This is a genomic window from Bacillus sp. SB49 (genome assembly GCF_000469135.2).
Taxonomy (GTDB): Bacteria; Bacillota; Bacilli; order Bacillales; family Halobacillaceae; genus Halobacillus.
Genome location: NZ_CP048117.1, coordinates 3603016 through 3660421 on the forward strand (window position 1 = coordinate 3603016; position 57406 = coordinate 3660421).

The window sequence follows — 57406 nt, forward strand, 5'->3', positions numbered from 1 at the left end:
AATTCAGGTTTCTCATCAAACTCGGTAATGCTTCCATCATCATCGGTATTCATGATCCCGAAGCGGCTCGCTTCTTCCCAAGGGACTTCGATGACAGAGATCGTCGCATCTGCATCCGTCTTCTTGTGGTGGTCGAGCATCGCATTGTAATCCATCTTATAGATATGGTCACCGGAAAGCACCAGTACGTGTTCCGGATCATATTGGTTAAGGAATTTCAAATTACGGTAGATGGCGTTCGCTGTCCCAGAATACCAACCTCCGCCTGCTGCCTGCATGAAAGGCGGCAGTACAGAAACGCCTCCGTATTTACGATCCAAATCCCACGTGTCCCCGATTCCGATATAATCGTTCAGGATCAGTGGTTCGTATTGTGTGAGAACACCGACCGTATCGATGCCGGAGTTCGTGCAGTTACTTAATGGAAAATCAATGATCCGGTATTTTCCGCCAAAATAGACGGCTGGTTTCGCAATTTGTTTGGTTAATGATTTCAGTCGTGTCCCTTGACCGCCGGCCAAAAGCATCGCAACGCATTCTTTATTTTTCATGATTTTCCTCCTTGGATACTGAAGTTCTCTTCAAGAAGCTCACACCGAGCGGGGGAATCGTCATGGTAATATGTTGATCCTGTCCTTGCCATGGAGAAGGTACTGTTTCCAGCGGCAGTCCGTTCGTCTGCCCAGAACCTCCGAAGTGTTCCGCATCACTCGAGAAAATTTCTTTGTATGAGCCGTTTTTCGGGACCCCTACTTTGTAGTCGTGATAAACTTCCGGTGTGAAGTTACATACCACTACCAGCTGATCATTGGACGTACGGCTGTTGCGTACGAACGATACGATGCTCTGCTCGTAGTTGTTGGGATCGATCCATGTGAATCCTTCCGGTTTGTGATCGAACTCCCACAGGGCGGGCATGTCCTTATACAAACGATGCAATTGTTTCGTGTATTCCAAAATGGAGGCGTGGGATTCGTAATCGAGCAGTTCCCAATCCAAGTCCTCTAAGTCCTTCCATTCATCGAATTGACCGAATTCACCTCCCATGAATAAAAGTTTCTTCCCTGGATGGGCGTACATAAAGGCGAGAAAAGCACGCAGATTGGCGAATTTCTGCCAGTAGTCCCCAGGCATTTTATTTAATAACGACTTCTTACCATGAACGACTTCATCATGAGAAATCGGTAATACAAAGTTTTCGGAAAATGCATAATGGATCGAGAAGGTAATCAGGTTGTGATGGTACTTCCGATGAATCGGATCCATCTCCATGTACTTGAGCATGTCATTCATCCAACCCATGTTCCATTTATAATTGAACCCGAGGCCTCCGATATAAGTCGGAGCGCTAACCATCGGCCAGGACGTGGATTCCTCAGCCATCATAAGCGTATCGGGGATTTCTTCGAAAACGGATTCATTCATTTGTTTGATGAACGTTACAGCTTCCAGGTTTTCTCTTCCGCCGTATTCATTCAGCTCCCATTCCCCGTCTTCCTTACCGAAGTCGAGGTAGAGCATACTGGCGACGGCATCGACACGGAGCCCGTCCAGATGGTATTCCTTAAGCCAGTAAACAGCGTTTGAAATGAGAAAGCTCTTCACTTCGTTCCTTGCAAAGTCGAACGTAAGCGTTCCCCATTGGGTTTTCTCCGCTTTCTTAGGATCGGCATACTCATAAAGCGCTTCTCCGTCGAAGCGTCTCAGTCCGTGCTCGTCCTTGCAGAAGTGACCTGGGACCCAGTCCAATATGACACCGATTCCAGAATTGTGACAGCGGTCGACAAAGTATTTGAAATCATCCGGGGTGCCGTAGCGGGAGGTGACGGAGTAGTAGCCTGTCGCCTGATATCCCCAGGAGCGGTCGAACGGGTGCTCCGTCATAGGTAGTAATTCGATGTGGGTGTAACCGAGGTCCTTAACATACGGAATGACCATATCTGCATACTCCCGAAAATTATAGAAGACTTCCGGTTCAATATTCTTCCATGACCCTAAATGAAGCTCATAGATGGACATCGGAGATTCATACGGGTTCTTCGCCTTCCGTTCTTGCATCCACTGATGATCTTTCCACTCATAACCATCCAGCGGATAGACGACGGAAGCAGTATCGGGGCGCAGTTCGCTGGAAAATGCGTAAGGGTCAGCCTTCAATCTCAAATGTCCGTGTGCGGTCAGGATTTCGTATTTATAGATCGTCCCTGAATCGAGATTCGGGATGAACGCCACCCATATCCCGTTATCATTGACTTTCTCCATCGGGTTCTCCCGTCCATCCCAGTCGTTGAACATACCGACGACGCTTACACGGACAGCATTAGGGGCCCATACGGCAAAGCGGATGCCCTGCTTTCCATTCCGCGTTTCGGGATGAGCACCGAGCAGTCGGTAACTGTACCGGAGATTCCCTTGATGGAACAAGTAGATATCATGCTCTAAAGTTGTATCCTGAACCACATCATCACTCCTCATGAATGTTCTTCACCAGCCTTATACCGTTGTTTTACACCGGCCTGTTGAGAACGTTTTAATATGCTTATATTCATCATAAATTTTGGCGAACGCTTTTACAATTAAAATTAATGAAAATATTCTGAAAAGTTTTGTCGGATATTGTCGAATTTTCCCAAATTAATGCCAAAATCACTTATAATAGGTTCGCAATTTTCGGAAATCGCTTTCATATGATGTCGATTCCCTTTTTATTACAAAAGAAAACGGTTTATTACATATTTTTACACATCGTATAGTTTTCTCAAATGCGTTTCAGACAAAAAAAATAGTGGTATAGCTTTAGAAACCAAAATTAACGAGGTGAACAGTCATGTCATTAGCAGGGATCAGCCTACTAATCATCGCCATCGCATTCGCATTCATCAGTATCTATGTCGTCAAAACGCTGAAGGCGGCAGCCAGCACCATGACCAGCGTCTCCCATACATTAGAGAAAGTGGAGGGACAGATGCAGGGAATTACCACAGAATCAGAACATCTCCTTAAGAAGACGAACACGATCGCTTCCGATATCGAATCGAAAACACAAACCTTAGACGGACTTTTCGACACCATTAATAATGTAGGGTCGACTGTCGGTAACGTAAACCAGTCCCTGCAGGGCATGAGTGAGAGTGTCGCCCATGCTTCCCACCAAAAGGATGAAAAGGTGGTCAAGGCGCTCCAATGGGGCGATGCGGCCATCGAACTTTATTTGAAATGGAAACGGAAAAATGCAAAATAAAAGGAGGCAGCTCATATGGATTTCTTAGGAATTGGAGTATTGATCATCGGCATCGCCTTTGCCATCGTATCAATCTTCCTGATTAAAGCACTGAATAATTTAGCCAATGTCCTCAAAGGCGTAAGAAAGACGGTGGATCAGCTGCCGGAGCAGTTGGATTCTGTCATGAAGGAAACGACCGGCGTCCTCCATCAAAGCAACGATACGCTGGCAGATGTGAATGAAAAGATCCGTGCCCTCAGCCCACTCTTCTATATCGTGGGGGACATTGGGGAATCTTCCCGTAAATTGACCTCTTCTCTCGTTGATGTGACCCACACGATCAAGACGAGCACCCACGAGGGAGAACAGAAAATTAACGAGGAAGGCTGGCGCGGCATTTACGGGGCCCTCGCCTTGACGTATTATTTAAGCCAGAAGCGAAAAGCGCTGAAATCCGCCCAGATCAAGAGTACGTCTGTATGAAGAAGGACAGCGACTGGATAATCGGAGGAGCTTCAGGGGTTCTCGCGGGATATACGGCACGATCGATAAGCAAAGATCCATCCATCACGAAGATGAAATGGTACAGAAAGAAGAAAGAGCTATATGAAACAGGTCTTTCCGGACACCAGTATCTTCAGGAATCAAAGAAGGAGCTGCAACAGGCAGCTGCCGCAAATACGAAACAGAAAGGGGATATTAAGATGACACAAACGAATGGAAACGCAACACAAACAAAAAAACGAGGGAAACTGCCGTTGGCCATGCTGACTGGGGCAGTGATCGGGGGAGCATTTGTTCTAATTAAAAACCCCGAAGAACGAAAGCGTATCATGGAGGGAACGAAATCCACCAAAAATGCCGTAACAGGCTATGCTTCCGAGGTGAAAGAGGACCCGAAAGCGAAGAAGGATGACCTCTTAACCCGCATCCAGAACGTTGTAACCATCGCTAACGAAGCCATTACAACCGTTCAGGAAGTCTTCAATAACCAAGGCAAGGAAATTACTGAAAAAGTGAAAGATATTAAAGAAGAGTCCGAAGCCATTATCCATACGGCAAAAGACGCCGGAGAGGACCTGCAGGAGGTAGGCGGTAAGGCGAAGGAAGCGAAAGAAGAGCTGACAGAGTCGAAGGAAGAGCCTTCCGTCCAACAGGAAAAAGTCGTGGAAGTAAACGCTCAACGATGAAGAGGTAGACGAAAAGCGCCGGATCCGTAGTAGGATCCGGCGCTTTTATGTTATTCCGTTACTTGTGTAAGACGCTGGGAAGAAGCAGCGACATCCGTTACCGCTGCATTTATTTCCTGAATTGCTTCCGCAAAAGCAGCAAGCTCTGCTTCTACGCTGTCACTGAAAGCCTTGTTCTCCCCCATTGCCTCAACAATTCCGGTGAAGAATTTGTTGATGTGCTGCATGCTTTCGGTGCTCTGACGGACGGCCCCATCCATCTGCGTCACGCTTGCAGACACCTTGTGGATTTGAGAGCTTGTCATCGTGATAAGCGCTGCTACTTCTTCCACAGATGCTTTCGTCTGTTCGGAGAGCTTCCTTACTTCATTGGCAACAACTGTGAAGCCTGCTCCATGTTCCCCCGCCCGTGCAGCTTCAATAGACGCGTTTAAGGAAAGTAAATTCGTCTGCTCGGCTATGGACGATACAATGGTGACAATTTTGCTGATCTGTTCCGCTGTCCCTTGGAGGTGATTCATATCGGCTGTAATCGAATCGATCTGCCCTTTCATTTCATCCATTTGTGATTGCTGGACCTGCAGGCGGTCCTGTCCTTCTAAAGATTGTCGCTCTACATCATGAGAAATACGCACCCCTTCTCTTGATGCTGCGACGATGTTCTTCGTCTGGTCTGTCAGGTGTTCGGTAGAGGCACTGGCCTGCTGGGATACAGCTGCGACCTCCTCCGACATCCGGTCGATCCTCGTATAGGCCTCCATGCGCTTATGTACTTCCACTTCCCGCAGACCTGCCGCCTCTTCTTCAAACATTTCCAAAACCAACTGCTGCTCCAGATTCAAGATTTTTGTCACCGCACGAAGTGCTTCCAGAAACTGAGGACCGGTTCCAAGTTCCCGAGAGAAAATATCCAGGAAGGAATGGGTGAGATCCTGGAACGCGCACATATACCACTTAGGTTTCAGCCCGATTCTCAAATGAACAGAAGCGATCGTCCGCCTCTTCTCCAAAAACGCTTCGTCGATGATTCCTGTAAACATTTCTTCTATGTGTCTCCTGAGCGTCTGCTTCAGCCGATCGACGGAGCTGGTTTCCTCAATGATGGCGGTCAAGGACGGTTCTTTCTGTAAGTTGGCATAGAATTGATCGACGACTGCACCGATATTAGCGGCAACAACAGGTTGGAGCGACTGGAGAACGGCCAGATCGGGCTCTGTCAACCCGATCATGTCACACTGCCTCTTCACATCCGTCCCTTCTACGAGATGGAGCTCTCCACTGAATTTTTCTTCTATTGGTAATGTTGGCGTCTGCTTCTTCTTAAATAACAATGCCTTTTCCTCCCTCACTCACGCTTCTATACGTATGTATCGACATAGAAAGTACGGTTTTAAGCCATTTGATAAAAAAAGGAAAAGACGCAAAAAGGCCCGCCATATAGGCGGACCCGTATCGAAGTACCGTTAGTAACGGCCTCGATCGATATATTCATTCGGCTCTTGACCGAACTCCGTACTGTGGTTCTTGAATTGGGCAAGGCGGCCGTTTCGATGCTCACCTTTGCTCTTCGTCTCTTTAAACTGACGATTGTGTTTCTTCTCTTTATTGCCCATGGTTTTCACCTCGTGTAAAACATGATGTCTTACACCCCTATTCTTCGTCCATTCCGGCTGGTTTATGCATGGCTCCGAAAGGAAAGAGGAGGGGTTGTATCCCATTTTTCCAAATGACGGCGGAAGCAGTGCATGACAAGCAGATGGGCTTTGGCCTGTGTATATTTATAAAAGAACCAAGGGATCGACGGCATGTAATCATGAATCGCTACGATCGCTTCATTCTTACCGGGAATTTTTCGAAATTCAAGCCGGCCCCGCTCATTCTTATCGACATCGGCCAGAACGCCGCCGGAAATATAATAAAGCGCCCGGTCTCTCGTACTTCGATCAGCGGCATACGTAAGTTCAAGCAGGGGCGTCCGGTTAAAGATGACACCGATCCGGCAATGGCTGGCATCAAAAACCGTCGTCTTCACCCACGGATTGAGTACCCGCTCCAGCCAGCGCACGTAATATTTTGCAATCCAGTCTGCAGAGTGACCCGTTGGCAGCGGGATCCTCTGCACAGACCGCACATCCTGTTGGATGGGAGAGAACTTCGGCTTGAGACGGCCCTTTTTCTTCGGTGCTTCTTCCTCTAAAGCAGCCCTCGCCGCTTCTTCAAACGTTATGCTTCCTTCACTCAATCCTTTCACGCGGTTCTCTTCCTGCACAATCATCGGATGCACAAGGCTTTCAATTAATGGGTAAACCATTTCTTTAGGCGAACCTGTCACAAGACGCACCCACAGCTTGGACAATTGAATGGTTAGAAAAGGAACATCGATCATCTTCGGGCTGCGGTTCATGACGGCGGCGAGTTTTGCCATCATCTCCTCATAAGTCATCACTTCCGGACCGCCGACGTCGACAGCCTTCCCTGCCAGTTCTCTATTATCAATGCTCTTATCCAGCGTAGTGAGTACGTCCGGAAGAGCAATCGGCTGCGTCTTCGTCCGCGTCCACCTTGGTAAGACCATAAACGGCAGCCGCTTCACCAAATTCTTCAAAATCGGAAAAGAGGAGCCGGAGGGACCCACGATAAGCCCTGCCCGGATCGTCGTGACCGGTGTCCCGTATGCTCCGAGAATTTCTTCTACTTCCAGGCGGCTCCTTAAGTGAGGGGACAGCGGACGCCCATCATCCGGAACGATCCCGCTTAAGTAAATGATTTGCTGTACGCCCTGCTTTTTAGCTGCCTGTGCGAAGTTATCGGCAAGGATGACGTCCATGTCTTCAAACGACCCTTGGGTCAACTTCGCTGAGGGAAGCATCGAATGGACGAGGTAGACAGCAATATCGGCACCCTCCAGTCCTCTTTCCGCATCAATCAACGAATATAAGTCACAGGACTTCCAATGAATATGGGGCTCGTCCTCCTTATCATCCCCATTTCTTGATAATGCGATAATGTCATGATTTTTTACCAATTTTTTCATTAAATTACGGCCGATATACCCGCTTGCACCAGCGACTACGACCTTTTTTCTCGGCTCTGTCATGGCTTCACTTCCTTCTTTATTTCCTATGTACCCGGATACCATATGCTAATAACTCGACAAAATTCGCCGAATTTCGAGTTTTATGGTAAAATTCCCGAGGTGACACCTACATATTCCATCGTAAAGGGAGAGATGAAATTTGACAGCTAATGAAATCGGCTTTGCACTCCTTTACATCGGACTTTTTCTATTGATAGGAAAGATCATCCGTGTGAAAGTGACTTTTTTACAAAATTTGTTCTTACCATCTTCGATTATCGGAGGTTTTGTAGCATTATTGTTAGGCCCCCAAGTATTAGGTAAATTCATGCCGGATGACTCCTGGCTTTCTTACGGCGTCATGCCGCCGGTCGTGACAGAAGTCTGGGCGGATCTGCCTGGGTTGATGATTAACGTCGTGTTTGCTGCCTTATTCCTTGGCGCAACCCTTCCTAAATTGAGTCAAATTTGGAATTATGCCGGCCCTCAATTAGCTTTTGGCTGGACGATCGGCTGGGGCCAGTATGTCGTAGGACTTCTTCTCGTGCTGCTTGTTCTGACACCCGTATTCAATATTCCACCGATGGCAGGAGCCCTGATCGAAGTAGCCTTTGAAGGCGGACACGGAACGGCTGCCGGTATGGCCGGTACGTTCGAACAATTCGGCTTCGATGAAGCGTTCGATTTGGCGATCGGGCTTGCGACGATCGGCGTCTTATCCGGTGTCATCTTCGGAATCATCCTCATCAACTGGGGAATCCGTAAGAAAAAGACGAAGGTAATTGATGGAATCAACGATTTCTCCGATCTTCAGAAGCGCGGGTTCATGGAATATCAGAACCTGGAGCCGAACGGAAAGCTTACGTTCCGTCCGGAATCGATCGAACCTCTATCCTTCCACATGGCGATTGTCATGCTTGCCATCTTCATTGGTTGGGGAATCTTAGAATTACTCATTCAATTAGAAGCGGTGACACTGGGATCAGGCTTCATGGAATTCATTCCACTGTTCCCTATGGCTATGGTCGGTGGTGTGCTTCTACAGATCTTCTTCAGCAAAAAAGATAAATATAATTTAGTCGACCGCCGTATGGTCAACCGTATTCAAGGGCTGTCTCTCGATGTTCTCATCCTGACTGCCATCGCTACGGTTTCCATCGACGTCATCGGTGAGTATCTGGTTCCGTTCTTGCTGTTAGCTGCAGCGGGGATTATATGGAACTTGTTCTGTTTCTTGTACTTTGCCCCACGTTTCATTCCTGATTATTGGTTCGAGCGCGGATTAGGCGACTTCGGACAATCGACGGGCGTCACCGCTACAGGGCTTCTCCTTATGCGTATCGTCGACCCCGACAACAAATCACCATCCTTTGAAGCATTCGGATATAAGCAGCTGTTCTTTGAACCATTCTTAGGAGGCGGTTTCATCACAGCATTATCCGTTCCATTCATTGTGCAGTTCGGCCCATGGACTGCCCTCATCGTATCTGTAGCCATGATGGCTGTCGGAATCATTTCCGGGCTGTTCTATTTCGGCAAACAGAAAATGAAATAAACGATTTATTAGATCAGCGTCTGCCATGCCGGCAGGCGTTTTTTTTTTCATACGAGCGTCTCTTTGTTTCATACTAAGCAAGTCGATTGACACCCGGCGCAGGCATGCTATATGTTATAGTCCGTAATCATAAGTAAATCGATCAGAATTCATGATAAATATTGGTAAATAAAGGAGGTTACTTATGAGTAAACTGTGGAAGGGATATATGGAGACATCTCTGATTAAGAAAATCACCGTCGCACTTGTACTCGGGATTCTTGTCGGGCTGATCTTCGGCGATGGGGCATCTGTCCTTGCTCCGCTTGGAGATTTACTGCTCCGTCTTCTCAAGTTCATCATCGTTCCATTAATTCTGTTTACATTAATTGTCGGTGTCAATCAGACCAACACGCACGACCTCGGTCGAATGGGCGGGAAGGTGTTCCTCTACTATCTCGGCACCTCGGCCCTGGCGATTATCGTCGGAATCATTGTCGCAGGCTTGTTCCAACCGGGAACGGGCACGAGCCTGGATGGGAGTGAAAGCATTGACGTCCCGGATAATCCCGGTCTCACAAGTGTTCTATTAAATATCGTACCGGAGAACATTTTGACGGCCCTGACGGAGATGAACCTGCTCGGCATCATCTTTACGGCCATCGTCTTCGGAATCGCGATTGCATTCCTGCGTTCCTCCGCCGATTATAAAAAAATCGGTGACAGTACGTATCAAGTGATGGAAGGCTTGAATGAAGCGACGCTGACGGTCATGAAGGGAATATTGCAGTACGTACCCGTCGGAATCTTCGCGATTGTTGCTGAAATTGTCGGAACAGAAGGCAAAGACACGCTGCTGTCGCTTGGAAATTTCATTCTTGTCCTTTATGTCGGCCTGTTTGTCCAGCTGCTGATCTATGTCGGTATCCTGTTGGTTACCAAGCGGAAGCCGTCCGCTTTCTTCCGGGAAGCACGGACACCGATGATCACCGCATTCGTCACACAGTCAAGCTCCGGGACGCTGCCGCTGACACTGAATGCAGCTAAAAACCTCGGCTTAAACAAAAGCCTGTACGGGTTCAGCCTTCCGCTCGGGGCAACGATCAATATGGACGGAGCAGCCATCCGGATTGCTGTATCTGCTGTATTTGCAGCGAACGTCATCAATGATCCGTTGAGCTTCACGGATATGCTTCAGGTCGTCCTTGTTGGTACCCTCGCTTCTGTCGGTACAGCCGGAGTTCCGGGAGCCGGAATCATCATGATCGCAACCGTCTTCTCGCAAGTCGGACTTCCTATGGAAGCTGTCGCGCTGCTTACAGCGGTGGATGTCTTTGTCGGAATGGGGGCAACCGCCCTTAACGTCACCGGCGACCTCGTCGGAACGACCGTTATCAATAAATCAGAGAAGAAAACAAACCGGTAATATAGAAGAACAAAAGCGCTTTTCTATGCAAACGCCACTAATCGGTAGAGCGATCATTATGGTAAAGGGCGGAGGGAAAAAGGGCAGACTCCTGCGGGAAGTGTGGCACAGATGAGAACCCGGAAGAGCAACAGCGATGAGGAGGCTCACCGGCCACCCCGCGGAAAGCGCCCCATTTCCCGCAGCCCGCTCCTCTACCCGATAAAAATTTCAATTAGAAAGCTGTATTATGCGGCTTTCTTTTCTTTTTGCAGTCGAATGGTTAGCATTCTAAGGAATTTTTGTGGGAAAAAACATTAAGAATGCAATTCCAATGGAATATATGCTATCATTAATCGTTAGTCACCTAAGTATTTAGCTAAGCACCAAAAGAAAGAAGGGGTAAGATGACAGACGAAGAAAGAAAGTCCATTAATCGCGTCCCCTTGATGATCGTGCTCATCTCGGGGGCGTTCGTTGCGATTTTGAACCAAACCTTACTTGCAACGGCCTTGCCGAAGATCATGGAAGATCTTCAATTGGACGCCAATACAGCCCAATGGCTGCAGTCGATATTTATGCTGGTGAATGGAATTATGATTCCGATCACCGCCTTTTTAATTGAACGTTTTACGACAAGAAGTTTATTCCTGACCGCCGTCGGATTGTTCGCTGCGGGTACGCTCGTTTGTGGGATCGCACCGAACTTCTCCTTACTGATGGCCGGACGTGTCCTTCAAGCTGCCGGGGCGGGGATCATCCTGCCGTTGATGCAGACCATCCTGTTCCTGATTTTCCCTATAGAAAAACGCGGTGCAGCAATGGGAATGTTCGGACTCGTCATCGCTTTTGCACCGGCCATCGGTCCGACATTGTCCGGATGGGTCGTCGAGCAATTCCCTTGGAGAAGTCTGTTCTTCATCATATTGCCGATCGCCATCGCAGATATTATTGTCGCTTACTTCATATTGAAGAACGTAACCAAACAGACCTTTCCGAAAGTGGACCCGATCTCCATCATCCTGTCTACCTTCGGTTTCGGCGGGATTCTGTATGGATTCAGTGTCGCCGGTAATAACAGCTTCTTCAGCGGGGAAGTAATGATTTCCCTCGGTGTCGGAGCGGTTACGCTGTTCCTGTTCATTACGAGACAGCTGAAATTGGAGAAACCAATTCTGGAATTCCGGATTTTCAAATACAAAATGTTCACCTTAACGACAGCTATCGGAATGATTGCCTTCATCGCCATGATCGGCGGTGCCGTCATTCTACCAATCATGATGCAGAACATGCTCGGATTCACTGCCTTTGAATCCGGTTTGATGCTGCTTCCTGGAGCGGTACTCATGGGGATCATGAACCCGATCACGGGACGTCTTTTTGATAAATTCGGTGCCAAATGGCTCGCCATCATCGGACTCGTGCTCGTTACCGGCTCCACGTTCCTGTTCACCGATCTTACGCCGCAAACAACGTTCACGTACCTGGCGATCGTCAACTGTTTCCGTATGTTCGGTATCGCCATGGTCATGATGCCTGTCACAACGGCAGGACTCAACCAGCTGCCGGAACATTTGATGCCGCACGGTACAGCGATGAACAACACGATGCGCCAAGTGGCCGGGGCCGTCGGTACGGCACTTCTCGTATCTGTCATGACGAGTCAGGCCGAACCGTCGGAAGGTCTGATCGGTTTGATCCACGGTGTCAACGTATCCTTCATCGTCGCAGGTATTTTCGCCATTCTTGGATTGGTCATGTCCATTTTCCTTACCAATTCCCAGCCCAGCCAAGAGTACAGCACCTAAAAAACGAAAAAATCCGAACGATTCTCTTTCTCTAAACAGAAAGGGAATTCGTTCGGATTTTTTTTGCATAGAAGCTTAACCGAGATCGACTTTCTCAAAATGTTCGACAGTCGGATGTGGATCATAGAAAGGATGGAGCAGCCTCGACCATTCTTTATATTCGTCCGATTCGCGGAAACCGATGGTATGGTCTTCGAGCGTCTGCCAATAGATCAGCATTAAATACTTACCATCGACTTCCAAGCACCGCTTAAGCTCGTGGGATATGTACCCGTCCATGGATGAAATGTACGTCGATGCTTCCCGGAACGCTTCTTCATATTCCTGTTCTCTTCCTTTTTCCACGTGCAACATGACCGCCTCTGTGATCATCGACTTCCTCCTATCCCTTCTGAAGGGCTGATTTGTAGCGCTGGTAGTAATTATCTACGTTATTTAATAGCAATAACTCCGTATACAAATAGGCTTTACTGTTAAAATCTGAAAAATCGATGTTCGTCAATTCCTGGATTTGTTTGATTCGGTAATTGAGCGTGTTCGGGTGAATGAACAGTTCCTGCGCGGTCTGTTTACCCTTCCCGTTATTCGCAAGGTACGCTTCCAAAGTAAGCAGGAGTTCCGTCTGTTTCTCGGTATCATTCTTGATGAGAAGAAGCAGATCTTCACTATAATAGTCTTCCGAACTGTTTTTCTCATATAAAGCGGCAAGGTAGCGGTAAATCCCCAGACGTGCGAATTCCCTCGGCATGGATTCAGGACGGGGGTTGATGAAACTTGCCGTCTCGATCACTTCCAATGCCTCCAGGAAGCTCTTTCGCATATGAATCAGCGTCGTGTATTCTTTACCGACTCCGATGAGGAAATGGTAAAATTCCTCTTCGCCCGTCTCGCGCTTCACTTCTTCGATCAGATCCCGCGCGATGTTACGAGAAGAGAAGCGGTCCTTCACACGGCCTTCGATCATAATAATGATCTGGAATTCCGTCTTCAAATAGTAGAGCTGTTTATCGGCACGGAAACGGTTGACTGTTGTCTCCAGCTCATCCAGCATGTATTTGTACTGGGGAGCGGTCACAGAGAAGACAACCACCGAAAACCTGTCAGGAACCTGAAGCATCGCTAAGGAAGCATCGTGACGGAACTGACGCTCGCTGCCGTACTCATGCTGCAGCAGCTGCCAGAGCAGTTCCTCCTTCCGTCCTTCCTTGGCATTCACCTTCATGAACTGATCATATATTAATTTCCCTAAATGGGGCGTAATTTCCTCCAAGAAATGTAAATCCGTTTCCTCCAGAGAATGATCCGACTCCTGGATCCACACATAGCCGAGCGTATGGCCTAGATGCTTGGCAGCGATGACGACCCGCTGCTGGAAGCCGAGGTCCTCGATTGGAGAAATACGGATCGCATCCGGCTGTTGATCGAGACGCTGGACGATCCCTTCCTTCTTCAAGCGGTCGATGATGAAGATCGGACATTTCTTGGACAAAATCGTTTTCTGCTGGGTTTGATCGAAGTCATCGAAAGCAGAGCTGTAGGACACGAGTTCAAAATTCTTATTTTCAATGATGACCGGTTTCTTCAGTTTCGAACTGATCAATTCTGTCGCTTTATGGATATCTTCTGCCTGAAGGATCAACTCTTTCACTTCCATAGGAATCCTTACCTTTCCAAGTAGGTTGAATGTCATGCGTTACCCTCCATTATATCCGTTGTGGTTGGAAAGAAAAAGCAATTGTACCGGAGAAAACCCGCCGGTTATGAAAAAAGCTCCCCCATTCCGGGGGAGCTTTGGTTTGTTGTAAGGAGTAGATGACATTTTCGAATACGTTTTTAGAACGTTTCCGAGATCGTCTTCGCCTGCATGTGCAGCGCCAGATAATCCGGTCCGCCGGCTTTAGAGTCGGTTCCGGACATTTTGAAGCCGCCGAACGGCTGGTAGCCGACAATGGCTCCTGTACAGCTGCGGTTGAAGTAAAGGTTTCCGACATGGAAATCATACTTCGCTTTTTCCAGGTGATCACGGTCATCGGAAATGACTGCACCAGTCAGTCCATATTCCGTATTGTTGGCGATATCGATCGCTTCATCGAAGTTCTTCGCCTTCGTGAAACAAACGACCGGCCCGAAGATTTCCTCCTGCTGCATACGGGAATCCGGCGCAAGGTCTGCAAATACCGTCGGCTTGATGAAATACCCTTTGGAGTCATCACCTTTTCCACCAGTGACAAGGCGGCCTTCTTCTTTCCCGATTTCCATGTAGCTCATGATCTTGTCATAAGCCCCTTTGTCGACGACAGGCCCCATATACACGTTCTCTTCGGAGGCATTTCCGACGGTCAACTGTTCGGCACGCTCTTTCACTTTCTCCAACACTTCATCGTAAACCGCTTCGTGTGCCACGACACGGGAACCGGAGGAGCATTTCTGACCGGAGAAACCGAAAGCAGAAGTGATGATCGCATCGACGGCTGTTTCAATGTTCGCTGATTCATCGACAACGACGGTATCCTTCCCGCCCATTTCCGCGATCACCTGTTTGATATGATTCTGCCCTTCCTTCACCTCGGCCGCGCGTTTGATGATGCGAAGACCGACATCACGGGAGCCGGTGAAGGAAATAAGGGCTGTTTTCGGATGATCGACGAGGTAATCGCCTACTTCGCCGCCGCTTCCAGGGACGAAGTTCAAGACGCCTTTCGGAAGACCGGCTTCTTCCAGCACTTCAACGAATTTGGCTGCAACGACCGGACTGTTGCTGGCCGGCTTCATGACAACCGTGCTTCCTGTCACAAGCGGTGCGACAGCGGTACCGGCCATGATAGCGAATGCCAGGTTCCATGGTGGAATGACGACGGCTACGCCTGTCGGTGTGTACACATAACGGTTCTGTTCACCCGGACGGCTTTCCACCGGTTTCCCTTCTTTCAGTTCAATCATCTGACGAGCATAATATTCAAGAAAGTCGATAGCTTCCGCTGTATCCGCATCCGCCTCTTTCCAAGGCTTCCCTACTTCGTACACAAGGTAAGCGGAGAATTCATGCTTGCGGCGGCGGATGATGTGCGCAGCGCGGAAAAGCAGCTCTGCACGGGCACGTGGATCCCATTTGCGCCAATCTTCAAAAGCGTCCGCTGCTGCCTGCACTGCTTTCTCTGCAAGTTCCGCATTCGCTTTCGATACCGTTCCGACAACCTGCTTCGTATCCGCCGGGTTGATGGACGTAATATGCTGATCCGTGTGCACGCGTTCTCCATTGATGAGAAGGTCATGATGCTGACCAAGCTCTTCCTTCACCTGCTTCAGTGCTTCTTCGAAAGCTTTCTTGTTCTCTTCTACTGTAAAATCTGTGAATGGTTCGTGCTTATATGGCTGGACCATAGGTAAATTCCCCTCTCTGTATAATAAATAGTTTATTTGCTGAAAATCCCTTTCATGGCGAAGGCGATGTTAGCCGGTCTCTCCGCCAGGCGTCTCATGAAGTAGCCGTACCAATCTTCCCCGTACGGCATATACACACGGACTTTATATCCCTCTTTCAGAAGGTCTGCCTGCATTTGTGTCCGCATGCCGTAAAGCATTTGGAATTCGAAACGGTCGTTCGGAATGTCATGCTCCTTCACGAGCTGCTTCGTATAAGCGACAATCGCATCGTCATGGCTTGCAATGGCCGTATAGTTGCCGTTTAACAAGTTCTTTCTGATCAGATGCTTGAGGTTATCATCGACGAGCTTCTTCTCCGGGAAAGCTACTTTGCCGGATTCCTTGTAAGCCCCTTTGACGAGGCGCAGGTATGGATCGTATTCATTGAGATCATCCAAGTCCTGATCGGAGCGGTACAGATAGGATTGAACGACAGTTCCGAGGTTCGGGTAGTCTTTCTTCAGCGCTTTGTATATGTCCAGCGTCGCTCCGCACCTGGAGGAATCCTCCATATCAATCGTCACGGTGATACCATGCTTCTCCGCTTCCTTCAGGATCAGTTCCATATTCTCCATCACAAGCTCATGGCTGATATCAAGCCCGAGGGAGGTCAGCTTCAAGGACACTTCCGATTGAAGTTGATGGGCAGCAATCTGCTGAATACTGCGGATGCATTCTCCGGCCCGGTCCCTCGATTCAGACTCACAGTCGACGAATTCACCAAGGTGATCGACGGTTACCACGAGTCCCTCCTCATTCAATTGCTTGATCAGCGGTATTGCCTGAGGGAATGTTTCTCCCCCGACTATCTTGTCCGCTCCGAATCTTGTGCCGAAGCGCTTGGCCATCCGATCTAACATCTTATTGTTGGAAAGGTATAAGAAGAAATTCTTACTGATGGCTTCCAAGATCCCCACACCCTTTCATCATTCTCTATCGATCCATACAAGCTTTATCCGGTGTAACTCGGAAATGTTTAATTGTTAAGAAAATTGTAACGAATAACGCTTACATTTGACAACGTGGTCGAAACACAAAGATACCCCCGCCTTTTTATTGTTTCAGCACAAAAGTGTCGAAAGGTGTTTTCACCACCCATATAATGGGAATATCCACTTTCTCTTACCGACCCATGATAAGTGTCATGGGTAAGTCCTGACGTTTGTGTCTTATCGTCGGTCCTCTTATCTCTTATGATGGGGATAACGACCAATCAAAGAGGAGAAAAACCTATGAACAGCGCCAAACAAAGAGAGTTGAAGAAAAGTGTTTCCGCATATGCGAAACCGGATACAGCCGCCGGCGTCCGCCAGCTGATCAATACACTGATTCCATTTATCCTGCTGTGGTATTTGGCTTACGCCAGCATGGCTTTATCTGTATGGCTCGCCATTCCAATCGCCATGATCGCCGGAGGTTTCGTGATCCGGGTCTTCATCATTTTCCATGACTGCACGCACCAATCCTTCCTGAAAAGTCAGAAGGCCAACCGTGTCATTGGAACGATCTCGGGTATTTTGACGCTCTTCCCTTTCGAAAAATGGAAACGGAGCCACTCGATCCACCATGCGACGAGCGGTAATCTTGATAAACGTGGTACCGGTGACATCTGGGTGATGACGGTCGATGAGTATGTGAACGCGAGTTTCAAAGAGCGTCTCGCTTACCGTCTGTACCGCAACCCGATCGTCATGTTCGGACTCGGACCGATTTACTTGTTCCTTATCTCCAACCGCTTCAACCGCAAAGGTGCAAAGCGCAGAGAACGTTGGAATACGTACATTACCAACGTGGCGGTCGTCGCCATCTACTCCCTTCTTATCTGGGCGATCGGCTGGCAGGCATTCCTGATCATCCAGCTGCCGATCCTTTACGTATCCGGTGTTCTCGGAATCTGGTTGTTTTACGTCCAGCACCAGTTCGAGGATTCCTATTTTGAAGATGAATCGGAGTGGGACTTCGTTAAAGCAGCGGTCGATGGAAGCTCTTATTATAAGCTTCCGAAGTTGCTTCAATGGGTGTCCGGAAACATCGGTTTCCACCACGTCCACCACTTGAGCCCGCGGGTACCGAACTACGCCCTGGAGAAGGCACACGAAGAGACGCCTCCCCTTCAGCACGCAACGACCATCACGCTGAAGACGAGCCTTGAGTCGATCCGCTTCCGCCTGTATGACACGGAAAACAAGACATTCATTTCCTTCAAAGAAGTGAAACCGTTACTGGAGAAAAAGCAGCGACGTGTCCAAAGCCGTCCAAGGTTCCAGGAAGACCAGTAATTCCACCAAAACCCATTCCTTTGAATGGGTTTTTTCTTTATTTTCCTTTATGCTTAAGTGAGAGAAACAAGGAGGCCGCCGCCATGCAGAACTGGTACCATATCATTCCGAAGAACACAGGACTCAGCATTTATGTCTGGATTATCTTCTGCGTCCTGCCGTTCTTCTTCATTTTCCGCTCCTCTTCGATGTATGAAATGATGTTCGGCATTTTGATGACGCTGCTCTTCTTCCTTGCGTATCGTCTGTCCTTCATCTCCAAGAGCGGATTCGTATATCTGTGGGTGAGTATCGAAATGGTGATCAGTCTTTTGATGACCATTTCGTTCGGATACATCTATTTCGCCCTGTTCCTCGCTTTCTTCATCGGGAACATTAAGAGCCTGGGTGGGTTTCTTTCTCTCTATATTGTCCACCTGGCAACGACGTTGATCGCCATCACCGTCACTTTCATCCATCAGCTTGATTCGGTATTTCCGAACCTGCCGTTCATTATCATCACCGTCATCGGTGTGATCCTGCTCCCCTTCACTGTCCGCTACCGGAACCAGCAGCAGAAGCTGGAAGGCGAACTGCAGGATGCCAATGAACGGATTTCCCAGCTGATGGTCATCGAAGAAAGAGAGCGGATTGCGCGGGACCTTCATGATACCCTCGGACAGAAGCTGTCGATGATCGGCTTGAAAAGCGACCTCGCCCGGAAGCTGATGGACATGCAGCCGAATCGAGCCAAGCAGGAAATCGATGATATCCGGATGACCTCACGCAATGCGTTGAAGGAAGTAAGGGAAATGGTATCGAATATGAGAGGGACGAAGCTTGAGGATGAACTCGTCCGCGTCCGGCAGATTATCGAGGCAGCGGAAATGACGTTTTCCTACGAAGGAGATCCGGTGCTTAAGAACACCCCGCTGCTTGTTGAGAACGTACTCAGTATGTGCCTGAAGGAAGCAGCGACGAATGTAGTCAAGCACAGCGAAGCTTCCACCTGCCATATTACGATCCATCCCTCACCAAATGAAATTCTCGTCACGATTGCCGACGATGGGAAAGGGATTCCGGAGACGCTGGAACCTTTCCAGGGACACGGCTTACAGGGAATGCGCGAACGGCTGGAATTCGTTAACGGAAGGCTGGAAATCCGTTCCGAAGAAGGAACCAAGCTGCTCTTTCACGTACCGAATGTGATAAAAAACAAGAAAAAGGAGGGTCCGGCATGATACGGATCGTCATTGCAGAAGACCAGCGTATGCTGCTGGGCGCGCTGGGCGCCCTGCTGGATTTAGAAGAAGGGATGGAAGTCGTCGGGCAGGCGGGAAACGGTCAGGAAGCAGTCAACCTTGTCCATGAAGAAAAGCCGGACATCTGCATCATGGATATTGAAATGCCGGTGAAAGACGGCCTGGATGCCGCCGAAGAAATTCAAGAGGAAACATGCAAAGTCATCATCCTGACGACTTTCGCCCGCCCCGGTTACTTCGAACGGGCAAGAAAAGCGGGAGTCAGCGGGTATCTGCTCAAAGACAGTCCGAGTGAGGAACTGGCAACGGCCATCCGTAAGATCATGAACGGCCAGCGCATCTTCGACCCGGAGCTGGTTGATCTTGCCTTCACCGAACCCAATCCGCTCACCGAACGGGAACAGGAAGTCATTCAGCTGATGGCAGATGGAAAAAATACGAAGGATATCTCTAAAGAGCTGTTCATCACACCAGGGACTGTCCGCAACTACATATCTGTCATTCTGGAAAAGCTGGAAGTAACCAACCGAATCGAAGCGATCTCTCGTTTTAAAGAAAAGGGCTGGTACAAACGGTCGAAATGATTCCCCTAAAAAAAACAGCCGGTCCTGCTTATACTCGCAGGACCGGCTGTTCTTTGGTGTTTTCTTATAGTTTGAAACGGCGGACATGACGATTCAGTTCTCCTGCCAGCTCCGACAATTCGGCGGCACTTCGAGACACTTCCTCCATCGATCCGCTCGACTGCTGGGCCGAAGCAGCTGCCTGTTCGACCCCCGCCGCCGACTCTTCTGTAATCGAAGCGATTTCTTCGATGGAACGGTTCATATCTTGTCCTGCGCCGGCAATTTCGCGAAGGTGGGCAGAAATCTCCTGGATTTTAGCTACCATGTCCGAAACGGAATGATGGATCGTATCGAACGTCTCTCCACTTGCCTCCATCTCGATAGACCCCCGGCCCACTTCGGTATATCCTTCTTCCAAGGATTGGACGACCTGCCCGGATTCCGTCTGAATGCCTTCCACGATATCGGTAATATCACCGACAGAAGCAGTGACCTGCTCTGCAAGTTTTCTCACCTCATCCGCAACGACGGCAAAGCCTCTTCCGTGCTCACCCGCACGGGCGGCTTCAATCGCCGCATTCAACGACAGCAGGTTCGTCTGAGACGCAATCGCTTCAATGACCTGGACAAGCTTGGAAATTTCCCGAGACTGCCTATCGAGGCCTTTCACTTTCTCGACCGAATCCTTCACAATCGTATCGATCCTGTGCATCTGGCCGATCGCTGCCTTCATCTGCTCCCGACCTCCTTCTGCAAGCTCGAGTACTTGAGAAGACGAATGCGACACGTGCCCGCCGTTCGCATCCGCAACCGCAATTTTATCTGTGAAGGTGCGCATCTGTTCCGCCAGACTGGAAGCACCGTCCGCCTGGGACTCTGCTCCGGAAGACATTTCCTGCATCGTCGAGGCGATCTGCACGCTTCCTTCCCTCACTTCTTCCGATGCCTGATCAAGCTCCCTGCTTTGCACCGTGACACGGTCGGAGGTCAGGGAAACCGATTCGATCACTTCCTTCAAGGCCGCCTGCATCGTATTCATCGCACCGGCAAGCGCCCCGATCTCATCCTTGCTCTTCACTTCCAGATCCCCTTTACTGATGTCGCCGCCCGCAAGGTGACGCATCCGTTCTGCCACACGTTTGATCGGCCTGGAGAGGTTATTCGCCATCATCCATGCGAAAAGGAGTCCGACCAGGATGACTGCCGCAGAGATAATCAATCCCCAGAACACCATAGCCGCGCCGCTTTCCAACACGTTAGATCCCATCTCCTGGATTTCTCCTTCTCTACGAATAGAGGCTTCTTCATAGATGGTTATCAATTCATTACTTACCGGAGTAACCGTATCTTCGAGCGCTTTCAGGGCTTCCTCTTCCCGACCGTCGTCAAACCGTTCAAACACCTCTGTCCGCACAGTCCCTTCCCATTCAATACTGTCCGTGACAAGCTTCCTGATGTCATCGGAGTCCGTCCGGTCCAGGAGATCCTTCTGCATCTTCATGCTGTCTTCCGAATACGCTTCAAAGGTTTCCCTGTATGCGTCATCGTTAAAGAGTACATACCCACGGGCTGCAGCTACCTTCTGTGATAAGTTATAGGCGAGCTTCTCATCGAGGATCAACAGCGGCAGTTCACGGTCGACGATCCCCTTCGTATTCTCGTTCGTCCTTGAAGTAGCGAAATAGTTGAAACTCGCGAGCAAAACCGTCAATAAAATGACCACTGAGAAGGCCGTCAAAATCTTTCCTCTTATACTTTTCATCGTTGAAACCAGGTCCCCTTTTTTATTATAGTTATCTATCTTTTATATCGGGTTGATGGACCTTTTTATGTAGTTCCTCCTCTCCCATGCGCAGGTCGGCATAAGCCAATGTGCAAAAACATTGTCGAAGATTTGGAATTTTCATCGTTCGTGTTGTATTTGAGGACAATTTTTGTTACGATCAAGCTAACTAAATATTTTCTTATTTCAAATTTTATTTGGAGTAAGGATAGAGGTGCAATGACATCAGTACGCATACGGAGGAGAATGAGCTCTGACGATCGATGCGGAAAGGGGAAATTGCCGAAGCTTCTCGAATCTCATCTTCCTGAAGCTGGTTCTGATACTGAAGAAGTGCAGGACTGTCATATAGGAGACTATATGGAGGGCTATCTTACGCAGGAACGGATACAAAGTTTCTACGGCAGCAGCGATTCCCTCGTTGCTGCCGTTTTTGTTTATTTACTGCGCTGAATGGTCCTGATGCCTCGGTCTGTATTTAAAAAAACTTACTAAAGGGTGTGAGGTTATGAATTTCGGCCAAGTATTAACAGCAATGGTAACCCCGTTCGACAACGATGAGAATATTGATTATGAAGCGACACGTGCTTTGATCGACCATTTGATCGACAACGGTTCGGATGCGTTGGTCATCGCAGGAACGACCGGAGAATCTCCGACGCTTACGAAAGAGGAGAAGCTGTCCCTGTTCCGCTTCACTGTGGAAGTCGTCGACGGACGTGTTCCGGTCATCGCAGGAACAGGATCCAACAACACACGAGCATCTATAGAGCTGACGAAGGAAGCAGAACAGACCGGCGTGGATGCCGTCATGCTCGTCGTCCCTTACTACAACAAACCGTCTCAGGAGGGGATGTATCAGCATTTCCGCACCATCGCTGAAGCGACTTCCCTCCCGGTCATGCTTTATAACATTCCGGGAAGAAGCGTCGTCAACATGGAACCGGAAACGATCATCCGCTTATCTAAGATCGACAACATCGTTTCCGTTAAAGAAGCGAGCGGCGATCTCGATGCGGCGACGACCATCATCCGCGAAACGCCGGAGGACTTCTCCGTCTACAGCGGAGAAGACGGCAACACGCTGCCGTTCGTTGCCATCGGTGGGACAGGTATCGTCTCCGTCTCCTCCCACGTCATCGGAAAAGAAATGCAGCAGATGATCCAAAGCTACCGTGAAGGAGACGGCGCCTTCGCAGCAACGCTTCACCAGAAGCTGCTCCCGGTCATGCACGCCATCTTCTCCGCACCGAGTCCATCACCGGTGAAAGCAGCCCTGAACGCTCTCGGCGTCCAGGTCGGAGGCGTCCGCCTGCCTCTGCTGCCTTTGTCGCAGGAAGAAAGCAAGCGGGTTTTGGATATAGTAAGCACGATCAGACAAGACGAACGAATGGCATCATAAAGAATAAAGGAAGGCGTGCTCTCTGGATAGGAGCACGCCTTCCTCTTTTTTAACCCATTAAAATAGGTGATGATTCGTTTAGAGGCGTACGGGATAAAAATTAAGAATGATCAGAGCGGGGTGGATAGGACCATTGAGTATAGTCAGTCCTTCCACAATGAGATGCAGTCTTTCATGGATGTTGCTTCTTTTATTTTTAGATTACCTTTTTTGTACATCTTAGGCTGGCAAGGACCGAACTACCCTTTATTCGTTACCTTGCTGCCTTCTGTGCTTTTATGGCTGGGGTTACAGAGTAAGTTACTCGTCCAATCCAAAAGAAAAGGGAAACATAGCAACAGGGGAGTCGCCGGAAGAGCAGCTTTCCCCTTCCTGTCCCTCCTCCAACAAAAAGAGAGCCTTCCACACCATTGGGAGGCTCTCTTCTATGCATACTATTCAAACGAAGCCGGAGGGTCTTTTCAGTCGATCGTGACCGTCCAGCCTTCCGTATCTTCCTTGCGGCCGCGCTGGATTCCGGTGATCGTGTCATACAGCTTCTGGGACAGCTCGCCGATTTCATGATCATTGATGACCATTTTCTTACCGAGCCAGTTCAATTCCCCGACAGGAGAGATGACGGCAGCCGTTCCTGTTCCGAACGCTTCCTCCACTTTCCCCTGTTCATACCATTCATACAGCTCTTCAATCGCAATTCGGCGCTCGGTGACCGGGATGCCCCACTTCTCCAAAAGCTCCAGGATCGATGCGCGCGTGATCCCCTTCAGGATACTGCCGCTCAAGGCAGGTGTGACGACTTCTCCGTCCACTTTGAAGAAAATGTTCATGCTGCCGACTTCTTCGATGTAGCGTTTCTCCACACCATCAAGCCAAAGCACATCGTTGTTGCCTTCCTCGACCGCCTTCGCCTGGGCCTGATAGCCGGAGGAATAGTTCCCTGCTGTCTTCGCCATGCCGGTGCCGCCTTTGACCGCACGGGTGAATTCATTCTCGACGTTGATCGTGACAGGCTTCAAACCGCCGGAGAAATACGGGCCGACTGGAGAGAGGATGATCATCAACTTGTAGGATTTCGACGGCGCAACGGCGAGGTTCGCTTCTGTCGAAATGATAAACGGACGGATGTACAGCGACGTCCCTTCAAAGGATGGAACCCAGTCTTTCTCCAGCTCCACAAGCTCCTTCAGATAACCCAGCACTTCGTCTTCATCAATCGCCGGAATGCTCAAGCGCTCACTGGACAAGTTCAAGCGTTCGAAGTTCTTCTCCGGACGGAAAAGCAGGACGCGGTCATCATCCGTACGATAAGCCTTCATCCCTTCGAAAACCGTCTGCCCGTAATGGAAAATCATCGCTGCCGGGTCGAGTGTCAGCGGCTCATAAGGGACGATGCGCGGCTCGTGCCAGCCTTTATCCGCTTCATAATCCATCACAAACATATGGTCTGTGAACGTTCTCCCGAAAGGAATCTCTTTCGATTCCGGTTTCTTCTTCTTCGTTTCGCTTTGAATGATGCTCAATGCCATTGTCAGGACTCCTTTATTTATGTAATCGCCGGCCGGGGCCGTTTTATAAATAATACTATCCATTGTACGCCCACTTCCGACAATTTTAAAGGGAATTTGCTTGAATAATCGAAATACGGTACGGAGAGCATCATGGTATACTGGAAAAAGGCAATATACGGAAAGCGTGGTGTCTTTTTTGTTTAAATTATTGTTGATTGAAGACGACCGGACGTTGTTCCAGGAAATGGAGGAACGACTGTCGCAATGGTCGTATGAAGTATATGGGATCGATGACTTCCAACAGGTGATGAACCGGTTCACCGATGTAAATCCCGATCTTGTGCTCATTGATATCCAACTGCCGAAGTTCGACGGCTTCCATTGGTGCCGGATGATCCGTGCCCACTCGAACGTACCGATCATCTTCCTGTCCTCGAGAGACCATCCGACGGACATGGTGATGTCGATGAACCTGGGTGCCGACGATTTCGTCCAGAAGCCGTTTCACTTCGATGTGCTGATTGCGAAGATCCAGGCGATCCTGCGCCGCGTCTACAACTACAATACGGAAACGAATGAGTGGAAGACTTGGCAGGGAGCCACCATTGACTATGACCGCAACCGCGTGTCCAATGAAAAAGGATCGATCGATTTGACGAAGAACGAAATCCTTATTTTGAAGCAGCTGGTGGATAAAAAAAGCAAGATTGTCAGCCGGGAAGAGCTGATCCAGCGTTTGTGGGAGGATGAACGGTTCGTCAGCGACAATACCCTGACCGTCAACGTCAACAGGCTGCGCAAGAAACTCGCTGAAATCGACTTGGGAGATGCGATTGAGACGAAGGTCGGACAAGGCTATGTGGCGAAGGAGGCTTCGCAATGATCGGGGCATTTCTGAAAGAACGCCTTGCTTGGATCGCCTTTCTTTTCGGTCTGCAGGTGCTGGCAGCTCTCATCGGTGCCATCGATCCGACAATCCCGGTCACCTCCGTTCTGTACTACAACTTTCTGTCCTTCCTTTTAATTGCGCTGTTTTTATTCATCCGGTACCAGAAGGAAACCCGCTTCTACCGTCAAATGCAGGAACGGGACCGGGACTTGGATCTTTCGACTTTTCCGGAAGGGGACAGTCCGTTTGAACGGATCATCGACGACAACGTCACAGACCATATGGAACGCTTGAAACAGGAGCTTGCCGATAACCAGCACCGATTGGAAGAGGAGAAGGACCAGCTGCTCTCCTGGATCCACGAAGTGAAGACGCCGATGAGTGCGATGCACCTCCTGTTTGATAAGATCGAAGATTACAAGCTGAAGTCCCAGCTGACGTATGAATGGATGCGGATCCACCTGCTTCTAGACCAGCAGCTCTATCAGAAAAGGATCCCCTTCATCGAGAATGACCTTTATATAGAAGAAATAGAGTTAGAGCCGCTGTTATTTCAGGAAATCCGTACCCTTAAGTCCTGGTGCATGCAGAAGGGAATCGGCTTCGATATCGATTTGGAAGCGACACACGTGTTGAGTGATGCGAAATGGCTCGCCTTCATCCTGCGCCAGCTGCTGACGAATGCCATCAAATACAGCGAATCGAGTGACATTACCATCACAAGCCGGCGGGAAGACGAGCGGGTGCACATAGCGATCCGTGATGAAGGCCGGGGCATAGAGGCGAAAGACCTCCCCCGCATCTTCGATAAAGGCTTCACGTCGACATCCGATCACCAGAACGGCGCCGCAACGGGAATGGGTCTCTATTTGACCGACCGCATCAGGAAAACGTTGAAGATGAAGATCTCCGTCACTTCCGAAGTTGGACAAGGGTCCACCTTCACCCTCCACTTCCCGAAGAAAGACGCCTTCACAACCATCCGAAGCATGTGACCCTGTCCTATGCTTCTTTTCTTTTACCTGCACGCAGCAGGGAGAACTCCTTTAGGGTGGGAAGGATCAAGGCCAAAGGATCGAGGAGACTTCCCGCCCCTCTCATCTGCCCATGTGACGAAACTGTCACTTCCATCCCCGATTTTGTTAGGTGAATGACAGGAAAACATCGGAAAAAGCTAATAGAATAAAGTCATAGAACAAGGGAGGTCATACCATGAGTATATTAGAAGCTACGAAAATCCATAAAAGCTACGGCAATAAATTCACGAAACAGCACGTATTAGAAGGCATCAACCTGACCATCGAAAAAGGCGAGTTCGTCACGATCATGGGAGCATCCGGTTCCGGAAAGACGACACTGCTGAACGTCCTTTCCTCCATCGACCGGGTGAGCCACGGAACCATCAAAATCGACGGACAGGTCATCACCGGCCAGAAAGACAAAAAGCTGGCTGAGTTCCGGAAGCATCACCTCGGATTCATTTTTCAAGATTACAACCTGCTCGATACGCTCACAGTGAAGGAAAACATTCTTCTGCCGCTGTCCATCGCCAACGTTAAAAAGAAGCAGGCGAATGAGCGGTTCCAGGAGGTAGCGGAAGAGCTCGGGATCAAAGAAATTGAAAACAAATACCCGAATGAAATCTCCGGCGGTCAAAAGCAGCGGACTTCCGCAGCGAGAGCGTTCATCCATGATCCGAGCATCATTTTCGCCGATGAACCGACAGGCGCGCTCGATTCGAAATCAGCGTCTGATCTCCTTAGTAAGCTCGGTCGTTTGAACGAACGGAAAGAGGCGACGATCGCTATGGTCACCCACGACCCTGTCGCAGCAAGCTACAGTACCCGCGTCATCTTCATCAAAGACGGACAGATTTACACACAGCTGAATAAAGGAGACCAGCAGCGGCAGGAATTCCTGAAAGACATCATGAAAACCCAGGGCGTCCTCAGCGGGGTGCACTATGAATATTAATCAACTGATTATCCGCAATTTGAAAAAGAATGTGAAGAACTATTACCTGTACTCTTTCGCTCTCATTTTCAGTGTCGCCCTTTACTTCTCGTTCGTGACGCTGCAGTATGATCCGGCGATGAGCATGGATGGATCGATCAAGGGCGAGGCTGCGCTGCGGGTCGCTTCCGTTCTCTTGATTGCGATCGTAGCTATCTTCCTCATCTATGCGAACAATATCTTCATCAAGCGGCGCGGGAAGGAAATCGGATTGTTCCAGCTGATCGGAATGACGAAGAACCGGATTTTCCGGCTCATCAGCCTGGAGAACCTGATCGTTTATTTCGGCTCCTTGATCGTCGGGACGTTCGCCGGTTTCGCCGTCTCGAAGCTGATGATGATGGCGCTCTTCCGGATTACAGACATCGAGGAAGTCGCCACGTTGTCCTTTTCCGGGAAGGCCTTGCTCCAAACGATCCTTGTCTTCATGGCAATCTATCTGTTCATCATGCTGCTCAACTACTTTTTCATCCGCAGACAGAGTATCCTGTCGCTGTTCCGGACGAAATCGAAGACGGAGACGAGAGTCGGGAACATATCCGTCTGGGAGATTCTGATGGGTATCTTCGGACTGACCCTGATCATCGCAGGCTACTACGTCTCCTCGAAGCTGTTCAGCGGGGATTTCAATTCCATGAACCAGCTGTTTGCGGCAATGGTCTTTATTCTGGCAGCGGTCATCATCGGAACGTACTTCTTCTATAAGGGATCGGTACGCTTCGTATCGAACCTGCTTCGCAAAAATAAGCAGGGATATTTGAACATCAATGAAGTGTTGTCCTTATCATCGATGATGTTCCGGATGAAATCGAATGCGATGCTCCTGACGATCATCACGACCGTCTCCGCCCTCGCTATCGGTCTGCTGTCGCTCACCTACATTTCGTACTATTCGGTCTATGATGTCGGAAGCATTTCTTCTCCGGACGATTTCAGTTTCGTGTCCGAAGAAGATGCGGCCGCCTACACGGAGGCGCTTGATCAGACCGGCATCGCCTACAGCGAAGAAAAGGTCGACGTTACAGATGCGCGGGTGATGGTCAAAGACATTTTTGGTACGAATTTAGAGGAAATGCAAATAGAGAACAATCAAATGGATATGCCGGTCGTCGCTGATACGGCTCTGGAGGACACGGTGCTTGAGGATGATCAAGTCCTGTTCGCCGGCTACAACGATGCGTACATGCAGATGTCCCAGCTGAAGGACGAGGGCAAGGTGCAGTTGATCACATCAGAAGGGAAGATGGACGCAGATTACATCGGCAGCACGAAAGAAAACGTCCTCTCCAGAGCCTTCACGTTCGGCGCACCAGCGGCCGTCGTCAGTGAGAACACCTTCCAAAAGCTGAAACAGGAGCAGCTGGACGATATCCAGACCACCTACGACACGTACACAGGGGTGAACGTGGAAGACAGAGCGGACATCGAAACGGCGGATGATATCTTCCAATCGATGACATTTGCGAAGGAGAACGAAAACCTGTCCCTCTATGCGCAGACGGAGTCACAGAAAAAAACAATGGGACTGAGTATGTTCATTGTCGGTTTCCTTGGACTTACCTTCCTCGTCACATCCGGCTGTGTTCTATACTTCAAACAGATGGACGAAGGGGATGAAGAGAAACCGAACTACACGATTCTGAGAAAGCTCGGCTTCAGCCGCGGCGATCTCCTGCGGGGAATTCAAGGGAAGCAGTTGTTCAATTTCGGCATCCCGCTCGTCGTCGGTCTGCTGCACAGCTACTTCGCCGTCCAATCCGGCTGGTTCTTCTTCGGAACGGAGCTGTGGACACCGATGTTCGTCGTCATGGGCGTCTACACCCTGCTCTATTCCGTCTTCGGATTATTGTCGGTCCTGTATTACAAACGCATTATAAAAGAGGCACTCTGATGAGTGCCTCTTTTTTCAGCTTGCTGAAGAAGTATTTTCATAGGAAGCGAGCGGGCTCCGGGGAATCGAGCGCTTTCCGTGGGGTGGCCGGTGAGCCTCCTCATCGCTCTGCTGAAATGCCCCCTGAATATTGGACAATATTCAGGGGGCATTTCTATGAATAAATGGAGTAAAGAAGAAAAGTTAAGCATTGTGTGGAGATATCAAAACGAAAACATCAGTATACGAGGACTTTCCGAAGAACTCGACATCGATAATTCTTCGTTACGATATTGGGTCAAATTGTTTGAGTATCATGGGAATGAAGCTTTTCACTTTCCCTATACAAACTACCCTCCTGCCTTTAAACTGAAGGTAATTAACTATATTCAGGAAACAGGAGCCTCCATACGTGAAGCTTCCGCTCTCTTTCACATTCCAGACTTCTCCATGGTTCGCCGATGGATCGTGAAGTGGAAACAGGGCGGCCTGGCGGCCTTGGGTCCTGCACAGGAGGATCAACTACTTATGGCTAAGGACAAATCCAATAAACCGTCTCGTTCTTTCAAATCGATAGAAGAAGAAATCGAATACCTACGCATGGAGAACGCTTATCTAAAAAAATTAAATGCCTTAGTCGAAGAGGAAACCAAGAACCAACCGAAAGGCAAAAAGCCCAAACGGTCTTCGAACTAAGGCACGCCTTCCCTGTATATAAACTCGTCAAGGTAGCTGGTATCCCCCGTAGTACTTACTACTATCACGTGAAGCAGATGGGGAAAACAGATCCTGATCGTGAGCTGAAAGAAAAGATCACGGAAATCTTCCATCAATCTGATAGGAAATACGGGTATCGTCGGGTTCAAAATCAGTTGGAGAATGAAGGTATTCATGTGAATCATAAAAAAGTTTACCGCCTGATGAAAGAGTTAGGCCTTCGATGCCAAGTTCGCATGAAGAAATACCATTCTTATAAAGGGAAAGTCGGTGAAGTAGCCGATAATCTCTTGAATAGGGAATTTACAGCTTCGAAACCGAATCAGAAATGGGTAACGGATATTACGGAGTTTAAATTGTTTGGTGAAAAACTCTATCTTTCTCCCATTCTGGACTTATTTAATGGTGAAATCATTACGTATACGATCGGGTTGCGCCCTACGTACGCCTTGGTAGCGGAAATGTTGGAGAACGGCCTTCAGCGTTTGAACCCGGAAGACGAATTAATGATGCATTCCGACCAGGGATGGCATTATCAAATGCGTCCCTATCGAGAACGTCTTCAAGAGGCAGGCATCACCCAAAGTATGTCTAGAAAAGGGAACTGTCACGATAATGCCGTGATAGAAAACTTCTTCGGCATCATGAAATCAGAGCTTTTATACTACAAAGAATTTGAAAGTATCGAGCACTTCAAAGAGCAACTGGCAGCGTTTATGGATAATTATAATCATCAAAGAATTAAGTCGAAACTCCGCATGAGTCCGATTCAATTTCGTGAGAAATTTAATAAAGCGTCATAAAAACATTGTCCAAGTTCATGGGTTCATTTCACTCCGCTCTTCCGGGGTCTCACCTGTGCCACTATTCCCACAGGAGTCTGCTCCATTCCCCTCCACCCTTTGCCATAATTCCCTTCCTTTTGTTTCATTCCCTTCATCCATCGTTATCGTTATTTGATGGAAAAGTTTCATAGAAGGAGGATTTTTATTCCTTCCTTCGATTTTTTAAGATTTCACAGCCGGAAAAAGGGAACCATCCCTAATCAGCCGAATAAATGAAGCAGCCATCCTGCACCGGAGAAGAGGAGCACGATCGCCAGGATGACAAGGAAGATATAAAACAGGACGGCAAGGATGTGAAAGGCCACCACGGCGGCCATAAGCAGGATGATCAGCAGCAGAAACAGCTGCAGCATGTCCTTCGTATGTACGATCAGGAAATAAGCGGCAAAGGCAGCTACGGCCAGCAGCAGAATCCTCATCGCCCACAGGCCTATATTCTTGAATAGGTTCGATTTCTCTCCCTTCATCGTATCCCCTCCTTTTCTAAGTATGTATGTTTTTGTTATCCAACCCGTGATTTCTGTGCGTTTCCATTGTGATATAATGGAAAAAACAAAACCATCGGAGGTGCTTCCATGAGCGCAGACAAACAGACAGAAGCAGAGATGCTGAAAGAAATCGAACGACTTCAGAAGATCGAGGAGCAGCAGCGGGACATTCTCGACAAACAACCCGGAGAAAAGCCGGCCGACCGCCTGCGCACAGACGGGAAAGGCAAAGTGATCATCGACAAGGACGACAAAGAACTTCGCAAGCTGTGGGATGTGGAGTAATCGATGAGTGATATCTACACACCCCAAATGAAGGACGTCGTCTGGGTGGACATCGACTTTTATGACAAAAAAACAGGGGAAATGAGCAATAAAGGCGCCCGTCCCTGTGTCGTCATGAAGGTGGAAGACGATCAAGTCCACCTGCGGACGTTGACCTCGCAGATCAAAACATATCCAGCGAACAAACACGGCGTCCTCGTCGAAAAAGACGACGTCAATAAACTGAAGAAGGATTCCGCCGTCCTCTGCACGTCCGATAACTATTTCTCCATGAGCAGAGAAGAAATCGGACACCTCGAAAAGTCAGGCGAGATCTCCACGGCTCAAATGCTTGACGTCATGCGGAAATCGGTCGCCTGCAACCGGATGGATATCCAGCTGAGAAAAAGCGTCCAGAAATCAGGATCCCTTTCCTGATGCCCTCTCCACAAGCAGGAAGCCCCCTTAGTTAAGGGGGCTTTTATTACAGCTGATTTTCTGCAGATTTTGTTTTCGTCTCCTGCCTGACACTGCTTTCCATCTTCGTAATCGTCTGCTGCGGGACATTAAACGTCTCCATGACTTCCTGCTTGCTGGTCCGGTACGTCTGCTCCGCGGACAGGCGGTTGACGAGATTTTCTTCCGTCAATTCGCCGCTGTTTTCTTTCTTCACCATATCCCACAAGTTCTGATACTGGGCTTTCAAATCCTTCATCGATTCTGCTTTCGCGCTCGCCTCCGGATTGACCAGATCAAGCCCTTTGGCATGCTCGAGTTCCTTCGCGGACAACATGAACGACGTCTGCCGCCCCTGCATCTGCGCTTCTCTCAATTCCGCTGCGTTCTCTTTCGTGAGCAGATCGGATAGGTGCACCCTTCTTTCTCCGTTCTCAATGATGCCACCCGGCTCGATGGCATATTCCTGTGTATGATCGGTATTCATATCCCGCAGCATCATATACTGCTGGCTTTTATCTGCCGGCTCGAATACGATCGTCCCCATCAGGTTCTCTTCTCGTTCCATCCTATCTCATCCTTTCTGTTAAAAGCAGCCCCGGCTTCCTGCAGGGCCGCCCTTCTTCAATCGGTTGTCTCAAGGAGCTGCTCGCGCTCCCGCTGTTCTGTCTTTTGAATCTTATCGTCGAATCGCTCCAAGTCCATCTTCAAGCGCTCTATTTCTTTCGCTGTCTCGTTCTTTTTAACTTCCAGTGCATTGATGTCATTGTCCGTCTGAAGTTTCTCTTCATCGGTCTGGTAGACTTTATCCTCGCGCAGGGAAGCGATCCGTTCCTCTGCATCCTTGGAATCTGCCTTCAGATCCTTGATGTCTTCTTCTACGGTTTGGATATTCTCTCTGATGCCTTCGATGATGAGGTCGGTCGTGTAGGAAATGTACTCGCCGCTCTCCCGTTCCTCAATCGATGCTTCTTCCACTTCCCTGTAGTCGGCATACAACGTCCTCAGGATGGAGCGGCCGGACTGCTCCTCTTCCGCCTCTTCCTCCTCGGGGACTTCTTTCGTTCCGATCAAATCGAGAGCGACCTGAGTATAATCAGTCGACAGTCCTTCCAAACGGACGACGTAGTGGTCTTCGTACTGGAAAACGACCTCGGTATCGACCTCGCTGCCGTCGCTTCTCTGGAAGGCTTCAAAATCGATCGTGTCGTATTCATTCTTCAGATGTCCGGTATCGATGATGACCTCCATCTGCCCCGTCTTCGGATCATAGATCCACCGGTTGATGACGACATTCTCCGTGGAGGAAACCTTGATATCTTCGTTGACAGGAGAAGACAGCACCTCCACTTTCTCCTCGAAAACAAACCCGGACGTCAGGAAAAACGCGAGCCCAAGAAAGACGCCGCCGAGGATGGTCATATACATCCGGTTCGACTTCCTCCTCAGATTCACTTTATCTTTGTTGAACATAGCTTCACCCCTTTTGTCACACGTCGTTCGCTTCCGGATCTTCCTCTTTCACTTCTTCTGTATCTGCGAACAAATCCTCGATGTCTGTCGCAATCCAAGCATCCTCTTCATAGACGAAGTGAACGCGCAGAAACATCTTGGACTTGTCTTTCTTTCCGGTTTCCAAGTAGTCGATTTCATGCTCGACTTCGATCAGCACATCGATTTCCTTCTGATTCGCATCCATGTTCTGAATGTAATACTCTTCGCTCAAAAGCTTCGACTCCACGTTGTTCTGATTGAATTCATCCGCCGGGAAGTACCGCTCCTGCAGGGCTTCACTCATGACGCCCGCCGCTTGGTCCTTCCGCTGCTGGTAGCCTTCGATCTTCTGGACGAAGACGAGGTTCACGAACAGCTTCGCCTGACTCTGCAAGTCATCGAACCGCTGCTCGCGTGCGGTATTGGAGATGTTCTTCTCCTTATCCTCGAGCACCCGGTTCTCGTCCTGAAGCTCCTGATTCGCTTTGGCGACCGCCTCGTACTCGTCTCCTTTCTTGCCATTGGCATAGAAGAAGTACGCATTGACCGCCAGCAAAAGGACGAGAATGATCAACGACACGTGTTTGAATAGTTTTATACTGTTCATATCGCTTTCTCCTTGCTGTTAAAATCCGAGAACCTCTTTCGGATCCATATGTCCGCTCCACATTTCTTTTTTCGTTTCCAAATGCAGGTGAGGTCCCGTCGATCTTCCTGTCGTTCCGCAGACGCCGAGTTTATCGCCCGCCTGAATTCGCGAACCTTCCGATACGTCGATGCTCGACAAGTGGGCATAGTGGGTGTACAGCTGATCTTCATGCTGGATGACGACGGAATTCCCATAAGTTCCCGCACCCTGGCTGTACACGACCACCCCGTCTCCGACCGAGTGGATCGGTGTTACGCCGCCCATACAGGCGAAGTCGATGCCGTTGTGCATCGATTTTTCCTCTCCTGTCACCGGGTGGGTCCGGTAGCCGTAATCACTGGTGATTTCCGCACTGCCCTGGATCGGCCGGACGAAATCACCGTTGAAGCTTGGGGAGATGCCCGCAATCGCGTCACTCGACACAGGATGGTAATACTTCAGGACCGCATCGACATACATCACATCTCCGTAACAGGCGCCGCTTGGAACGGAATCCCCGCGGATACAGCTGTAAAGCCCTGTATGCTTCAGCTTCTCGTACATCATTTGCGAAAAGGAAACAGCGAGGTCCTCGGTATAAGCACCGCCGCGGTCATTCACATAATCGATGAACCCGCCGCCGAAGTTATACGACTGGAGGGCCAGTTTAATATCCCCGTTCGCCTTCTCGAGGACGCTCTTGTAATGTTTGACGCCTTGTTCGATGGATGCCTTCGGGTCGGTGATGCAGCCAATGTAGCCGCACTTGCTCTCACTTGCCTGGAACGGGTCATCCCCGCCTCCGCCCGACTCCTGCATCATCATCGCAAGCAGGACGTCGACGTGGCTCTCGATTCCGAATTCCCTGGCATACATTTCGACATCGCTCCGGTAGCCTTCCACCGTATCATTGAGAGGAAAGGTACCCGGGGGAAGGCTGATGATTTCCCCGGATGTCCCACTGTTACTATCCGATCCGCCGATGAAGCTCTGGAAGATGCCGACACCGAGGACAAAAAGGAAAAAACCGACGACAACGACGAGCAGGATGATCAATTTCGCTTTGAGCGAGAGGAAGCCTGCTCCCAGTTTGACTGCGTTCTTCGCTAGATTGCTCAATGGATCAAGCACCTCCACCGAATAAGTCCAGCTCCTCCTTCGACACATCGACGTTCATCTTGATGTTCTTCACAGACGAGATCGACAACAGCACCTGTCCAGTCTGGAGGAATGGAATCTGATTCAATTCACTGTCATTTAATTGCCCCACGAAAACCTCTTTCAGCCTGCTCAACGATTCGCTGTCCTGTTCGGCGATGAATTTGTACTGCGTCAGACTGAACAGCTTCTTCACTTCTTCGGCGCTGTTCTGATCAGCGTTCTCCGGTACGAAGTCGGTGATCAGGTGGCTCGCGAAGAAAATGCCGCCGAAATATTTCCGTGCCTCCCGCATGAAGCGCTGCAAATACTGGACGCCGTGTTCCGAACCTTTTCTCGTATTAATGATATGGTGGGCTTCATCGATCAGGATCAAATAACGGATAGCATCCTCAAATTCGAGGCGGTGCTTGTTGAACGCCTGGAATTGCGGCTGTCCGTTATTCAACATGCCGTCCCACAGCATGTTCATGACGTTGAACAGCTGGGCCTGGAAAATTTCCGGCTTCAGCTCGGATAGATTACGGAGCGGAAACGATACAAAGTACTCGTGGTCGAAGTTATCGATGCTCGACGGTCCGTCAAATAAGTGCGCATAGTTCTGGACGAGGTTGGATATGTTCAGTTCGATATGTTCCAGACGCTCGCGGCGGACGACGCCGATATTTTCATAGACTCGCTGGGCATCAATGTCTTCATACAGCTCTTTCCGCAGGTAGTAGAGGAAGTCACTGAACGTCGGGTATTCCTCCGCCTTCCGGTCGGTGATGCGGTTCTCTTCCTCCCCTTCGACCCATAAGCCGTGCTCGACGTACAGGTTGCGCAGGAGATTCTCGTATTCTTTGATTTCCGCATTGGTCGTATCCGGGTTCAAAAAGCGGTAGAAGACGCTCATTTTACTAAGGTGCTGGGTGAACGAGAGCTGCTCGTTCGCCGTGCCGTCATCGTTCGATGCTGTCTTATAGACGTGCAGCGGATTGATGATCCCGTTCGATCCGTCGAGGGCGATGATTTTTCCGCCGAGAGCATGGGTCAGATCCTCAAACTCTCCGGTAATATCAAGAATCCGGACTTTGTGCCCCTTCACCGCATTATCAAGCGCCACCTTCTTCAGAAGCGTCGACTTCCCTGATCCCATTTTTCCGATCATGAGGGCGTTGTAGAACTTACGCTTCTGGTCTTTATGGAACAAATCGAAAATGACGTTGCCGTTGGTGTCCGTCGTTCCGTAATGGGTACCGAACGGATCGTTCAGAGCGGTGAAGTGGAACGGAAAGCCGCCCGCAAGCGACAAGGACGGAATCTCGACCCCTTTCCGTTTGTTCGGATATTTCTGCTGGGTCGAGTAGCTGCTGAACAGCCCTTCCCACTCGTATTCCTGCTCATTGAGAAACACACTTCCCCGGAAGTTGAGAGATTCGAGCGTATCGATGACTTCTTTGACGGTACGCTCCAGCTCATCGATCGTCTTCGCACTGACAAACAGACGAAGGATGATCCGCTTCAGCACTTCTCCCTGACGGATTTCATTGTAGATGTCCTGAAGCTCTTCATAGCTCTGGGATGCTTCGATCAAGTCCGAGGTATCCTTGGCATTCTCTCCGCGGACTTTCTGCTCGGCCATACTCTTGTTGATATTATCCATGACTTCCTTCCGGTTCGGGGTACTGATATCCAGGCTTGCCACGACGTTCGGCATGTTCATGATCTGCTCGAGCCAGAAGTCGGAAACGATCGTTTGGAAATCGTAGATGTGGATGCTTGTTTCATAGCCGTCCCCTTTACGGATGAAGGCTTCGTCGAACTTGATGCCGCCCTGACTCTGAATCTCAGACAGCAGATAAGGGTTGTAACCATAGACTTCTTTGTCATCTTTCTTCTCCGTGTCCGATGGCTTGAATCGGCTTAATATCGCTTGCAGCACGTCACATGTCCCCTCTCGCTGTTTTGTTCTTGGAATTCAGATTGAACAGTTTATACAAAATGTTGATCTTCTTCTCTTCACTCAGCCTCACGACCGGCAGCGACACGCTGATAAGCCGGTCGATATTCTTGATCCGCGAGTGCAGGGAATACTCATCATCGGCATAGATGAAGAGGTAATATTCCCGGTTCGTCCGTTCCTTCTCGATGAACTGAAGCTCCTTCAGCTTCTGCTCGAGGAAAAAGCGGTATTCCCGCTTCGTCGTCTTCTCGAGCCTGCGCAGAATATGGCGCTGCTGGGTGCTCGTGTCGACAGGGAAGTTCAGCGGGATGATCTTGATATCGTTCAAGTACCACTGGTAGAAATAAGCCAGCGTATAGATGTTCTTATCCTTATCCGATTGATTGAGGGAATAAATATCCTTCGATGTCAGCTGGACAATTTCGAAATAGCCTTCTTCATGGTTCAGCTGGAAATACCCGTTCGCCGTCATATCGATGACAGGAGAAATCTCAGCGAAACTGGATTTCACTTTGATTTTCTTCGACTTCCGTTCCTTCTGCTCCTGGATGTTCGCTTCGTCGAAAACCGACCGCTGCTTCTGCTCCGGCACCGACTGCCGTTTCATTTGTTTTTCATCGAATAAAGCCATCTGTATCACCTACCACTTCATTATTCTCATCGCTCTCGTCCACCTCATAATCAATGGCGATATATGTGTCCTTCCTTCTTCGCAGGGAAAGGTAGATCGCTTCATACATCCGCTTCTTCGGATTCGTCGCAGGCCGGATGATCGTCAGGCCCGCGACGATGATCATGAATATATAGAAAAGCCACGTGAAGGAAGCGTGAACGACATTGCTCATCACAAACGTAAACAAAAGCAGTCCGACGAGGATGCCGAGATCGGTCAGGTACAACGCCTTATTGATCTTCAGCTCACTCGTCACGTTCTTGGGTATGCGGTAATTCGCCATGGTTTCCCTTCCTTCTATCCTTTAAATTTCTTCACTTGTTTCTTGACGTTGCGCTTCATTGCTTTGCCGGTGTTCCGGCCGACTTGGTAGCCCGTGCGCGTATGCTGGACGGTCCGGTTGTTCTGGAAAGTATCGCGGAGCACGTGACCGACGTGGCGCTCTTCCACCACCTGCTCCTGTTCATGGATGACCTCCCGCGTTCCGGATCCGGAAGAGCCGCCGGAGACAGGGCGTGAACTGCCGCCGCTTGACGTTGTTCTCGTCGTCCGTCTTTCCTGTCTTGCCGGAGCCGGTGAAGCGCCGGAAGAAGGCGCTGCCGGACCGGCAGTCGTCGTCTTCGTCGTTGTCGTCACCCGCTCGACAGGAGCAGAACCGCTCGATCCGGATGCCGCCGGTCTACTGCCGGAAGAACCGCTGGAGGCAGAGCCCGCCCCGCGTGGAGACGATCCGGGAGAAACGGTGCCGCTAGAGCTCGATGCTCCTTTTTCTGATGTGCCCGGAGCCGTTTCGGTCCCTCCGGATCTTGATGCTGTGGAAGAAGAACCGGAAGATGCGGTTCCCGGACGGTTGCCCCCGGAGACTCCTGCAGCAGGAGCTCCGCTCTCTGTGGAGTGCTCCGCGGATGTTCCCGTGCTGCCACGGTCCTCCGCCCCTCCAGGAGCATTCGGCATCCGCTGCACGCCCTGCTCAGGTCCCGAAGCCGGTGCTCCGGACGTTTGTGCTCCAGAAGCTCCGCCGGTCGGAGCGCCGGAGCCGGTTCCGGATTTCTCTCCTTGTCCAGCTGCGCCGCCTTGCCCCGGTTTTCCGGCGTCGTTCGCCTTCTTCCCTTGTTTTGAAGGAGGCGTTCCTGCACCTGTATAGCCTTTCTTCGCCATTTCATCATGAAGGGACGGCGGACCCGCAGCTCCCGAAGCAGATTCTTCCCCGTCCTGCTTATCCATCTCATCATGGATCGAACCGGGAGCCTGCTCGTTGGCCGTGGTCGTTTCCTCGACACCGGCTGCCGCTTCACGTCCGCCACTCTCTGCTTCTGATTCGGCCGTTTGATTATTTTTCTGCTCGTGACTCGGTGCCGACTTAGGAGCTCCACCCTTTTGTCCGGCAGAGGCTTCCCCCGAGCCCTGCTGTTTGCCGGCTAAACCACCGGCGACGCCGACGAGTCCACCGACAGCGCCTGCCGATTTATTGACCATTGCGCCGCCTGTCCGTCCTGCACTTTTAGCAAGTCCCTGGGCTCCTCTTGCCGCCGCATATGTACCTGCCAACGCACCCCATCCGGACTTCAATCCGGCGTCGATGCCGAACAGCCGCTCGACGATATTCGGCCCTTCTATCACCGCTGCGGCAAAGCCGATCATGGCGATCAAATAGACGATGCCGTCGAAGTTCTCTCCGATCCAGCCGGTCCCGATCATGTACACTTTCATACTGAGAAAAATCATGATCGTAACGAGGAAGATGTTCAGGATGTTCTGTACGACCTGCTTCATCTTCTGTCCGTTGTGGATATCCGTCGGCGCAATGATGCCCGCCAGAACGTAGTTGAAGGCGAGCTCGAAGAACAGCTTGGCAAGCTTCACGGAAATGGTGATCAGCACAAAAGCCATGATCAGCAGTGTCCCGATCATATTGATCCAGTCCACCGTATAGCGGTAGTAATACTCCTTCGTAATATCCGTGATCCAGCTGCCGTCCTCGAGGTCGATAATTTTCCGCGATCCGTCACCGAGGGTCTCGACTTTATGGCTTAATATTTTTTCTCCGTCATTACTAAGGTTCTCTTCTTCCGTTATATCGCTGTCCTTTTGTAAGTAGGAGTTGATATTGATGTCTGTAGCGAATTCGGGATCGATGTTGTTCTTTTCCTCCAGCTCTGGATTATCCCAACCGTTGATATCATACAGTCCGATATCTGTAATATTGCTTTTCACGACCTGTGAAGCGATCTTCCCGCCTTCGCCGGAATAGTTGATTGCCTGGATCGCGTCATCCGTAAAGCGGTCCGCCTTCTGCATTCCTGTTCCGAGCACGACGATGATCATCAGTGCCATGATCAGGTTCGTGAAGACGCCCTCCCTGTTGAACTTCTTCTGAAAAATCAGCAGGTAGCCGATATATAACAGGTTGAAGGCCAGCAGGATGACGAACACAGGCTGGAATTGATCGACGAAATCGACGAAATCCTGATTGTTATAGAAGGATTTCAAGCCGAGAATCGTATCCGCTACATCTTCCAGCGCATCGACGATCCACGCGAGCCCCTTGACGAACATCCACAGCACCCAGCGGAAGGTATCCTGAATGATCGTCCCTTTCGTCAGGTAGTCTCCGAATTCCAACAGTTTCTGGAGTATTTCCTCATCACTCATTCCTGCTCCCCCCTATCCATTCGTAAATAGGAAACGTTCGACCGTCGAATCGACCGACTCGTCGTAATGATCGACGAGAATGCGGTATTTCGACGTGTCCGGATCCATATGGATTTTACATAATCCGTCCTGCAGCTGGACGACGAGTTCATGATCTTCCAAATGGTCTTTATGCTTCTCAAGCACCTCGACAAGGGAAAGAGGATCGTCCTCTTTCGCCCGCTTATACCAACCGTCTTTCATTGTCTCCCGCTCCTTCCCTTTGTCTCGCATCCGCTATTTTGTCGACGATGAGCTGATACGTATGACCGGCTATCCGCCCCTCTTCCTGAAGGCTTTCAAGCAGTTCAAGAAAATCATCCGCCGGCATGTCGCGAAGCTCCTCTACGTGGTGATCCGTCGCCCTGTCTACCGTCTGCTCGATAAAAACGAGGATGTTGTCCTCTCCCAGCAGCTCACCGATAGAGCCGGCACCGGCATGTTCCTTTTCCTCACCGAACCGGTACGTGACCTGCTTCAAGTCCAACGTTTCGTGCTGGCAGCGGATATCGAGTTCATGAATGGAGATCGATGTATCGAAGTCATCTGCCAAGTATTCATAGCGGTATTTCATCCGTGTTTCTCCCGTGTTGAAGATCGGGTAGGCCTTGATCGTCTTCCGCTTCTTATCCTGGCGCTTGATGCCGCGGATCACGACCGTTTCGCCTTCTTTCAGCTGGAACAATTCCGTCGCATTCAGAAGACTGCGGCCGTCCGTTCCTTCTGTCTTGCTTTTATCAAACGACAATGTGCTGCCGCTCCGGCTGTGGGAGGTGATCGTTTTCTCGCCGAGTTTCTTCGATACTTCTTCGGCCGTATCGTTGTTCGTCGTCAGGATATAGATCGTATTGGCACAGTTGCCATCGATCGTCTCCCAATCCTGTTCGTACTTCTGTTTCAACTGCGCGTAAGCCTGAATGACAAGATTGAACTTGATATTCCTGCCGAGACAGACGGTGATCATCGACCCCATATCGTCAATGACCGGCATATTTCCAAACTCATCGAGAATGAAGACGACCTCCCTGATGCACTTGCCGCCCTTCGTATGGCTCGCCGTTCTGGCAAGCTCTGTGTACAGCTGTTTCACATACAAGGAAGCAATGACGTGCAGCGACGTATCGTAATCGGGGGTGATCATGAACAAAGCGGTCGGCTTCTCGAACTGTTCGAACCGTTTGATACGGACGGCTTCTCCGCTTTTCTCCTGAACGCTGTAACGCACGTCCCCGTTTTCATCAATGGCGTCGACGGCAACCGTCATAGAAATGTCGCTGTCCTCGACTTCGATCCGCACGTGATCTCCGGCTGTCAGCTTTTCGTCATGATCGATAGCGAAGCGGCCTTTTTCATTTGTCCGTACCGATACCTGCCCTTCTGGAAAATGGACATAGACCCGGCTGAGCGGCTTCGTGAATCCGGTCATCGTTTTCCCGAAACCGATTTTCTTCATATCGAAACTGTTCATCGACGTCATCTTCGCAATCGGTGTCAGGGTGAAAATGCTCAGCTTGTCGAAGGTGTAAGAGAAAATGCCGGCGACCGTCTGGCTGGCTCCACTCGCGAATCGGATCGTGGCATACTGCAGCCTTGCCGGATGCTGTTCCGGTAAGCTGTCGAAAAAGCGGTCGAGCCCGGTTTCCGTATCTCCGGTGATTTCATCCATGTACTGTTCGCTCGCCAGCGTGTTCAAGGTATTGGCGACCGTGTACATCGTCACCTTCTCTTTCTGATGCGGGATGTTCTTCTCGCAAAGCCCGAGGATCAGTGCCGAACATAGAGCGGCGGCACTATCCTGCCAGAACTTATCCTTAGCGGATGGATCGCTGTACAGCATCGTGCTGATCGTCTTCGTATATTGCTCGGCTTTCGCCATATCCCCATCTTCATAGGCGTCGATGACCAGCTGCAGCAGTTGGTAGGACATCGACTGGAGCGGGTTGTCCAGGTTCAGGACCTCCACATGGTAGCCCCGCTTCTCAAGCGTTTCCTTCGAGGCGGCGAACAGCTCGCCCTTCGGATCGTTCAGCACCATCGATGCCTGCTCCTCCGCTCTTGAATAAATGTCGATCATCGGGAAGATCCCCATCTCCCCTTTACCGGAACGGGTCGTACCGATCCATAGGTTGTTGACCGGCGAATCGTCAATGAAGATGTTATTCTTATACCTCGAGATCGGCGCGCCGCCGGTCCCCGGAAAGGATGCCTTCTTCTCCGGAACAGCCTTATACTGCGCCTTCAATTCTTTCAATGTCGTAAAACGGCTCGTCCCCTTATCCCCGCTTTTCTCCAAGTCTTTGAAGTTCGTCCGCAGTTTGTAGTACAGAATCCCGAACACGACAAGGGTGAGGACGGCCATACCGATATACACCTGGGACGGAATATGATCGAACGCCAGCACCAGGGACTGGATCGAGACGTCGAGATCGGACAGCTGCAGGAATGAATCACTGTTCCAGACGTCCTGGACCGTGATGGTTATTAGATTGATCACCGTATTTAATAGAAAAAAGACAAACACGGCCCCGAGTGAAGCCATAACGATATGGACACTCTTCTTTCGCATAATGATCACCTCTATGTAAAATGAAAAGACACCCTGTTCCAGGTGTCTTAAAGACTTTCTTTCTCCGCCTCAAGTTCTTTCTTCTCTGCTTTCAGGCTCTTTTCTTCCTTTTCCTTCGCGCCTTTCAAATCTCCGTCGATATCGGCAAGCGACTGATCGATCTCTTCATAGCGGGCAATTTTCTCAGACAGCTCTTCGCTGTTGTTGTTCTCAAGCTCCGCCTTCGCTTTTTCGATATCTCCGGTTTTCAAGTAGGCGTACGTTTTCTTCTCGCTTCGGTCTTTCGTCGTTTCGATATTCTCAATGGAAAGCACCTTGTCGTATTCCTCTTCGGCATAGGCGATTTCGAACTTCGCTTCATTCGTCGGGTAAGCTTCATTGAAGGCTTTCAGCGCATCGATTCCTTGATTGTTAGCAATGAACGTCGCCGCCATCTTCGCGTCCTCCTCATACAACGACACGAGTTTATCGAACGCCTCTTCCTCTACAAGGTAGCCGGCGTAGATCTTCTGCTCTTCCCCGTCCAACTCGTCCAGATCCTGCTTGGCCAAGTATTCTTTCAAGGACGTGTCTTCCCCGAGAAGGGCAGCCTCATAGCGGGAGATGGCTTCTTCCTCGGCTTTCTTATCTGCCGCGACCTCTTCATATTGTGCCTGGAACGAAGCGATTTGGAGCAGGAAGAACGCGACGGTTCCGACTGTTGCCAGCGTGAAAAAGGCGGCAAGACCGTAAATCGTCCGGCGCTGCCACTTCTTCAGGCGGGAAATCCGGGATCGATCGAGCCTGCGGAACGCTTCCTCTTCCACATTCTCCTCCTGTTTGAACTCCTCACTGACCAGCTCTTCCATCTCTGCCATCAACGCAAGGCGTTTCTTTTCTTTCTCCTTGCTCGTCCGGATTACCGGAAGCTTTTTCTTGATATGCATGTATAAATTCGGCGCGTAATAGGAACCGAACCGGAATGTACCGGAGTAAATCGCGTCTCCGTTATTATCTTCTTCCAAAAGGTAGAACTCTCCATCGACCTCTTCCTTCTTCTCCCGCATTTCCTTCTCGATTTCCTGAGACAAGCGGACAGCTTCCGGAAACGGGATTTTCTCGAACTTGGCAATTTTGGAGTGTTCCACTTGAGTAAACACTACATATAACATTGATTCCGACCTCCAAACATACGAAAGCCACACCGGAAACAGCAGTGTGGCTTTGCATTAATATATAAGCGTTCTATTAAAACTTGATATTGTTGTCGATTCCGCTTGCGATACCGTACGCTCCCATAACGACGATCAGTCCGACCGCTCCTCCAAGGAACCAGCCGACAGAACGTCCGCGTCCGCGGTCGCCCCCGAACATCAGGAAATATCCCCCGACACAGAAAGCCAAAGCAGCTCCGATCAAACCAAGGCGCTGAGCCCATTGCAGAATCGACTGTCCCGTCTGAACGAGACCATCCATCCCATCAGCGGCTCCCAGCATCAACGTGTTTAACAGATTCATAGAAATCTTCCTCTCGCTTTTATTATATTGTCATGCCGATTACTATCGACTTACCTCTAAATCATACGTGTGCCAACCATACGGAAATTCAGGTGTGGGCCTGCTGTCTTTAAACCGGTGACGGGCACCTTGGCAGACATGGTCCATGATAATACCCTTTACTTTCTGGCTGGAAGTAAGAACCCTGTGGCAACGTGACAGCATCCGAATGCCGCTTGCCAATGCACATCGTTTTTGGCTGTGTACGAAGAACCAGTAGAACAGCGCTGCACATGTCGTGGCAGGTTTTTGGAATCGAACCCTGCAAACCATTCTGTGTGGACGGACGCCTACGCGCTGAATAAGCGGCCGCACCTCTATTCAATTGTCTATTTCCATCGTACAGCCCCTTATGAATGGTCCGCTACGAATGTACGCAATGTCTCCTGATCCTTCTCCTGAATCAACTCTTCGGTCACTTCCAGCTCTGCTGCCGGCTGACCGTTCTCTATGTATGCAATCGTATCGATCGGCAGGAACAGATCCTTCTTCTTGCTGTCTTCGTTGAAAACTTCGTGTACGTCGTCCGACGCCTGTTGATCGTTGAAGTAGACGAGCGTCTGCTCCTCTTCTTCAAACACTTCTTCCAGCACAGGGAGGTATCCGTTATCCTCTGCTTCATAATCACTCAGTATATAAGCGAAGCCGGTGAAGTCCTCCTTGGCAATCTCCTCTTTGAACGCATCATATTCCTTCTCCTCGACAGGCTCTCCGCTCCCACAGGCCGCAAGCATCCCTGCGACTATGGCGAAAAGCATAACCAGCATCCATCGTTTCATCGATTCATCCCCCTGACGTTTGACGCTTCTTCCATTTTCAAGCTTACCCATCTATCAAAAGCAAGGATCTCCTCACTTCATCTTTCGCTTCTCGACATAGGTGTACAATTCATCCTCCGAATGTTTCCGCTTGGCAACGATGCGGCGGTCGCTGTTCACCGCCGTTCTCACCCGGTAGTAAATATCCGCTACCGGCTGGATCTTTCCGTTGTCTTTATTGACGGCAAGGGAGCCCTTCAGTTCATATACCTCATTATCAAACGTTTTGACAGATTTCGCTTTACATGAAAGATCCACATGTGAAAGCCGTTTTCTCCTCACCTGATCACCTCAAAGTCTTACGATATTATAGGAAGATATCGCCTTTATCCGCATACTGGAAGCCTTTAATGTGCTTGAACTGGATTTTCCTCGTATCATTCTCTTCTTCTCTTAAAATCAGAAAATAGTTTTTGAAAATGAACAGTCGTTTGGCCGACACCTTTCTATGTGCGTCATAGACGACGAAATTGATCGGTTTCGACAAACGTCCCGTCTCCTCATCATATTTAATATCCAATTTATTTAAAGCCTGGTAAAATTTAGTGACAATATCCATCAACATAACCCCCATTATACATGAAAAAAATGACAGTGCAATCTATTTTACAAAAAAAAGAAATACAAATTTCAGAAGCTTTACACTATATTACAAGAATATCATAAAGACAGGGGAGGTATAAAGGTTGATGTTTATAGATTCTGTGAATAATCCTGTTAGTTTTGAACTAGATTACGACAAACTTTTTACTCATTTTTGAAAAGTGTTTTGCAGGTGAAGGCTCTCTTAGGGGTATAAAGTTATAAGCATAAAGTTACCGTATCTCTTCATTAAGCTTGTAACCTGCAATCCTTTCATTTCCTAATACATCCACAAAAAGGGATAAAAGGAGTGTCGGTGTTTCTCTTTTTTATTCTATTTCGTTCCCTGTTATAGTATAGATAGAATACTAATGAGGTGACATGATGGAGATACACAGCATTTTCCATAAAATCAAAGACCATGAACCGACCGTTCTCGGAAGCGAGCATCTGCGTAAATTCGCTGTCCTGCTGCCGGTGATCGAGAAAAACGGCGAGCCGCACGTCCTGTTCGAAGTCCGGTCGAGTGAAATGAGGCGCCAACCCGGCGAGATCTGTTTCCCCGGCGGTAAAATAGACCCAGGCGATGCCGGTGCGAAAGCGGCGGCGATCCGGGAAACGGAAGAAGAGCTCGGCATCGATGCCGGACGCTTGTCGGATGTCCACCCGCTCGACTATTTGATTTCCCCGTTCGGCATGATCGTCTATGCGTATGCCGGCTACCTCGATACGACAGAAGAGGACCTTGTGCACAATCCGGCAGAAGTTCAGGAAGTGTTCACCGTCCCGCTTTCCTTTTTCCTGAACGAGAAGCCGCGCATCCACTACGTCTCCTTTGAGGCGAAGCCGGAGAAAGACTTCCCGTACGAACTGATCCCGGGCGGCGAGGATTACGACTGGCGGGCACGGCAGATGGAGGAATACTTCTATATCTACGGAGACAAAGTGATCTGGGGGTTGACCGCCAGAATCATCGCCCATTTCGTCGATGTCCTTAAAAAACAAGCAGAGGAATGATGGAGAGAACCCTGAAGCCGAGGGTTCTTTTTTTTGTTCACAGAGAGATCACAAAGAGGCGGTAGGATAGAGGAAACGTATAGAAAGGGATGATGTTTCCATGACAAAACCATTGACGAAACGGCAGGCAGGAGGATTTGTGTTATTCGGGATTTTATTCTGGTTCGTAGGCGCCATGAGCGTCCGTCTGATCGGCGATACCTTTTTCACCTCGGGGAATCCCTGGCTCTTTTTCGCCTTCTTCCTCGGTTTACCCGCAGGCTACTTCTTCATTAAAACGGCAACAGCCTTCATTCCGATTGCACGGGAGAAGATTTTTGAAGCGGTCGCCATCATGACGACATCTGCTGTCCTGTTCGACGGAATCTTCCTCACCTTCTTCCGTCAGCTGTATCACAGCGACTTCGAAGTTTCCCACTACGGAGCTGCCTGGATCCTCTGGTGCGGAGGTGTAGGCCTTGCCTTGGGATATTATTATTCCTACGCGAAAAGAAAAGCCGCTGCGGTATAATGAAACCATCGCAGACAGGGTGGGATGGGAATGGTCCAGTTATTAGTCGTAGAAGATGATCGGAATCTAAGAAAGATGATGGGGGTTTACCTGGAGAAGCAGGGATACGGCATCCATCAGGCGGCAGACGGGGAAGAGGCATTGAAGGTATTGGATACCTTCCATATCGACTTGATGATCAGTGACATCATGATGCCCCGCCTGGATGGATATGCATTGACGAAGAGCCTCCGGGACGCGGACATGGGGATGCCGATCCTGCTTGTTACAGCGAAAGACCGTCTGGAAGATATGGAGCAGGGATTTTTATCGGGAACCGACGATTATATGGTGAAGCCGATCCAATTGAAAGAGCTGTCCCTCCGCGTTTCCGCGTTATTGCGAAGGGCGAAGATCTCCCAGGAGAGGAAGATCACTATCGGCTCCTTCGTCATCCACTATGACAGCCTTACCGCTGAGGATGACGGAAGCACCTATGCTTTTCCGAAAAAGGAATTCTATCTATTATACAAGCTGCTCAGCTACCCGAATCGTATTTTCTCAAGGCAGCAGCTGATGGAGGAAATATGGGGGCTTGATGTCGAAGTGGATGAGCGCACCGTCGATACGCACATTAAGAAACTGCGCAGGAAGCTTGCGGAGGTCGATGCTTTTGACATCACCACCATCCGAGGGATCGGGTACAAAGTGGAGTGCCGGAAATGAGAAGGCTGCTTTCCTCCATCACCGTCAAGTTGACGACCATCGTCGTCCTGATCCTGCTCCTCTCCGCAGGTGCTTCCATTTGGATCGTAGCCGTTGCAGCCGAACAGCTTCCACAGCTTCTTCCGGAGTCCAATCAGATGAGAGTGTTCACCCTGATTCTAGCCACCGTCGGAATATGTGCCATTCTGGACACGATTTTCATGAGCTTCGCTTCCCTGTTCATCACGAAACCGATCAAGAAGATGGCAGAGATGGCCCAGGATATTGCGAAAGGGGAGTTCACGAGCCGGACTTCCTACAAGAGCAGCGATGAAATCGGATCCTTGGCCGACAGCCTCAACAAGATGGCGCAGGAGCTCGATAACATGGCCTACATGCGGAAAGATTTTATCAGCAACGTATCCCATGAGTTCAAGACACCGATTGCATCGATCCAAGGGTTTGCCGAACTGATGCAGGAACAGTCGTTATCCCAGGAGGAGCGCAGCGAATACCTCGGCATCATCATTGACGAATCCAAGCGTCTGCACAGCTTGTCGGAGAATATGCTGCGTCTCTCCCGACTGGACCGGCAAGTGCTGCCCGATAAACAGACGACTTTCCGGCTGGATGAACAGATCCGCCGCGTCCTCATGCTGCTGGAGGACTCGTGGGCGAAGAAAGACATGGCCTTCGACCTCGACCTCCCCCCGATTTCGTACGAAGGGGATGAGCCGTTGATCCAGCAGATCTGGATGAATCTGATTGCAAACGCCATCAAGTTCTCCCCGGATTCTTCCACCATCACTATTCTCCTCGCCTCCAAAGCCGAAGGTGTGGAAGTAGTCGTAGCAGACGAAGGAATCGGTATGCCGACGTCCATCCAGCAGCGCATTTACGAGCGGTTCTATCAGGGAGAAACCTCCAGGATGGACCAGGGCAACGGGCTCGGACTTGCCATTACAAAAAGGATCCTCACCATTTTGTCGGGAGAGATCCACTTCACCAGCACAGTAGGAAAAGGAACACGCTTCACCGTGTTCCTCCCTTATATTAAATAGAGTTCTCTATAACGTTCTTGGAATCCAGCAGGGAGTACCCGAATTACGATTCTTTCAGCAGGTGTTTGTATTCAGACTGGATCACTCCGACGATGGCGCCGAGCATTTCCGTCTTCCGGTCATCGGGAATCGAGGCGCCGTCGGGATTCCGGTAGTAATAGGTATCGACCGCTTCTTCATAGACGAAGCCGAGCGTCGCGAGCGTGTACTTGAGGGCTTGAGGAATCTCGGTCTCTCCGGTCTGCTCCGTGAAATAATCCGTCGGTGTCACCCAGACGTCGGCATCGGTCTGGCCGGTATGAAGAACGAATACATCGTCCTCTGAACGGGTGATCCACTGCTCTTTCGAGAAAATCGCGAGACCGGTTCCTTCCAATTTGGAGATCCCGTCCAAGTTGATGCCGAAGATCGTATTGACGGCCCGGCGGACTTCTCCACCGGTCAGTTTGCGGTCGAAGGCATGAATATAAATCGCAAGAACCTCCATTTTCGGAAGCTCCTCCAATTCTTCTTTCTCATACTCCGAATGCTCACACAAGAACGCCATCGTCTCCTCTTTATACGCACTCCGCTGTTTGCCGGCCCCTGTTTCAGACACATACTTCAAATCGATTCCATACGCATCCTGCACAACAGCAGCAACATCCTCCGGTTTTCCTGCCACCCTTTCCCACGATGCATCCAGACGCTCTGCCTTCGTTTCCCCGTGTTTCTTCATAATCTCCCCATCCTTTTTTTTCATCTACTTGCTTCTATCATGGACAAAGTTCCGCTAGATTTCAATCAAAAAGGAAATTTTTTACGTTAGACGATTGAAAGTGTCGTAACCTCCGGCAATGTAGGTACACTATAGAAAAAAAGAGGAGGAATGATGCATGCAGAACGGTGCTCTTGTCTGGTTTAGAAACGACCTCCGCGTCCACGACCATCACCCTTTGCATCAGGCCGTCCAAAGCGGCAAGCCGGTCATCGGGATGTACGTGTTCGACCCGGCAGCATACGAACGGGGGGAAGACGGGATCAGGAAGACCGACCGGCACCGCGCCCGATTCCTGATCGAAAGCATCCACGACCTGCGGAAAAACCTAGGGGCTCTCGGCATTCCACTGATTGTCCGCTGCCGCAGGACGACAGAGGCCATTCATGAAATAAAGGAAAAAATAAAGATAGACGCTGTCTATGTCCATGAAGAGATCGGAAGGGAGGAGCAGACGGTAGAGGAAAACGTGCGGCAGGCGCTGCCGGACACTGCTTTTCACGTGGAACACGGGCATAACCTTTACCTGCCTGATGATCTCCCCTTCTCCATCCAGGAGCTTCCCGATACGTTCTCCCAGTTTCGAAAACGGCTTGAGAAGTCAGGGACATCGGTAAGAAAAGCGATCGCTCCGCCCGCGCCGGAGGATCAAGCAGAGCTGCCTGTTCCAGAAGGTGACATACCCACATTGGAAACGCTCGGTTTCGATCCGGCAGACGAAGCACCGCGCTACCCCGGGGGCTCTTCCGAAGCGAGGAAACGGCTGATCGATTATATCTTTACGAAAGACCGGCTGAAAATATATAAACAGACGCGGAACGGCATGCTGAAGGAGGATGATTCTTCGAAGTTCTCCCCTTATCTCGCCAACGGCTGCCTCTCTCCCCGGGTCGTCTATGAACAGATCCAGGCCTATGAACGGACAAACGGCGCCAATGAGTCGACGTATATGCTCTACTTCGAGCTGTTGTGGCGGGACTATTTCCACCTCGTCCACCGCAAATACGGAGACAGGATCTTCTATCGGTCCGGCCTCTCCGGCAAGGCCATTCCATGGGAGCGCGACGAGCAGCTCCTTCAGGCGTGGATCGATGGAAAGACGGGATATCCGCTCGTCGATGCCGGCATGCGTGAACTGAAGGAGACAGGCTTTTTGTCTAACCGGGGCAGGCAGAATGTGGCCAGCTTCTTCACGAAGAACCTCGGACTCGACTGGAGGATCGGCGCCCGCTGGTTCGAATCCCAACTCGTCGATTATGATGTCAGCAGCAACTACGGCAACTGGCTCTACATCGCCGGAGTCGGGAATGACGCCGTCCCGTTCCGCGCCTTCAACGTCGAGAAACAGGCGAAAGACTATGACCCGGACGGCAGTTACCTGCGTCACTGGCTTCCGGAACTCGCAGCTCTCCCGGCAGACTGGATTCACCAGCCGCGGGAGATGGGAATGATCGAACAACAGCAGTACGGCATCGTTCTCGGCGAGGACTATCCCCTTCCCGTGGTCGACTTATACGAATCGATGAGGAAACGGAAAGAAGCCTTTGCCGCTGCCGACCGCTGATCCTTATAGAAGAAGCCCGGAGGTTATCCTCCGGGCTTTTTCATTCCTCTGATAGATGAAAGATCCGTACCATCGCCTTCGCCAGTACGAACCGTATCGGATACAGGACAAGCACGACGATCACAAAAAACACAACCAGCTGCAGCCACTGCCACGGCAGGAAAGCGACAAGACGATTCCCGACAACGTAGATGAGGAACGTACCGATAGCGATCAGCCCGATAAAGACGAAGACAGCCGCTCCTTTCTGCTGCCATGTGTACCTTCTGATTTCTTCTCTATACTTCCACCCTCCATATGCTGCGTATAACAAAAGCAGAATGACACCTGACATCAAAACGCCCCCTGCTTCTGTTTACGAAAAACGAATCGGACACGTTTCGTTCCTCCTGTTTTTTCCATCCTTCCTGTCCTTATCCACAAATGCCTATCCACAAAAGCGGAGCGTTCATATACTGTATGGACTATTTGCTATGAAAAGGAGTTATGGATACCCATGTTCCCTGAAATATGTGAAATTTTAAGTAATGGAGGGACGATCACCTGCTTTCTGACAGACGCAGACGGCGTCCCTGTTGATACGGATGCGCCGCTGGATTTGTGTGAAGCGGTTCGCCGGGTGACGATCCCGGTCACGCTTCCGAACGGAGTCGTCGCAGACCTTCAGCAAGTGACTCTCCGGAAGTCCGGTTTCGTCGTCCTGGAAGTGACCGACGGTGAAACGACCTGCCTGTCTGAACCGATCTCCTTCTGCTCTGTAGAGAATATCATCCTATGCGCACCGGATGGAACGGACATCGTGTGCGAAGTGACGGATTTCTCCTGCAGTCCTTGCGTCAGCTGTAATACAGAAGGGTTCGTCCAGTCCATCGATATTTTCTTCCGCATCTGCCAGAATGTCCAGGTCGTGGCCGATGTGACAGTGGAACTGACGACACGTCTCTGCCAGCCGCGGCAGGCGTTCGATGTCCCGCTTTGTCCGAGAAACGCCGCCATCCCGCCGCAATGTCCTGTATTATTCCCGGAGTCAGGAGAAATGCCAGAGGATATTGCTCCTGAACTTCCGACCATCTCCCTCCCCGCCCCGGACCGTGTAGTAAATCAGGAGGAGCTGGAGACGATTTGTGTCAACACAAGCAAGGTGTATGACTGGCTTGTGCTGACAAACGACTTTGAGATCAATCGTCTGGCCGACGACCTTATTTTCAACTGTACGCCGTGTGAAATGCGGTTGTTCGTTCCAGCCGTCACCCTTTGCGAACGGATCTATTCCGGTAAATTGCTTTGTGGAGAAGACCCGGTTGCTGGAGCAGCGGTCAATATCATCGCCGATCCTCCTATTCTGGAGATTGATCCTGACCCTGTAATCACCGATGAGTTTGGAAACTTCGAAGTGTTGGCTTCCGTGGCATCCGGAACCGATGACACGATGGTGACAGTCACAGCCTTCGCGGAACTTCCTGAAGGCTTGGCTTCCAAATCCTTGAACACGATGGCGTTCTGTCCGGAGCCGCCATGTTCCATCGACTTGTTCATTGAAGGACAGGAGGATTTAATCAGCTGCAGCAGCTTCCTGAGCGGCCGCGTGCGCTGTGGTAACACGGTCATCGAGGGAGCGACGGTCGACCTGGAAAGCAGCAATCCGGCGATCATCATGTTCGACAGTACGCCGGCGACGACCGGTTCCCACGGCAACTATTTCGCCGGAATATCCATCCCTGAGGATACGCCGGTACAAGAGGTCACCATCACCGCTACGACGACCATCGATGGAGAAACCATCTCGGCAAGTGTTGATATCACAGTCGAGTGTAATGAAACGCCTTGTCCTTAATTACGATTAATATTGTTCGAAATGGAGGGTAACAACGATGCTAAGCTTGAATGTTCCTGACCTCATCACATGCCAGGCCGTCATTACCGGGACACTCACGTGTGCAGAAGATACTCCAGTGGCAAACGGAGAGGTTTCTTTTTTGGATTTTCCGGAAGATAACGTGACCTATAACCCAAACCCTGCCATCACGGATGCAAACGGCAATTTCTCCACTACGGTAACTGTCAACCCTAATACAGAACTGCTTTCTTTAGTCGTCAACGCCAGCAGCGTCGTTTTTGGAGAAGTGCAGCAGGGAAGCGCCGGGACGCAGATCATCTGCTCCCCGGACCCTCCGCCTCCACCGGTCGAATGCCCCTGTAAATTCAGACTTGGAGTTGCCAGAAACCGTGCCACAGCGACGGCTACAGTCGTCGATAACGGGGCACCGTTTGACCTGACAGGAATCATTAATATTACCGCTGTCCAATGCTTTACAGCGAGCACGATGTGTAATCCGAACGTAGATAATTTCAACATCACCTTTAATGCCGGAGGGACGACGATCAATTTCGTTCAAGGAAGGCGTATCGAAATAGGCTGTGAAGGGAACAACGTCGCACGAATCCGTGGTACCGCCATCGGCAGAGGAAACCTCTACAGCGGCCTGTTCGACGTGAACATCGAGGTCATTGTCGATGAAAATAATGTCGGGACATGGACGATTGATGCCTTCGACGATATGAACCATTCGTTCTCGACCGTCTTCACCGCCCTGATGAACCCGATCACTTCCATCGGCGAGTGTGATGTTCAATTCTAATTTTTTTATGGAGAGTGAAACGTAATGTTGACTTTGAATGTACCGGAGGTCATCACATGTCAGGCCGTCATAACAGGGACGCTGTCTTGTGCCGAGACTACTCCGGTCGAAGGTGCAGAAGTATTTTTCAGTGATTTTCCAGAGGATACGGTCACGTATGATCCGAACCCCGCCGTCACCGATGTGAACGGGGACTTCACCACGACGGTCACCGTGCCCGTGGGGACACCGCTTGTATCCATTACCATCGAGGCATCGGCCATCGTTTTCGGGGAGGTACAAATGGGATTCGCGGGCACACAGATCGAGTGTCCGCCGGTCGAATGTCCTTGTAAATTCCGGATCGGCTTGAGAGATGAAGCGAAGGCGCAGGCAGACATCACCGATAGAGGAAAGAGTTTTTCTGTTTCCGGTGAAATCAATGTGAGTGCCATCCAGTGCTTCCAGACGGAGCCTGGATGTAACCCGGATGTCGATGACTTCAACATTTCCTTTGAAGGGAAAAAGGTAGAGCTGCGGTTTTTCCAAGGAAGACGTATCGACTTCTCTTGTGACGGGGATCGTTCCATCCGCTTACGCGGGACGGCGATTGCCAAGGGCTACTTCCGGGGCGTCTTCGACGTATCCATTGAGGTGACCATCGATGATAACAACATCGGGACATGGATCATCAATGCCGATAACGGAATGGGCCAGTCCTTCTCCACCGTTTTCCGCGGCCGGATGAGCAAGTCGACGTCCATCGGCGACTGTGGCCTGCAGTTTTAATAAAAAAAGACTTTCCCAGGTGCTTCATCGGGAAAGTCTTTTTCTGCGTCGCAGGAAGACGAAGAACAGAACGATCAGCACGATGGCGGCCCCAGCGGTAATCGCAATGTTTTTGATGTTCGGTACGGTGATCTCGACCATGATCCGGTTTTCTTCCAGAGCATCCAAATTCCACGTGAGAACGTTGCCGTCGACGTCATCGGCGTTGTGGGATTTGGGCTTCACCGGCAGGTCAAGCGTGAAGGTCAAGTCGATTCGGTCGCCGATAAAACGCGCGGCTCCGGGGATCGAGACGGATTCACCGAGATCGACATCGGCGACGATTGCATAGGTGCGCGTGAAAAATCCCTCCTCGACTGTCGTGTCGACCGGAATATCCTGCGCCCCGTCCGAAACGACGCCCGATGCCGGCAGCACGTCCATCTCTTGAATGTCTTCGAACGACTTGGATGCTTCAAAACCTGTGTATCCGCCGGACGTATAATCACTGACCTCATAGCCTCGCTGGGTCAGCTCGGCTTTTGCCGTTTCGACAAGTCCATCCGTCCGGTCGGCGAAGCGCCCGGACGCATTCTCATCCACGCCGATCCGGAACGACGTTTCGCCGCTTCCGTCCTTATTGATTTTCACCCCGACATTCCCCTGCACACATCCGGAAAGAATCAGGATGAGGACAAGTGCCGGAGCAATCCACCATTTTCTTTTCATTTACATCCCCTCCACAAGGATAATTTTCCACCTATGAGATGTGTCTTTATGTACAAGATTATAATTGACAGGAGGAATAGTTATGACGATTTCAAACACGATGGAAAATTTCCACCAGCATCTGCAGACGTGGATCGGTACAGACATCTGCATCACGAAACACGAATTGCGCGATCAAGATGCCGTCTCCATGCAGCTGCACGACGTTTCCTATTCTGTGAACCCGATGAGTATCGACGGCTATATGGGTCCCTATACGCTCTACCTGCACGGAAAGGGATATGTCAGCACGGACATGCAAGGGACAGAGCCCCTCCCCACCCCTTATTACGAAATTCCGCTGGAGGAGACGACCCATTACGAATGGAACGACGACCGCTTCTTTCTAAAGACGGCAAGAGGCGACTACACGATCGCAAGAAAATAAGAAAACAGCCGGCAGTCGTTGTCCGGCTGTTTTTTTTCTCATTGCGCTTTCGGAAGATCCGTAGACGGCTGCGGGCGCTTATTTTTACCCTTGAACGACCAATACGTAAACATCCGGATGATTTTCTCCATCGGTCCCTGGCGGAAATAACGGCTGTACCACAGGCTGAGTGCCGCCTGCAGGCTGAACACCAGCACGCCGATTGCGATTCCCGCCCAGATTCCGAGGGAAGCGAACAACCCCAGACCGAAGCCGTAAAAGATGAAAATACAGCAGACCGTCTGGAGCAGGTAATTGGTCAACGACAGACGCCCGACCGCCTCCATCCCCCGGACGAATAGTGAAGAGCGGCCGTGGAACGCTGCGGTGAAAAGACAGATGTAACCGAGAGCGAGCAGAGGTCCGCCGAGCGCGTACCCGACGCCCGACCAGCTCGAATCCGGCATCCAGACGATCATGCTCTTCAGCCCAAGCCCGGCAAGGGTAAGCCACAGCGCCCCGCGCTTCCATACCGCTATGTCAGCTTCCACTCTGCTGAACAGCTGTCGTTTTGCCGCATACATCCCGAAGAGGAACATCGGCAGGATCAGAAACGGCGAAAGTGCAAGAATGAGGAACATCAGACCCGGCCCGAGCATCAACGGGTCTTCCTGCGAACGGTGGGTCATGATTTCAACAAACGTCCCGCTCCCATATATATCGACCGTATCTTCCACATACGCATCCATCCTCGTCTGCTCTTCTGCCGTCATCGCAACCCCCCCGCTGCCGTAGGAGAACGACGACGTCAGAATAAGAACGACGACTCCCCAGATGAGCAGCGTCTTCGGCTTCCTTTTCACGAACAAAAGCAGGAAGAAACCCATCATACCGTAGGCGAATAGGATATCCCCTTCCCACAGCAGGATTCCGTGCAGGAGACCAAGGACGATCAGCGCCAGGAACCGGCGGGTGAATTGCCGCTTCACACGGAAACCCTTCTCCTTCCAGCTGCTGTACATAAGGATGATTCCATATCCGAACAGGAAGGCGAAAATCGGCATGAAGCTCGTTTCGACGAACACCTTCAAGATATCGTGACCGACAGCATCCGCCGTACCGAAGTCCCACTCATCCTTTCCGTAAATCCCGTACTGGAATATCAATAGGTTGGCAAGCAGGATTCCGAACAAGCTGAATCCTCTCAGCGCATCTATCAC

General features: G+C 50.2%; 57 protein-coding genes, 1 pseudogene and 1 riboswitch (2 of these 59 running past the window's edge). Of the genes and pseudogenes, 26 read left to right on the top strand and 32 right to left on the bottom strand.

From position 1 onward, the window contains the following. Together M662_RS18660 and glgB are read right to left on the bottom strand one after the other, a co-directional pair. On the bottom strand, positions 1-551 hold the start of the coding sequence (locus M662_RS18660; protein ID WP_035388126.1) for a glucose-1-phosphate adenylyltransferase. The gene continues 610 nt to the left of window position 1, outside the view; only the first 551 of its 1161 coding nucleotides appear in the window; it begins with the start codon at positions 549-551; its stop codon lies beyond the left edge, outside the window. After that, positions 541-2460, bottom strand: coding sequence for a 1,4-alpha-glucan branching protein GlgB (glgB, locus tag M662_RS18665; RefSeq protein WP_008633666.1), 1920 nt, complete (start codon positions 2458-2460; stop codon positions 541-543). The genes M662_RS18660 and glgB overlap by 11 nt, the downstream gene beginning before the upstream one ends. Before the next feature lie 367 nt (positions 2461-2827). Between glgB and M662_RS18670 the strand changes: the two genes are divergently transcribed. From M662_RS18670 to M662_RS18680, 3 genes are read left to right on the top strand one after another with little or no spacing between them, the layout of a single operon-like run. Beyond that, on the top strand, positions 2828-3241 hold the full coding sequence (locus M662_RS18670; RefSeq protein WP_008633669.1) for a DUF948 domain-containing protein: 414 nt from the start codon (positions 2828-2830) through the stop codon (positions 3239-3241). A gap of 15 nt (positions 3242-3256) precedes the next feature. Continuing rightward, positions 3257-3706 carry a DUF948 domain-containing protein gene (locus M662_RS18675; protein WP_008633671.1) on the top strand — a complete coding sequence of 150 codons (450 nt, stop codon included), beginning with the start codon at positions 3257-3259 and terminating at the stop codon, positions 3704-3706. Beyond that, positions 3703-4413: a hypothetical protein gene (locus tag M662_RS18680; RefSeq protein ID WP_008633673.1), complete on the top strand. Its 711-nt coding sequence runs from the start codon at positions 3703-3705 to the stop codon at positions 4411-4413. Before M662_RS18675 ends, M662_RS18680 begins: the two co-directional genes overlap by 4 nt. A 50-nt stretch (positions 4414-4463) precedes the next feature. Here M662_RS18680 and M662_RS19790 read toward each other — a convergent pair whose 3' ends face one another. The 4 genes and pseudogenes from M662_RS19790 to M662_RS18690 form a co-directional block, all read right to left on the bottom strand. Continuing rightward, positions 4464-5225, bottom strand: coding sequence for a methyl-accepting chemotaxis protein (locus tag M662_RS19790; RefSeq protein WP_442858838.1), 762 nt, complete (start codon positions 5223-5225; stop codon positions 4464-4466). A 45-nt stretch (positions 5226-5270) separates the two neighbouring features. Then, a pseudogene (locus tag M662_RS19795) lies at positions 5271-5642 on the bottom strand (protoglobin domain-containing protein); the annotation flags it as partial. A 234-nt stretch (positions 5643-5876) separates the two neighbouring features. Continuing rightward, complete coding sequence (locus M662_RS19515) at positions 5877-6026, bottom strand: hypothetical protein (protein WP_008633681.1); 150 nt, start codon at positions 6024-6026, stop codon at positions 5877-5879. 62 nt (positions 6027-6088) lie between these two features. Continuing rightward, positions 6089-7510: an NAD(P)H-binding protein gene (locus M662_RS18690; protein WP_035388123.1), complete on the bottom strand. Its 1422-nt coding sequence runs from the start codon at positions 7508-7510 to the stop codon at positions 6089-6091. A 139-nt stretch (positions 7511-7649) separates the two neighbouring features. Here M662_RS18690 and M662_RS18695 point away from each other — a divergent pair, with 139 nt between their 5' ends. The 3 genes from M662_RS18695 (at position 7650) to M662_RS18705 (ending at position 12236) form a co-directional block, all read left to right on the top strand. Then, positions 7650-9044, top strand: coding sequence for a sodium/glutamate symporter (locus M662_RS18695; protein ID WP_026577721.1), 1395 nt, complete (start codon positions 7650-7652; stop codon positions 9042-9044). 184 nt (positions 9045-9228) lie between these two features. Then, positions 9229-10449 carry a dicarboxylate/amino acid:cation symporter gene (locus M662_RS18700; RefSeq protein WP_026577720.1) on the top strand — a complete coding sequence of 407 codons (1221 nt, stop codon included), beginning with the start codon at positions 9229-9231 and terminating at the stop codon, positions 10447-10449. A gap of 386 nt (positions 10450-10835) precedes the next feature. Continuing rightward, on the top strand, positions 10836-12236 hold the full coding sequence (locus M662_RS18705; RefSeq protein WP_026577719.1) for an MDR family MFS transporter: 1401 nt from the start codon (positions 10836-10838) through the stop codon (positions 12234-12236). A 75-nt stretch (positions 12237-12311) separates the two neighbouring features. On the opposite strand, the gene M662_RS18710 is transcribed toward M662_RS18705, so the two are convergent. The 4 genes from M662_RS18710 to M662_RS18725 all read right to left on the bottom strand — a co-directional run bounded on the left by M662_RS18710 (position 12312) and on the right by M662_RS18725 (position 16567). Continuing rightward, positions 12312-12608, bottom strand: a complete 297-nt coding sequence (locus M662_RS18710; protein WP_026577718.1) for an antibiotic biosynthesis monooxygenase family protein — start codon at positions 12606-12608, stop codon at positions 12312-12314. 10 nt (positions 12609-12618) lie between these two features. Continuing rightward, the gene (locus tag M662_RS18715; protein ID WP_235601505.1) at positions 12619-13926 is read right to left on the bottom strand and encodes a PucR family transcriptional regulator; all 1308 of its coding nucleotides are present in this window, start codon (positions 13924-13926) and stop codon (positions 12619-12621) included. A 143-nt stretch (positions 13927-14069) separates the two neighbouring features. Beyond that, complete coding sequence (gene pruA, locus M662_RS18720; RefSeq protein ID WP_008633794.1) at positions 14070-15617, bottom strand: L-glutamate gamma-semialdehyde dehydrogenase; 1548 nt, start codon at positions 15615-15617, stop codon at positions 14070-14072. Between the two features lie 32 nt (positions 15618-15649). Continuing rightward, positions 15650-16567: a proline dehydrogenase family protein gene (locus M662_RS18725; protein WP_008633793.1), complete on the bottom strand. Its 918-nt coding sequence runs from the start codon at positions 16565-16567 to the stop codon at positions 15650-15652. A gap of 324 nt (positions 16568-16891) precedes the next feature. On the opposite strand from M662_RS18725, the gene M662_RS18730 reads away from it, so the two are divergent. The 3 genes from M662_RS18730 (at position 16892) to M662_RS18740 (ending at position 19763) form a co-directional block, all read left to right on the top strand. Continuing rightward, positions 16892-17938: a Delta(5) desaturase DesA gene (locus tag M662_RS18730; protein ID WP_008633792.1), complete on the top strand. Its 1047-nt coding sequence runs from the start codon at positions 16892-16894 to the stop codon at positions 17936-17938. An 83-nt stretch (positions 17939-18021) separates the two neighbouring features. After that, positions 18022-19158 (top strand): sensor histidine kinase, encoded by a 1137-nt coding sequence (locus M662_RS18735; RefSeq protein WP_008633791.1) that lies wholly within the window; start codon positions 18022-18024, stop codon positions 19156-19158. After that, a complete protein-coding gene (locus M662_RS18740) occupies positions 19155-19763 on the top strand; it encodes a response regulator transcription factor (protein ID WP_026577716.1) in 609 nt (202 codons plus the stop codon). Before M662_RS18735 ends, M662_RS18740 begins: the two co-directional genes overlap by 4 nt. A gap of 64 nt (positions 19764-19827) precedes the next feature. Here M662_RS18740 and M662_RS18745 read toward each other — a convergent pair whose 3' ends face one another. Continuing rightward, positions 19828-21507, bottom strand: a complete 1680-nt coding sequence (locus M662_RS18745; protein WP_035388120.1) for a methyl-accepting chemotaxis protein — start codon at positions 21505-21507, stop codon at positions 19828-19830. Between the two features lie 222 nt (positions 21508-21729). Further along, a riboswitch (Lysine riboswitch) is annotated at positions 21730-21907 on the top strand. 129 nt (positions 21908-22036) lie between these two features. Between M662_RS18745 and dapA the strand changes: the two genes are divergently transcribed. Continuing rightward, positions 22037-22930 (top strand): 4-hydroxy-tetrahydrodipicolinate synthase, encoded by an 894-nt coding sequence (gene dapA / locus M662_RS18755; protein WP_026577713.1) that lies wholly within the window; start codon positions 22037-22039, stop codon positions 22928-22930. A gap of 461 nt (positions 22931-23391) precedes the next feature. Here dapA and M662_RS18760 read toward each other — a convergent pair whose 3' ends face one another. Then, the gene (locus M662_RS18760; RefSeq protein WP_026577712.1) at positions 23392-24456 is read right to left on the bottom strand and encodes a branched-chain amino acid aminotransferase; all 1065 of its coding nucleotides are present in this window, start codon (positions 24454-24456) and stop codon (positions 23392-23394) included. 178 nt (positions 24457-24634) lie between these two features. Between M662_RS18760 and M662_RS18765 the strand changes: the two genes are divergently transcribed. The 5 genes from M662_RS18765 to M662_RS18785 all read left to right on the top strand — a co-directional run bounded on the left by M662_RS18765 (position 24635) and on the right by M662_RS18785 (position 30730). After that, a complete protein-coding gene (locus M662_RS18765; protein WP_026577711.1) occupies positions 24635-25321 on the top strand; it encodes a response regulator transcription factor in 687 nt (228 codons plus the stop codon). Then, positions 25318-26322 (top strand): sensor histidine kinase, encoded by a 1005-nt coding sequence (locus M662_RS18770; protein ID WP_026577710.1) that lies wholly within the window; start codon positions 25318-25320, stop codon positions 26320-26322. The genes M662_RS18765 and M662_RS18770 overlap by 4 nt, the downstream gene beginning before the upstream one ends. A 217-nt stretch (positions 26323-26539) precedes the next feature. Then, positions 26540-27301 carry an ABC transporter ATP-binding protein gene (locus M662_RS18775; RefSeq protein ID WP_026577709.1) on the top strand — a complete coding sequence of 254 codons (762 nt, stop codon included), beginning with the start codon at positions 26540-26542 and terminating at the stop codon, positions 27299-27301. Continuing rightward, complete coding sequence (locus M662_RS18780) at positions 27291-29231, top strand: ABC transporter permease (protein ID WP_026577708.1); 1941 nt, start codon at positions 27291-27293, stop codon at positions 29229-29231. Before M662_RS18775 ends, M662_RS18780 begins: the two co-directional genes overlap by 11 nt. A gap of 156 nt (positions 29232-29387) precedes the next feature. Then, positions 29388-30730 (top strand): IS3 family transposase gene (locus M662_RS18785; protein ID WP_162129321.1). Its coding sequence is split into 2 segments (ribosomal slippage): positions 29388-29858 and positions 29861-30730, totalling 1341 coding nucleotides; the frame shifts between segments, so codons are not numbered across the junction. A 242-nt stretch (positions 30731-30972) separates the two neighbouring features. Here the strand turns inward: M662_RS18785 and M662_RS18790 are convergent. Further along, positions 30973-31239, bottom strand: a complete 267-nt coding sequence (locus M662_RS18790) for a hypothetical protein (RefSeq protein WP_026577707.1) — start codon at positions 31237-31239, stop codon at positions 30973-30975. A gap of 108 nt (positions 31240-31347) precedes the next feature. Between M662_RS18790 and M662_RS18795 the strand changes: the two genes are divergently transcribed. Beyond that, positions 31348-31545, top strand: a complete 198-nt coding sequence (locus tag M662_RS18795; RefSeq protein ID WP_008638973.1) for a hypothetical protein — start codon at positions 31348-31350, stop codon at positions 31543-31545. 3 nt (positions 31546-31548) lie between these two features. Then, complete coding sequence (locus tag M662_RS18800; RefSeq protein ID WP_026577706.1) at positions 31549-31962, top strand: type II toxin-antitoxin system PemK/MazF family toxin; 414 nt, start codon at positions 31549-31551, stop codon at positions 31960-31962. A gap of 46 nt (positions 31963-32008) precedes the next feature. On the opposite strand, the gene M662_RS18805 is transcribed toward M662_RS18800, so the two are convergent. The 15 genes from M662_RS18805 to M662_RS18875 all read right to left on the bottom strand — a co-directional run bounded on the left by M662_RS18805 (position 32009) and on the right by M662_RS18875 (position 46048). Beyond that, the gene (locus M662_RS18805; protein WP_026577705.1) at positions 32009-32548 is read right to left on the bottom strand and encodes a hypothetical protein; all 540 of its coding nucleotides are present in this window, start codon (positions 32546-32548) and stop codon (positions 32009-32011) included. 56 nt (positions 32549-32604) lie between these two features. Beyond that, positions 32605-33453, bottom strand: a complete 849-nt coding sequence (locus M662_RS18810) for a coiled-coil domain-containing protein (protein WP_026577704.1) — start codon at positions 33451-33453, stop codon at positions 32605-32607. A gap of 16 nt (positions 33454-33469) precedes the next feature. Then, positions 33470-34081, bottom strand: a complete 612-nt coding sequence (locus M662_RS18815; protein WP_026577703.1) for a hypothetical protein — start codon at positions 34079-34081, stop codon at positions 33470-33472. An 18-nt stretch (positions 34082-34099) separates the two neighbouring features. Beyond that, a complete protein-coding gene (locus M662_RS18820; protein ID WP_235601506.1) occupies positions 34100-35221 on the bottom strand; it encodes a lysozyme family protein in 1122 nt (373 codons plus the stop codon). 4 nt (positions 35222-35225) lie between these two features. Then, complete coding sequence (locus M662_RS18825) at positions 35226-37181, bottom strand: VirB4 family type IV secretion system protein (protein WP_369815274.1); 1956 nt, start codon at positions 37179-37181, stop codon at positions 35226-35228. Positions 37182-37185: 4 nt separating this feature from the next. Next, positions 37186-37836 (bottom strand): hypothetical protein, encoded by a 651-nt coding sequence (locus tag M662_RS18830; protein WP_008634526.1) that lies wholly within the window; start codon positions 37834-37836, stop codon positions 37186-37188. Next, positions 37820-38161, bottom strand: a complete 342-nt coding sequence (locus M662_RS18835; protein WP_008634529.1) for a DUF5592 family protein — start codon at positions 38159-38161, stop codon at positions 37820-37822. Before M662_RS18835 ends, M662_RS18830 begins: the two co-directional genes overlap by 17 nt. A gap of 14 nt (positions 38162-38175) precedes the next feature. Further along, positions 38176-40530 carry a pLS20_p028 family conjugation system transmembrane protein gene (locus M662_RS18840; RefSeq protein ID WP_035388117.1) on the bottom strand — a complete coding sequence of 785 codons (2355 nt, stop codon included), beginning with the start codon at positions 40528-40530 and terminating at the stop codon, positions 38176-38178. A 12-nt stretch (positions 40531-40542) separates the two neighbouring features. Further along, positions 40543-40773: a hypothetical protein gene (locus tag M662_RS18845; RefSeq protein ID WP_008634535.1), complete on the bottom strand. Its 231-nt coding sequence runs from the start codon at positions 40771-40773 to the stop codon at positions 40543-40545. After that, positions 40754-43135, bottom strand: coding sequence for a VirD4-like conjugal transfer protein, CD1115 family (locus tag M662_RS18850; protein WP_008634542.1), 2382 nt, complete (start codon positions 43133-43135; stop codon positions 40754-40756). The genes M662_RS18845 and M662_RS18850 overlap by 20 nt, the downstream gene beginning before the upstream one ends. Positions 43136-43182: 47 nt before the next feature. After that, positions 43183-44286 (bottom strand): hypothetical protein, encoded by a 1104-nt coding sequence (locus M662_RS18855; protein ID WP_026577700.1) that lies wholly within the window; start codon positions 44284-44286, stop codon positions 43183-43185. Positions 44287-44362: 76 nt separating this feature from the next. Beyond that, positions 44363-44632, bottom strand: a complete 270-nt coding sequence (locus M662_RS18860; protein WP_008634546.1) for a hypothetical protein — start codon at positions 44630-44632, stop codon at positions 44363-44365. Between the two features lie 389 nt (positions 44633-45021). Then, entirely contained in the window at positions 45022-45450 is a 429-nt protein-coding gene (locus M662_RS18865) for a hypothetical protein (RefSeq protein WP_152522201.1), read from the bottom strand. A 72-nt stretch (positions 45451-45522) separates the two neighbouring features. Further along, on the bottom strand, positions 45523-45771 hold the full coding sequence (locus M662_RS18870; protein ID WP_035388115.1) for a hypothetical protein: 249 nt from the start codon (positions 45769-45771) through the stop codon (positions 45523-45525). Between the two features lie 25 nt (positions 45772-45796). Beyond that, positions 45797-46048, bottom strand: coding sequence for a hypothetical protein (locus M662_RS18875; RefSeq protein ID WP_008640531.1), 252 nt, complete (start codon positions 46046-46048; stop codon positions 45797-45799). Between the two features lie 407 nt (positions 46049-46455). Here M662_RS18875 and M662_RS18880 point away from each other — a divergent pair, with 407 nt between their 5' ends. From M662_RS18880 to M662_RS18895, 4 genes are all read left to right on the top strand, one after another. After that, a complete protein-coding gene (locus M662_RS18880; RefSeq protein ID WP_026577697.1) occupies positions 46456-47088 on the top strand; it encodes an NUDIX hydrolase in 633 nt (210 codons plus the stop codon). A gap of 100 nt (positions 47089-47188) precedes the next feature. Continuing rightward, entirely contained in the window at positions 47189-47599 is a 411-nt protein-coding gene (locus M662_RS18885; RefSeq protein ID WP_008640529.1) for a DUF5367 family protein, read from the top strand. Positions 47600-47629: 30 nt separating this feature from the next. Continuing rightward, on the top strand, positions 47630-48304 hold the full coding sequence (locus M662_RS18890) for a response regulator transcription factor (RefSeq protein WP_026577696.1): 675 nt from the start codon (positions 47630-47632) through the stop codon (positions 48302-48304). Continuing rightward, positions 48301-49344: a HAMP domain-containing sensor histidine kinase gene (locus tag M662_RS18895; protein WP_035388112.1), complete on the top strand. Its 1044-nt coding sequence runs from the start codon at positions 48301-48303 to the stop codon at positions 49342-49344. Before M662_RS18890 ends, M662_RS18895 begins: the two co-directional genes overlap by 4 nt. 43 nt (positions 49345-49387) lie before the next feature. Here the strand turns inward: M662_RS18895 and M662_RS18900 are convergent, their stop codons facing one another. Further along, on the bottom strand, positions 49388-50062 hold the full coding sequence (locus M662_RS18900) for a hypothetical protein (RefSeq protein WP_152413361.1): 675 nt from the start codon (positions 50060-50062) through the stop codon (positions 49388-49390). A 157-nt stretch (positions 50063-50219) separates the two neighbouring features. On the opposite strand from M662_RS18900, the gene M662_RS18905 reads away from it, so the two are divergent. Then, on the top strand, positions 50220-51665 hold the full coding sequence (locus M662_RS18905; RefSeq protein ID WP_008636191.1) for a DASH family cryptochrome: 1446 nt from the start codon (positions 50220-50222) through the stop codon (positions 51663-51665). A gap of 40 nt (positions 51666-51705) precedes the next feature. Here the strand turns inward: M662_RS18905 and M662_RS18910 are convergent, their stop codons facing one another. Then, complete coding sequence (locus M662_RS18910; protein WP_026577694.1) at positions 51706-51999, bottom strand: hypothetical protein; 294 nt, start codon at positions 51997-51999, stop codon at positions 51706-51708. Positions 52000-52161: 162 nt separating this feature from the next. On the opposite strand from M662_RS18910, the gene M662_RS18915 reads away from it, so the two are divergent. The 3 genes from M662_RS18915 to M662_RS18925 are packed head-to-tail and all read left to right on the top strand — an operon-like array spanning position 52162 to position 55072. Next, entirely contained in the window at positions 52162-53499 is a 1338-nt protein-coding gene (locus M662_RS18915) for a BMQ_0737 family morphogenetic spore coat protein (RefSeq protein WP_051348885.1), read from the top strand. Positions 53500-53536: 37 nt separating this feature from the next. Then, the gene (locus M662_RS18920; protein ID WP_026577693.1) at positions 53537-54304 is read left to right on the top strand and encodes a hypothetical protein; all 768 of its coding nucleotides are present in this window, start codon (positions 53537-53539) and stop codon (positions 54302-54304) included. Positions 54305-54328: 24 nt separating this feature from the next. Beyond that, on the top strand, positions 54329-55072 hold the full coding sequence (locus tag M662_RS18925) for a hypothetical protein (protein ID WP_026577692.1): 744 nt from the start codon (positions 54329-54331) through the stop codon (positions 55070-55072). 24 nt (positions 55073-55096) lie between these two features. Here the strand turns inward: M662_RS18925 and M662_RS18930 are convergent, their stop codons facing one another. Continuing rightward, positions 55097-55780: an LppM family (lipo)protein gene (locus M662_RS18930; RefSeq protein WP_026577691.1), complete on the bottom strand. Its 684-nt coding sequence runs from the start codon at positions 55778-55780 to the stop codon at positions 55097-55099. 82 nt (positions 55781-55862) lie between these two features. Between M662_RS18930 and M662_RS18935 the strand changes: the two genes are divergently transcribed. Beyond that, positions 55863-56207, top strand: a complete 345-nt coding sequence (locus M662_RS18935) for a protein YmzB (protein ID WP_026577690.1) — start codon at positions 55863-55865, stop codon at positions 56205-56207. A gap of 38 nt (positions 56208-56245) precedes the next feature. Here M662_RS18935 and M662_RS18940 read toward each other — a convergent pair whose 3' ends face one another. Continuing rightward, positions 56246-57406, bottom strand: partial view of a DUF418 domain-containing protein gene (locus M662_RS18940; protein WP_026577689.1) — the 3' portion only. It continues 18 nt past the right edge of the window; only the last 1161 of its 1179 coding nucleotides appear in the window; the start codon falls outside the window, past its right edge; the stop codon is at positions 56246-56248.

Bases quoted from the DNA above. Each gene is read 5' to 3' on its own strand.
- M662_RS18865 (WP_152522201.1), bottom strand. From the start codon at position 45,450: ATGAAACGATGGATGCTGGTTATGCTTTTCGCCATAGTCGCAGGGATG.
- M662_RS18815 (WP_026577703.1), bottom strand. From the start codon at position 34,081: ATGAACAGTATAAAACTATTCAAACACGTGTCGTTGATCATTCTCGTC.
- M662_RS18675 (WP_008633671.1), top strand. From the start codon at position 3,257: ATGGATTTCTTAGGAATTGGAGTATTGATCATCGGCATCGCCTTTGCC.
- M662_RS18875 (WP_008640531.1), bottom strand. From the start codon at position 46,048: ATGGATATTGTCACTAAATTTTACCAGGCTTTAAATAAATTGGATATT.
- M662_RS18930 (WP_026577691.1), bottom strand. From the start codon at position 55,780: ATGAAAAGAAAATGGTGGATTGCTCCGGCACTTGTCCTCATCCTGATT.
- M662_RS18730 (WP_008633792.1), top strand. From the start codon at position 16,892: ATGAACAGCGCCAAACAAAGAGAGTTGAAGAAAAGTGTTTCCGCATAT.
- M662_RS18735 (WP_008633791.1), top strand. From the start codon at position 18,022: ATGCAGAACTGGTACCATATCATTCCGAAGAACACAGGACTCAGCATT.
- M662_RS18855 (WP_026577700.1), bottom strand. From the start codon at position 44,286: ATGTTATATGTAGTGTTTACTCAAGTGGAACACTCCAAAATTGCCAAG.
- M662_RS18790 (WP_026577707.1), bottom strand. From the start codon at position 31,239: ATGAAGGGAGAGAAATCGAACCTATTCAAGAATATAGGCCTGTGGGCG.
- M662_RS18890 (WP_026577696.1), top strand. From the start codon at position 47,630: ATGGTCCAGTTATTAGTCGTAGAAGATGATCGGAATCTAAGAAAGATG.
- M662_RS19515 (WP_008633681.1), bottom strand. From the start codon at position 6,026: ATGGGCAATAAAGAGAAGAAACACAATCGTCAGTTTAAAGAGACGAAG.
- M662_RS18680 (WP_008633673.1), top strand. From the start codon at position 3,703: ATGAAGAAGGACAGCGACTGGATAATCGGAGGAGCTTCAGGGGTTCTC.
- M662_RS18925 (WP_026577692.1), top strand. From the start codon at position 54,329: ATGTTGACTTTGAATGTACCGGAGGTCATCACATGTCAGGCCGTCATA.
- M662_RS18740 (WP_026577716.1), top strand. From the start codon at position 19,155: ATGATACGGATCGTCATTGCAGAAGACCAGCGTATGCTGCTGGGCGCG.
- M662_RS18920 (WP_026577693.1), top strand. From the start codon at position 53,537: ATGCTAAGCTTGAATGTTCCTGACCTCATCACATGCCAGGCCGTCATT.
- M662_RS18835 (WP_008634529.1), bottom strand. From the start codon at position 38,161: ATGGCGAATTACCGCATACCCAAGAACGTGACGAGTGAGCTGAAGATC.
- M662_RS18935 (WP_026577690.1), top strand. From the start codon at position 55,863: ATGACGATTTCAAACACGATGGAAAATTTCCACCAGCATCTGCAGACG.
- M662_RS18700 (WP_026577720.1), top strand. From the start codon at position 9,229: ATGAGTAAACTGTGGAAGGGATATATGGAGACATCTCTGATTAAGAAA.
- M662_RS18770 (WP_026577710.1), top strand. From the start codon at position 25,318: ATGATCGGGGCATTTCTGAAAGAACGCCTTGCTTGGATCGCCTTTCTT.
- dapA (WP_026577713.1), top strand. From the start codon at position 22,037: ATGAATTTCGGCCAAGTATTAACAGCAATGGTAACCCCGTTCGACAAC.
- M662_RS18715 (WP_235601505.1), bottom strand. From the start codon at position 13,926: ATGACATTCAACCTACTTGGAAAGGTAAGGATTCCTATGGAAGTGAAA.
- M662_RS18800 (WP_026577706.1), top strand. From the start codon at position 31,549: ATGAGTGATATCTACACACCCCAAATGAAGGACGTCGTCTGGGTGGAC.
- M662_RS18900 (WP_152413361.1), bottom strand. From the start codon at position 50,062: ATGAAGAAACACGGGGAAACGAAGGCAGAGCGTCTGGATGCATCGTGG.
- M662_RS18795 (WP_008638973.1), top strand. From the start codon at position 31,348: ATGAGCGCAGACAAACAGACAGAAGCAGAGATGCTGAAAGAAATCGAA.
- M662_RS18895 (WP_035388112.1), top strand. From the start codon at position 48,301: ATGAGAAGGCTGCTTTCCTCCATCACCGTCAAGTTGACGACCATCGTC.
- M662_RS18705 (WP_026577719.1), top strand. From the start codon at position 10,836: ATGACAGACGAAGAAAGAAAGTCCATTAATCGCGTCCCCTTGATGATC.
- M662_RS18845 (WP_008634535.1), bottom strand. From the start codon at position 40,773: ATGAAAGACGGTTGGTATAAGCGGGCGAAAGAGGACGATCCTCTTTCC.
- M662_RS18905 (WP_008636191.1), top strand. From the start codon at position 50,220: ATGCAGAACGGTGCTCTTGTCTGGTTTAGAAACGACCTCCGCGTCCAC.
- M662_RS19790 (WP_442858838.1), bottom strand. From the start codon at position 5,225: ATGTTTGAAGAAGAGGCGGCAGGTCTGCGGGAAGTGGAAGTACATAAG.
- M662_RS18775 (WP_026577709.1), top strand. From the start codon at position 26,540: ATGAGTATATTAGAAGCTACGAAAATCCATAAAAGCTACGGCAATAAA.
- M662_RS18670 (WP_008633669.1), top strand. From the start codon at position 2,828: ATGTCATTAGCAGGGATCAGCCTACTAATCATCGCCATCGCATTCGCA.
- M662_RS18860 (WP_008634546.1), bottom strand. From the start codon at position 44,632: ATGAATCTGTTAAACACGTTGATGCTGGGAGCCGCTGATGGGATGGAT.
- M662_RS18840 (WP_035388117.1), bottom strand. From the start codon at position 40,530: ATGAGTGATGAGGAAATACTCCAGAAACTGTTGGAATTCGGAGACTAC.
- M662_RS18885 (WP_008640529.1), top strand. From the start codon at position 47,189: ATGACAAAACCATTGACGAAACGGCAGGCAGGAGGATTTGTGTTATTC.
- M662_RS18745 (WP_035388120.1), bottom strand. From the start codon at position 21,507: ATGAAAAGTATAAGAGGAAAGATTTTGACGGCCTTCTCAGTGGTCATT.
- M662_RS18710 (WP_026577718.1), bottom strand. From the start codon at position 12,608: ATGATCACAGAGGCGGTCATGTTGCACGTGGAAAAAGGAAGAGAACAG.
- M662_RS18805 (WP_026577705.1), bottom strand. From the start codon at position 32,548: ATGGAACGAGAAGAGAACCTGATGGGGACGATCGTATTCGAGCCGGCA.
- M662_RS18880 (WP_026577697.1), top strand. From the start codon at position 46,456: ATGGAGATACACAGCATTTTCCATAAAATCAAAGACCATGAACCGACC.
- M662_RS18850 (WP_008634542.1), bottom strand. From the start codon at position 43,135: ATGCGAAAGAAGAGTGTCCATATCGTTATGGCTTCACTCGGGGCCGTG.
- M662_RS18830 (WP_008634526.1), bottom strand. From the start codon at position 37,836: ATGGCTTTATTCGATGAAAAACAAATGAAACGGCAGTCGGTGCCGGAG.
- M662_RS18910 (WP_026577694.1), bottom strand. From the start codon at position 51,999: ATGTCAGGTGTCATTCTGCTTTTGTTATACGCAGCATATGGAGGGTGG.
- pruA (WP_008633794.1), bottom strand. From the start codon at position 15,617: ATGGTCCAGCCATATAAGCACGAACCATTCACAGATTTTACAGTAGAA.
- M662_RS18690 (WP_035388123.1), bottom strand. From the start codon at position 7,510: ATGACAGAGCCGAGAAAAAAGGTCGTAGTCGCTGGTGCAAGCGGGTAT.
- M662_RS18915 (WP_051348885.1), top strand. From the start codon at position 52,162: ATGTTCCCTGAAATATGTGAAATTTTAAGTAATGGAGGGACGATCACC.
- M662_RS18780 (WP_026577708.1), top strand. From the start codon at position 27,291: ATGAATATTAATCAACTGATTATCCGCAATTTGAAAAAGAATGTGAAG.
- M662_RS18760 (WP_026577712.1), bottom strand. From the start codon at position 24,456: ATGGCATTGAGCATCATTCAAAGCGAAACGAAGAAGAAGAAACCGGAA.
- M662_RS18810 (WP_026577704.1), bottom strand. From the start codon at position 33,453: ATGTTCAACAAAGATAAAGTGAATCTGAGGAGGAAGTCGAACCGGATG.